Here is a 55051-nt window from a genome sequence, read left to right on the forward strand (position 1 = left end):
ATAGACAGTATATAGCGTTAGACCCTATGACAGCATGAATAATGTCCATTACACCCAAAAATAGCATTTACCGTGATTGACGATAAATGCTATTCGTTAGTTTTGCATAATTGGTAGATATTAGCACGCTGTTAAAGCGTTATATAGCTAATAAGAGACCGATTAATCTTTGATTACATCTCTCAATTACCAATTTTAAGCATCGACATTAGGTACATGGCATAGTTTTGCTAACAAACGATAAATAGTATCGATTAGCTGATGACGGTGTACCACTTCATCAACCACGCCATGTTCTAATAAGAACTCAGCACGCTGGAATGGTTCTTCTAACGTCTCACGCACCGTTTGTTCAATCACCCGCTTGCCAGCAAAGCCAATCATCGCTTTTGGCTCTGCTAAATGAATATCACCGAGCATGGCAAGCGATGCGGTGACACCGCCATATACAGGATTGGTCAGCACCACGATATAGGGTATACCCGCGATTCTTAAACGTTCAATCGCCGCGCCAGTTCTTGCCATTTGCATCAATGACAATAAGCCTTCTTGCATACGCGCACCGCCAGAGGCTGCAAAGCATACCAAAGGTACTTTATCTTCCAGCGCTTTTTCAGCAGCTTGGACAAAACGGTCGCCAACCACCGACCCCATAGAGCCACCCATAAAGCGGAAGTCAAAGGCACAAGCCACCACATCAAGATTGCGCAATTTACCATACATCACAATCAGCGCCTCAGACTCACCTGTTTTCTCTTGGGCTTCTGTCATACGCTGTGGATACGGCTTACTGTCCACAAATTTTAACGGGTCTTTGGCAACAAACTCTTGCCCAAGCTCGCCATCTACTTGCTCAAGCAACCAGTTCAAACGCTCACGAGCGCTCATCGGTAAATGATGGTCACAATGTGGGCAAACATAGCAGTTAAAAATCAGCGCGGTATTGGTAATCATCGAATGACAGTTGCTACATTTCGTTGACGGCTCGGTTTCTACTGCCGTCAGAGGTGCCGTCAACTGCTGTTTAATACCCGGTATCGGGCGATTAAACCACGACTGCCCAGCCGTATTGCCACTTTGCTGAGCGCTCGTAGCACCATCGTTATTCGTATCTGGTTTTGTTATCGTATCAGTCATATTATTCGCCATTATCTAAGGCTTATCGACAAGTTGGCTTAGTTACCTGTCCCTAAGAAGTCCGTTTATAAAAATCAATTTAAAAGTCACATACCCTTATAACATCATCAGTTATAAAGAGCGGTTATGCGTAACTGTAACAATTTATATGTGATGTTAGTTTACACACGTAAACTAACTTTAGCAAAGTCATTTGCCTCTGTCTTTATAAACATTGTTATAAATACGGTACTAAATATTGTGACGATAACTTGCCGATTTATTTGGGCGGGCGACTATAAACTATCAAGTGCGCCGCGTAACTCGTCCATTTTAGCCATAATTTTTTGCTGCGCATTAGCAACCGCAGTGGCATCATTGGCATTGATATCAGCAAAGTTTTGTACCAAGGCACTACCGACAATAATACCATCGGCATGGGCACCAATCGCTTTGGCTGATGCCGCATCACGAATGCCAAAGCCGACACATACTGGCAAATCTGTCTCTGCTTTAATGGCTTGTACTTGGGTCGCGACATCGTCGGTATCCAACGTTGCTGAACCGGTTACACCTTTTAAAGACACATAATAAATATAACCACCACAATGGGTCAATACTTGCTCACGGCGCTCAGGCAAAGTGGTTGGTGACAGCAAGAAAATCTCATTCATCGCATGGTCAGTCAAATGCTGGGTAAAGCTACCGGCTTCGGCTGGTGGTAAATCAACCATCAAAATCCCATCGACGCCCGACTGCTCGCATAAAGCAACAAAGTTATCATAGCCGATAATCTCAACGGGATTGAGATAACCCATCAAAATAATGGGCGTTTGGCTGTCTTGCTGACGGAACTCTGCGACCATCTTTAGTGCATCACGCGTACTAGTGCCCGCTGCTAACGCACGCTCTCCCGCCAAGGCAACGACTGGACCGTCTGCCATTGGGTCAGAAAACGGTAAGCCAACTTCTATCATATCTGCGCCGTGCTTGACTAAATCATGCAGCAAACCAACGAAGTTACTAGGGTTAGGATCGCCTGCCATGACATAAGGAATCAGGGCTTTTTTATTTTGTGCTTTTAGCGTTTCAAAAGTGCTTTCAATACGGGTCATAGTGGTCTCTTAATTTAATTTACAGTTAATCTTTTATTATTGAGTCGCGTAACACACATATTCTCTCTACTAATAACCTTGCCAGTCGATATCTAACTGTTCGGTACGGTTATAGAGTATATGAGTTAATAACAACGCTACTTGTATTCTATGAATCTGATAATGATTGTCTGAATTATCGTTTAAAACATAACTTCCAAGCGTTGACTTTAATAGTATAAATTCTGATAACCCATCCCCATCAAGTGAGTCAGGAATAATATTATCCTCGAACCTTTCACTGGTATTAGGCTTGTAGAGTACTGAAATACCACTATCATCTTTTTCAATGTTATAAACAATTTCATCTATATTATCAAAACAAATCACTCTCTCTTTACGGTGACTATTTGAGAGGACTCTTAATTCATCAGAGGTAATAGACAGGATAGATTCTAAATGCCAATCAATATTTTTTGCCATATATTTACTAGGTAAGTTTTGGCCTTTTTCTTTACGAAATGCTAAGTAATGAGAAAATATGTGCCATAACATGAACATACTACATATAACAAAAATGGACTTAACCTTTAATAGATCATTACTACCTAAGAACCTCTCTGCTAGATACAAAAGAAAGCCGATCACTACCGAGAGCAAAGCTAGTTGCATACTATCAACAAACTTTTCACTTTGAAAAAACTTTAGTTCTTTCTTAGGCAGTAGCGTATTAATGCTCAAGGGCAGGCTAAGTGTTAGCTTATCTGGAAAACTATCTAGCTCAAATAAATTATGACTCACCGTACCCTCAATATTAGATAACTCTCAAGTTAATAATGGAACTAAAGTAGATTCGAATGATAGGAACTCTAAAATCGTAGTAATTTACAACTCAATCCCTTCTGCCTTCATCACCGAATGTAAGTCTTTATCGCCGCGACCTGACATATTAACGATAATGGTCTGATCTGGGGTCATTGTCTTAGCCAGCTTCAATGCATAAGCAACGGCATGAGCAGATTCGAGTGCAGGGATGATGCCCTCTTTACGCGTCACTTCATGAAAACCTTCTAATGACTCTTTATCGGTACAGCCAACATATTCGACACGTTTCATATCTTTTAAGAAGCTGTGCTCAGGACCGACACCAGGGTAATCAAGACCAGCTGAAATAGAATGGGTTTCTTGGATTTGACCTTCATCGTCTGCCATTAGATAGGTACGGTTGCCGTGTAAGACACCGATACGACCAGCGGCTAATGGCGCTGAATGGCGACCTGTTTCAATGCCGTCACCGGTTGCTTCAACGCCATACATTTTGACCTCAGTATCATTTAAGAAATCAAAGAATAAGCCAATAGCGTTCGAGCCACCGCCGACACAAGCGACCAATGCATCAGGCAATTTGCCGGTTTTTTCTAAATGCTGAATACGTGCTTCTTTACCGATAATCGCTTGGAAATCACGCACTAGTAGCGGATAAGGATGCGGGCCAGCAACGGTGCCAATAATATAATAGGTAGTATCGACATTGGTCACCCAATCACGCATCGCTTCGTTCATCGCGTCTTTAAGCGTACGCGAACCCGATGTGACAGGTACGACAGTTGCACCAAGTAAGCGCATACGATAGACGTTCATCTTTTGGCGTTCGACATCGTCCGCACCCATATAAACGATACACTCTAGTCCCAAACGTGCGGCAATGGTTGCAGTCGCTACGCCATGCTGTCCTGCGCCAGTCTCGGCGATGATGCGTTTTTTACCGCACATTTTAGCAAGTAAGGCTTGGCCGATGGTGTTATTCACTTTATGGGCGCCAGTATGGTTCAAGTCTTCACGTTTAAAATAAATCTGCGCCCCGCCAATCTCATCACTGAGCCGCTTGGCATGATAAAGTGGTGTTGGACGACCGACATAATTGACCAAATCATTGTGATATTCTTCCCAAAACGCTGGATCCGCTTTGACCTTGGTATATAGCGCTTCTAGCTCTTCTAATGCTGCCATCAGCGTTTCAGAAACAAAACGTCCACCGTGCACACCAAAATGTCCACGAGCATCGGGATACTGGTTAAAGTCTTGGACGTCTTCTGGATTGGTAAAGCTGTTGATCGCTTTTGCAGCGTCAGTTAAATCTTTATTAGCGACATGACTCATGGTAATTCCTACTATAATAAGTGGTATTTTTTAGAATAAATAAGGGGATGAAATTATGGGTATAACAATTTATAGATACAGCAATACAGGGGTAGCAATAAATATAACAGTTAAGCAGAATATCGGAATAACGACTAAATAATATCTGAATATAGCAAATAGCTTAGAGGGCGTCAGTGACCGTCTCGTTTTGCCATCGGTCACGTTTTACTGCCTTCATAAAAGCGCGCATTTTTTCCGCATCTTTTTTGCCTTTCTCAAGCTCAATACCGCCACTGACATCGACGGCATAAATAGGCAGCTCTAATGTAGCAGCGACATTATCGGCATCAAGCCCACCTGCTAAAATAATCGGTAGCGAGCTGTCTTGCGGTAATAGACTCCAATCAAAACGCGCACCTGTGCCACCATATTTATGGGGATGGTAAGCATCCAATAAGATACTGTTCGCTCCAGCTGCGGCAAACTCATTAATCTGGGCACTGACACTAGCAGCAGTATGTTGTTCAGTATTGATACGCAACGCTTTTATCCAGCGTTTATTGACTGCACTTGCCAGCTGCTGACATTGTTCAGGCGTTTCATCACCGTGGAATTGAATGATATCAAAAGACACACGGTTTGCGAGTTCAACCAGCTCTGCTCGTGACATATTCACTACTAAAGCCACCACACTTATAAACGCCGGCAAAGAAGCGCTTAGCAATTGCGCCTGCTCGATGGTGACAGCCCGCGGACTGGGAGGGTAAAACACTAAGCCAACCGCATCGACGCCCAACTGAGCAGCAGTTTTAATATCACTGGGCTGGGTAAACCCGCAAAACTTAACGTGCATGATGTGACCTTAGATATGATACTTAATATGAAATGGTTATATCGGCTTTGCTAAACTGAGTAAGACCAAGTGCTAATTGCCAAAGCTAAACATTCTATATGATGATAATTTGTTAATGGAACAGCAAATCAATTGCTTCCAAAAACTTATCCTAGCATACTTTTATTCATAGTTTTGTTTATGATTGCGATTGATTAATATAGGGACTTATGAATGTCTAAAACTACGTCGACAGCGGTTAATAATACCAACAGCCATAATAAAAATACCAGCGCAAGTCCACCCCATTATCTGATGTGGTTTCGCCGTGACTTAAGGCTACATGATAATACCGCATTGGCGGCGCTGTGCGAGCGTGCAAATGATAATAATGCTTTGGTAAGTGCTGTTTTTTTTCTCACTCCCAAGCAATGGCAAGCCCATGACATGTCATTGTCTCAGATTGATCATATCGCGCGTACGCTACCTATCTTAGCGAAATCTCTGCAAAAACAATTAAATATCACCTTAAGTGTACAGGTTTGCGAGAGTTTCTCTGATTGCGTGGAGACACTAAGCGCATTATGTGCAGCCAATAATATCAGCTGCGTAATGGCCAATCATGAGTATGAAGGCAATGAGATTGCACGAGACGACGAACTAACCAAACAACTTGCCAAATCTGATATCGAATTTATCCGCTGGCACGACCAATGTATCTTGCCGCCGCAAACCATCACTACCAATGATGACAGCATGTATCAAGTATTTACGCCTTTTTATAACAAATGGCGTCATACCTTGGATGTTGGCAGCATTCAAATACATCACGCCCCAGTAGTAAATAAGGATCATAAAGCTAATATAAAATTAACAACAGCCAGCGCAAACACTATCAAAGAAATAGAAAGTATCAGTAACATAGTAGTCAATGACTATCAGAAACCACTACAGAATAATAAAGCCTACCAGCATATTGATAGGGACGCTCAGCTGAATCACGCACGAGAAACGTATCCTGCTGGCGAAGTAGCTGTTTGTCACCGATTAGACCAGTTTATCGCTGAAGATATCAATAACTATGATATCAGTCGTGATGTACCAAGCTTGCAGGCGACCAGTCAGTTATCTGCTTATCTTACTATTGGGTCGATTAGTCCCAGACTTTGCTATTTACAAGCCACCAAAGCGTTGGAAAAATCACATAGCAATGATAGCGGCACCCTTAATAATTCTGATAGCGTTAATAACAATGACATCAACCGCTGGATAAGTGAGCTGGCTTGGCGAGACTTTTATCGTCATGTGCTAGTGAATAAACCTGAGCTGATTCGCCATCAAGCCTATAAACATGAAACCGACGCCAAAATTGATTGGTCATATAATCAGGATGACTTTGAGGCGTGGTGTACAGGTAAAACAGGCGTGCCATTAGTCGATGCGGCAATGCGCTGTCTCAATGCCACAGGCTTTATGCACAATCGCTTACGCATGGTCACAGCGATGTTTTTGACCAAGGATTTATTGATTGATTGGCGCTTAGGTGAGCGTTACTTTATGCAGCAGCTGATAGACGGTGACTTTGCCTCAAATAATGGTGGCTGGCAATGGAGCGCATCAACAGGTACCGATGCTGCGCCCTACTTCCGTATTATGAACCCCTTTAGCCAAGCCAAAAGCCATGATCCTGATGGCGAATTTATTAAAACCTGGCTACCGGAATTAAAAGAGGTTCCTAGCAAAATACTGCACTCAGAAGAGAAACTGCGTAAAGCACTTATTGAAAACAATAAGTCCAACAATGATCTATTTGGTAAGCTCAACTACCCTGTCCCTATAGTCGAGCATAAGGTCGCACGGCAATTGGCAATTGCTGAATTTAAAAAGTAAGCACTAAAAAAGGCTTTATACGATTGGATTCGATATAAAGCCTATTGTATAAATACTCATCAGAGTTATGAGTTTGTGGTTGGCATCTGGCACGCGCCAGCACCTTGAGTGGTTACGGTAACCACCGCACCAGTTAATGAAAATAGTTGTTGCAACTGAGTTTGTGCATTTTGTAATGCCATATTCATTACATCGCCACGACATGCACGCTCAAGCACTTCTTTTTTGGCCATGCTTTGGGCTTGTTGTAATATCTTTGGATCAACTTGCATCATACCAAAAGCACCCGTTTGCCAATCATAAATCTCGATATCATCTAGATAAACCGAAAATATTTCTGATGGCGGTAAAGTAATATTGATTTTCGGCATAATAGAAATGGGATTATTAGCATCAGCAGGCGCAGCATTGTCTACATCAGACTCGGTAGGTTGTACCACTTGCACCATATCAGGCGTCAATGCACTCAAATCGATACCCGCCTCCACGCGCCCACGGGCGATAAACAACCCTTTTTGCTCGTCTTGCCACAGCTTCATCCAGCTCCCTGGGCGCTGGCTCGTTATAACAGTATCCACGCTAAAAGCGACCGTTTCTAAACGATTTAACTTCTGAATTTGCATCACCACACCCTCACGAGTGATGGTTTCTATCGGCTCATCTTTGGTACCATTCTGCACACTATAAATCGCAAAGACGATAGCTGCTAGACCGATAAGCAATACCACCCAAGACATCATGGCCACAGGTTTTTTGGCTTGCTGGCGATTAACTGAGTTATCACTCATCGGAGGGCGGTTATTAGGGTTAGCCATGTAAACTACCTTATTGTTTTATTATTAGCATAAAATGCGTAATTCCTAAGTACTTAATGATATTTCTTTACAGCAATTTCAAGTAGTTACTACCATTTATCCACACACCTGTTTGCACAAAGCTCCCTCTACATCCTAAGTTAACAAACGCGCTATTAGCTTACATCAGCTTTTTTATTAAAGTCTTCTTAGAACAATCTGAATAAGTATTTACAGTGATATTGATGGGTTTTAAGCGCCTTTAGACTGAAAAAACAAAAAGTCATTGCGTCTTAGAGCAACTTTACCTAACATAGACAGATTGTATTGATAAAAGGTCAGTATAGATATATTTATCAGGCACTTTGCCCTGACACTTATCTATTTAACCGCTCGATATATTGATAAGTCAATCGAAAACCCTTCCCTTGTTAGAGAACGGTTTTGTTTATCTGCTTTTTATAAGCACTTTAGTTGATAAGTAGTTTAGTTGCTAGGATATCTCCTAGGTTAATGCGAAGTAATAAAGGTAAGCTTGCGGCGGCAATGAAACGATTAGCCATACGCTCAACATCCTACTATTTCTTATTTTTTTATCGTTGATAAGGTTACGCTTTATTTATGAAAGCCAGTCAATTTTTATTTGCCACCCTAAAAGAAACCCCAAGTGATGCCGATATCGCCTCAAGCCAATTGATGGTGCGCGCCGGTCTTATTCGTAAAATCGCTTCTGGGTTATATATTTGGCTGCCCATGGGGCTACGTATTTTACAAAAGGTTGAGCGCATCGTTCGCGAAGAGATGCAAAACGTCGGTGCCCAAGAAGTGCTCATGCCGATGACTCAGCCTGCCGAGCTTTGGCAGATCACTGGGCGTTTTGACGACTATGGCCCTGAGCTATTACGTTTCAAAGACCGTCATGACCGTGATTTTGTACTGGGTCCCACCCACGAAGAAGTCATCACTAACCTCGCCCAGGGTGAGCTACGTAGCTACAAACAGCTACCGATTACTTTCTTTCAGATTCAAAATAAATTCCGCGATGAGATTCGTCCACGTTTTGGGGTGATGCGTGCGCGTGAATTCACCATGAAAGATGCCTATTCTTTCCACGTTGACCAAGCGTCTTTGGCCAAGACTTACCATGATATGTATGACGCCTATACCCGCATCTTTACCCGTTTGGGTTTAGATTTCCGCGCGGTACAAGCAGATACTGGTTCTATTGGTGGATTTGCCTCGCACGAGTTCCATGTACTAGCAGATAGTGGTGAAGACGATATCGCCTTCTCTGATTCTTCTGATTATGCTGCCAACGTTGAGCTTGCTGAATCAGTGAGCATCGCTGAACGTCAGTCACCAAAAATGGAGCGTGAGGACGTCTTAACCGAAGGTATGACCAGTTGCAAAATGGTTGCTGAGCATTTAGACATACCACTGGCGACGACGGTTAAAACGCTAATCGTCCACGGTCATACAGAAGACGAAAAGCCTCAATTGATTGCCGTTGTCCTACGTGGTGACCATCAGCTAAACACCATCAAAGCCGAAAAAATCGAAGAGGCCGATGTGCCTCTGACACTGGCCTCTGATGAAGAGCTAAAAGCTGCTGGTTTGCATAAAGGTTATATCGGTGTTGATTTAGACATGCCTGTTTTCGTTGACCGCTCAGCAGCCACCCTGTCAGACTTTGTGACGGGTGCTAATGAAGTCAATAAACATACCATTGGCATGAACTGGGCACGTGATACCCGTATCACACGTATCGTCGATGTGCGTAACGTGCAAGAAGGCGACCCATCTCCCGATGGTAAAGGCAGCTTAAAAATCAAACGCGGTATCGAAGTTGGTCATATCTTCCAGTTAGGTGATAAATACTCGCAAGCCATGAACTGCAAAGTTTCGGGTGAAGATGGCAAGCCAGTTACCTTAATGATGGGCTGTTATGGTATTGGCATTAGCCGTATTATCGCTGCTGCTATCGAGCAGAATAACGATGAAAATGGCGTTATGTGGCCAATTACACCCAATGTTGATGACTCTATCGCACCATTTGAAGTGGCTATCATACCGATGAAGTCTAAAGAAGACACGGTCATGGAGACGGCAACCGCGCTATATGAAGAGTTAAAGGCGCAAGGTATTAATGTGCTCCTTGATGACCGTAACGAGCGTCCAGGCGTCAAGTTTGCTGACCTTGAATTGATTGGCATTCCGCATCGTATCGTGGTTTCTGACCGCAACCTTGCTGAAGACAAGTACGAATACGTCAATCGCCGTGAAGTAGAAAAACAAATGCTTAGCCGTGCAGAAGTATTGGCCAAAGTAAGCAAAAAATAGTTTTATAAAAAATACATTACAAGAAAAAGCGCCTATCTCATTTAATGAGATAGGCGCTTTTTTATGACTGACGAAATAATACCATTCACAAAAATTAGAGTAGCAAGGAAAATGAGTGCAAGTACTACGTCTTGTAAACTAAACGAGTTTGACACAGCTAATCTTACTTTTTAGGTTTGGTATAAATATTTATCTACTGACGAATCAAACGGCTTGGCTCTGGTAACAAGCTTATATCACTCACACGGCAAGGGTTAATATCGATACCACCACGGCGCGTATACCAAGCCCGAACCATCAGTTTACTTGGCTGATAATACTGACTCAAATCAGAAAATATCTGCTCGACGCATTGCTCATGAAAGCCATTATGCTGACGAAAGCTTAATATATAACGCAGCATACTCGCTTCATCGATAACCTTGTTACTGGTAATCGACACTGCCAATGTGCCCCAATCTGGTTGATTGGTCACCGGACAATTACTACGTAGCAAGTTAGAGTAGAAAGTATAGGGCTGCTGTTGGTTAGTACTATTCGCCTTAATGCTATTCAATAATGACGCATCGGGGTGCTCACATAACGCGACCTTCTCACTGCTGTTTGCAAGCGCATCGTCAATACAAATACCATCAGGCTGAGCAATCAACAATCCTGACACCTTATCATGCAAATCGTCATCTAAGCCAAACAACTCAACGGTGACTTCTGCTTGGACACAGGCCGATAAATCTTTAGCAATCAGCGTTTGCACGACTTCCCAGCTATCAAATTCGGTAAAGTTAATACTATTTAAATACAGTTTGAGCGATTTTGACTCAACGATAAAAGGCGAACTGGCTGGAATCCCAAAGCGTGCAATAGCAACCTGCGAGATGCCTTGCTGATTTAACCATGACAGCTCAAAGGCATGCCACCAGTCGACACCGATCTCTAACTTATCATCTTGCCAGCCAATGACATCGCGCCCCATACTACGGGCAATTGGATATAAGGTTTCTGGGCTATATTCAGTTGGATAATCGGTGGTTTGTTCGCCTAAAATACCGTGGATACTCATAAGTAATTCCTAATATTAAGATTGAGTTTATAAACGAATACGCGAACCATCACTCAGTAAGCGATAGGCAATGGTATAAAATATGACACAGAACGCAAATATAGCTGCCATCGAATACCAAACATTGACATCAGAATAGCCGAGAATGCCATAACGGAACGAGTTGACCATATAAACAATAGGGTTCAATAACGAGATATTTTGCCAAAATGATGATAAGTTTTCCATCGAATAAAACACGCCACCAAGATAGGTTAAAGGCGTCAATACAAAGCTTGGAATGATAGAAATATCATCAAATGAGCGGGCAAATACGGCGTTGATAAAGCCACCAAGTGAGAATAGAACTGAGGTACCAATGACCGTAAATAAAGTAATGAATAAGTGCTCAATACCCAATTTGGTAAAGAACAGTGCCACGATAAAGACAATGACCCCAACTGCCAATCCTCGGAAAATACCGCCACTGATATAACCAGTCAAAATAGCGTGTTTAGAGATTGGCGAAACCAGCAGCTCCTCAATGCTCGAATGAAACTTAGCACTAAAGAAACTGGATACCACGTTAGAATAGCTATTAGTAATAATCGCCATCATAATCAGGCCAGGCACGATGAATTGCATATATGGCACACCGCCCATCTCTCCCACACGCGGGCCTATCATCTTACCAAAGATGACAAAATATAGGCTCATGGTAATGACTGGTGGCAGTAATGTCTGTGGCCAGATTCGTAGTATTCGGCGAATTTCTTTAATCAGCAGGGTGCGAAAAGCAATCCAGCGTTGTGCGAAGTTCATGCGTTATCTCTCCTAAGCATTCTGTGCGCCAGAGTCAAAGCTCTGCCTATTGCGCCCAGTGTTGCCTATATAGTTACTATATTTATCGTTAATAATATTTCAAAGCGTTTTTAGATATAAAAGTGAGTTATTTATAAGGAGAAAAACCTATAAATATCTACTATGAGGACAAAGGTTCGTGCAGGCTTTTATCCACCAGACGCATAAACAGCTCTTCTAAGCGGTTGGCTTTGTTGCGCATACTGGCAACGGTGATACCCTGTTTAGACAGCTGCTCAAAGACACCGTTCAGTGATTCGCCTTCTGTCAGTGTCACTTCAAGCGTCAGATCATCTGGCTGTAGCGTATCGGTCACTCCCGCTAGGGTTATTTGATGGGTCAACGGGGTCGCCAAATCGAAAACAAAGGTTTCGACCAACAACTGCGCCAATAAATCCTTCATTTCCGTATTAATACGGATTTCGCCATGATCTAAAATAGCGATACGTTTACAGAGCTGCTCAGCTTCTTCAAGATAATGCGTGGTTAGAATAATAGTGGTTTTTTCTTCAATATTAATCTGCTGCATGAACTCCCACATCGAGCGGCGCAGCTCAATATCAACCCCAGCGGTCGGCTCATCTAATATTAATAAGCGAGGCTTGTGAATCAGAGCGCGCGCAATCATTAGTCGACGCTTCATACCGCCCGATAGTTCACGAGCTTTATTATCACGCTTGTCCCATAAGCCCAATGCTTTAAGCAATCTCTCTGCACGCGGTTTAGATTCCTTAGCCGCAATACCGAAATAGCCTGCTTGGGTGATAAGAATGTCTTCAACCTTTTCGAACTGATTAAAGTTAAACTCTTGCGGCACTATACCCAAAAACTGCTTCGCTTTTGAAGGTTCAGCCAACAAGTCCGTACCAAAGATATGCACACTACCCGCTGTCGGCTTAAATAGGGAGCTAATAATACCAATCATCGTTGATTTACCGGCGCCATTTGGCCCAAGTAGCGCAAAAAATCCTCCTTGCGGCACCGTGAGGCTGACATCTTTTAATGCCGAAAACCCGTTACCATAGGTTTTAGATAAGTTCTGAATAGATAGCGCTGGCACCTCAGACATGAATACCTCTTTATTAATGATGAATCTACATAAAAATGTAGAAAGCAAATTTGGAAAAATTAATTCTTATAATGGTTGGTCTCGTGTCTTAATGTGAGGCTAGTGCTGAGAGATTTCAACGTTAGCATGCTATAAGTACGATATTAGTAATACCAATCATCAGCCACAAAAAAGCGTCTATCGCATTTAATGAGATAGACGCTTTTTATCTTTCTGATCTAGAAGCAAGATAAGAGCCAATAAATACTTTATCGACTCTTAAGCTTTTGATACATAAACATGCTAACCAATTACTATTTTAGATTAAATAGCAGATACTAACTGGATTCAGCAACCATATAATCTACCGCGTTTTGGACTTCTTCATCAGGAATGTCCGCGCCGCCTTTAGCTGGCATAGCGTTAAAGCCGTTGATAGCATGGTCATATAAGGTAGCTTCACCCTTAGCAATATGTGGAGCCCAAGAGGCTGCGTCCCCAAATTTTGGTGAGCCAAGTAAACCTGACCCGTGACAAGTCTGACATACTGCGTTATAAACCGCTTTACCGTCACGAGGACCATCACCCGCTGATGGACCAGAAGAGCGAGCGGTAACGTCACAAACTTCGTCATCTTCAAAACATACTTTGCCAACCGGTTGAATACGAGCAATCAAGTTAGGATACAAAGCAATCAGCTTTTGCACTTGTGGCGTATCTTCTGGAATGGGTTCTTCTTCAGTGGCAGGCGCGGCAGAAGCCGTTTCTTCAGCTTCAGCATCTTCTGCCGTGGCCTCTGCTTCTGCTGTTTCGTCAGCAGGTGCGGCACCATCGGTGGTATCTGCAGCAGCTTGGGTGTCGTCACCTAGTTTTTCAGGTGCGTTTTCAACAACCTCTTGCCCTTCTGCAACATCAGAAACGGTCACAGGGGTATCTGCGACATCTTCAGCTTGGCTCACCGCGATACTAGCGATTCCTAGAATGGCAGCTGCCGATAACATAACTACTTTTCTCATTCGTCACGTTCTCTTATTACATGTACAAAGGCTTGCACGACTTGGACATTCTGTCTGTCCTCCTTTGATAACCAAGCGGTTATCAATAGCAAACAGCCATCCCACATGCAAGCACACTTGTAATCGGTGAATATAAATATGAATTCTCCCTGACATTATAAGGGAAAAGGCAGGTAGATTGCCATGCTTGTTTGTCGACTATGGTGTTTTTTCTTAAAAAACCTCAATAACCGCCTCCATTCATTGGCATTATGGCTTTTATTTGTTAGACTAAGCGGTCTTTATTTTTCGATGTTTTACTTCTCGAAACCTCATGTCGTTAAGTAGTACTGCTTACTGTGCTCATTTGCACACTAAATAAAGCCAATCCGTTATTATGCGCTCGTAGCTCAGTTGGATAGAGTATCGGTCTCCGAAGCCGAGGGTCGTGGGTTCGATTCCCGCCGAGCGCACCAATCATCGTATTTCACCCTTCCCTAGCATTACCTAAGACCTCTACAGCCCCCTACTTTAAAGCTACGCTTGAAGGTTATTGTTTTGCTAAAAAAACAGGCTCATCAGAAAGGTCGACATTTTCAAACTTTTTTATGCCCTTATTTTTCTTATTATTCCAGACGACTGCTAACCCTAAATAGGTCATCAGCACAGATAATATTGGGCTTAAAAAGCTCATAAAGGCGTATGGCGCAAACGCAAAGCCACTAATACCAAGCGTTGCTGCTGCAAATGCGCCAAACGTGGTCCACGGCATGACGGGTGCCATCATCAATCCACCTTCGCTGACGATACGCGCCAGCATCGCCCGACTTAGACCAACCTTGTCAAACTGCTCTTTAAATAGTTCACCATTTAAAATAAAGGACATATACGCCTCACCAAATGCCGCCGTTGAGGTCATTGAAGACATCATAGCAAGCAAGGTTAATGAGCCAACCGTTTTGGCTCTGCTCACCAGCCCAGCGATCAATGTCTCCATATAGCCCACTTTACTTAAAATACCCCCCAATGACAGCGCCATAAATGCCACCGAAAATGTCCACATCATACTTTGGATGCCGCCACGATTTAATATGGGATCTACATAAGCCGAACCGGTAGAGATTTCAAACCCTGCATTTAAAAACTCTAACGCCTCAGGCACACTAGCACCCTGAAAGACGACCGCGACCACCAAACCGCTAATCACCGCTATCGTCATAGATGGTAAAGAGGGAAATTTGATAACATTTAAGGTCAAAAGAATGGCTATCGGCAGCATAACGATGGGGTTTAAATTAAAGTTAGCTGCTAACACACTTCGCGTTTCATTAATGATACTCAAATTCGCATCATCCGAGCCATAGCGGAAACCTAAGTATACAAACAACGCTAAAGTAATAAAAAAAGCAGGGGCTATCGTTTGCATCATGGCCTTGAGTGTTTCATACAGATCCGCACCTGCCGACATCGAGGTAAGATTTGGCGTATCAGAAACCGGAGACATTTTATCTCCAGTAATCGCGCCAGATATAATCATACCCGCCGTTATGGGCAGCGGAATACCCAAACCCTGACCGATACCTACAAGGGCAATACCTACCGTACCGACAGTTCCCCACGATGTACCGGTACTCAACGCGGTTATCGTACATAAGATAAACCCAGCTGGCAAAAAAACAGTGGGTGAAATAAACCCCAAGCCATAATAAATAATAGCCGGAACGGTCCCCGCTGCCATCCATGCCGCAATAATTGCGCCAATCGCAATAAAAAACCATAAGCCAAAGGTCGATTCTCCGATGCTCTTTTGCATCAGCACCATTAAATCATTAAATCTATAGCCCAAGGTTCTGGATATTAAGGTGACAAAAACCATTCCGAGCAGCAAACCTACTTGTATCGATACGGTTTTAAAAATCATGATACATAAAACGAGGCTAAAAATGACCGACAGTAACGCCAGCGCCGCCAACTTAAAAGAAGGTTTTTTAAATTCCTGAGTTTTGCCATAGCCATTCATTTGCAACTGCCCTTTTTTAATTACCTACAGACTATTAAGTTCTTATATTTTAGTCACACTGAATAAACCGTAGAAACAAACTCGGCCACTTAATCACGCGAAAAGCAGCTTATCATGACTAAGAAAATGGCAACTATCTTTACTTATTAATCTTATAGTCAGTTCAAAATAAAATCGATATGTTAATAACCACGTGCTACTGCTATAACCTACTCTGCTTCCTGCAGATTGCCAGCCAACTGGGTCCGGCTAGGCACATGATGATAATTAATCACCGGCACTTCACCCAAACGGCGCTGCCCTATAGCAAGCTTTTTATCAATAGTAATCATCGCAATTTTTTTATTTTTCTTAATAATCAGTAAATGATGGGCTTTACGCTTTACTCGATAGTCAGGAAGGTGCTGCTTAATCACCTCTGCTGTTTTTTGTAGCGCATCATTTACCGGTGTTTTTTTATTTTTCGATTTTATACCTCGCTTGTCAGCGTGATTGGGCGCGCGCGATTTTGCAAAAAACCATAGTCCAACAACGACCGCTATCAATATGACAAGCCACCAAATTCCGTCTATCATTAGAAGATATATCCATTATTAACAAGGGTTAGCTTATGTTAGCAGAATTATCACCAGCGTTAATAGCAGAAGTACAACGCGCTGCCAAAATATTGGCAGACAAAAAGTGTATTTGTATTTTGACTGGCGCAGGCGTTTCCGCAGAAAGCGGCATACCAACGTTTCGAGATAAGCAAACGGGTTTGTGGGAAAACTATGCGGCTGAAGACTTAGCCACACCTGACGCTTTCGCTCGCGATCCAAAACTGGTGTGGTCATGGTATCAGTGGCGTAGACAGTTGGTCGCGGATAAAACACCAAATCCAGCCCATATTGCCTTAGCGCAATGGCAGCAACATGCAGCAAACAACCATCAGCAATTGACGCTTATTACCCAAAATGTTGATGATTTACATGAGCAAGCTGGCAGCACCGTGACCCATTTACATGGCAATCTTTGGCAGAATCGTTGCAGCCAATGTGATACGACTTATGAAAACCATTCAAATCGTTTAGCGAATAGCAAAAATGACATGATTTTTGATGAGGATTTAATCACCTGCCAACACTGCGGCGGTTATATTCGTCCTGATATTGTTTGGTTTGGGGAAGCATTACCAGTACAAGCGTGGCAGACGGCAGAAGAAGCGGCGGCAAATTGCGAGGTATTTATCAGTATCGGTACATCAAGCCTCGTTTATCCTGCTGCTGGACTGGCACAATTAGCAAAACAAAATGGCGCCACCATCATTGAGATAAATCCTAATCCCACGCCAAATACTATCGTGGATATCACCTTAGCAGAAAAAGCCGGTATTATTATGCCTTTGCTGATGCAAAAAATCACTGCATTGTCTTCTATACAGCCCCTATTATAAAGCCAAATCAACTCTTTCTAAATATTCCTTTTTTAACTCATCACTGATGAATGAAGATCTAAAAGAGTTTTTCACCAACGTGATGATATCGTCTTCTGTCAGTGGCAAGCTTTCGCATATATTTATAAAGTTTTGATTCATATACCCTTTAAAGTATGCAGGATCATCAGAATTGACACTGACATTTAAGCCATAGTCCAACAACTCTTTGATATTGTGTTGTTTATAATCTTCAAATACCTTTAACTCGATGTTTGAGTTTGGACAAACTGTCAGCGGCATTTGCTCGTCTTTTAAGCGTTGCATCAGCGCCTCGCTTTTTATAGATTGCACGCCATGATCGATTCTATTAATTTCTAGTAAATCTAGGGCTTCGTAAATATAAGTAAAGTCAGCTTCTTCGCCAGCATGGGCGACCAATTTAAAACCTGCCTCTTTTGCCTGTTTAAAGACCTCTTTAAACTTCGAAGGAGGATTGCCCAATTCTGCAGAGTCAAGACCAACACCAATAATATCGTCTTTAAATTTTAGCGCCTCGTCTAACGTCTCAAATGCTTCTTGTTGCGATAAATGCCGCAGAAAGCACATGATAATGCAAGAAGTAATGCCGTACTTTTCTTTAGCATCAGCCAACGCCTCTTTGATACCAGTAATCACGGTTTCAAAAGCAATCCCTCTTGCCGTATGCGTTTGCGGGTCAAAGAATATCTCGGTATGAATGACATTGTCTTCGACACACTTAAGGATATATTCCCAGGTCAAATCATAAAAATCATCTTGAGTAATCAAGACGTTTGCACCCGCATAATAGATATCTAAAAAGGTTTGCAGATTGGTGAAGTTATAAGCATTGCGTACATCTTCTATGTCTTTATAGGGAATTTCTATGTTATTTTTTTTGGCCAGCCTAAACATAAGCTCAGGCTCTAATGAGCCCTCAATATGTAAATGCAATTCCGCTTTTGGTAGTTTCTTTATTAGATCAATCATAGTGGTCCGGTCATCGCTTTAATGTTTTTTATAGAGAGAAGGTACAAAGATGTAATTAGAGATGTAATTTTGGTGGCTCTATTTTAGAAAAACCACTGTATCTGACAGCTCATTGCCTGCTGGGTCTTGTTCGAGATGATAATACTGGCGCAGCACTTGCCCGACTTCATCTAACAACTCAGCCAAACTCTCTTCTGTTTTTTGATTGGCAATGCCGGATACCGCTTTTTCGCACATGGCGTGCCAAACAGTTGGGCTGACGTGCGTACTAATACCTCGATCAGCCACAATCTCTAACTGATGCTCGCAAATATTGACGTAGACCAAGACACCCGTGTTCTCTTCGGTATCCCACACTCGATACTCACTGAATAAGTCAATCGCACGGTCGCGGCAGCCAATATAATAAGCGTCTTGAATAGGCAAGTTATTTTCTACAATTAAAAAAACCTCACCGCGATGCCCACGCTCCGCACGTGTTACCTCGTCTGTCAGACGCGCTTTGGCCTCTGCTGTCAGCCACTTACTCTGTAGTACAGGGATAAATAAGACCTGACGCCACCAGCGGGCAACACTGGGTTTTGAAGCGTTGTTTTCTGACATTATATTACTTCCTTAAATACGCCATTGCTGATGGTCATTGAGTGGTTGTTTTTATCGCGCATCTACCACGATCCGCCAGCACCGCCGCCACCAAAACCTCCGCCGCCGCCACCAAAGCCGCCACCGCCGAAACCTCCGCCGCCACTACTACCGCCACCCATGCCCGGTAAGAAGACCATGCCGCCACCGCCTCGACCGCCCCCAGATCCACCTTTGCCGCCACCTCCGCGTGAAATTAAGAACAACCATAAAAATATTGCCATAATTACGGTCATAAAAAAGCCGCCACCGAGAGCTAGCGAGCCAGCGAAGAAACCACCAGCGGTAAGGATAGAACCAAATACACGACCGAAAATACTAGTGATAAAGCTACCAAATATCATCGCCATGATAAATAAGAAAATAGGCGACGGCATCTCGTCCGAACCCTGTTGAGCGCTGCGTTCAGCAGCTTGCGCATCTGCACGGGCCAATACCTCAGGATCAGCAGTCAGACGTGCTTTAAGCGCATCAATGCCTGCCAGTACCCCAGCGCCATAATTGTTTTGTTTAAACGACGGGGTAATATCCTCACGAATAATACGGTTGACGGCAGAATCTGGTAACACGCCCTCTAAGCCGTACCCCGTTAAAATATACATATCACGGTCATTGACAGCAACGACCATCAACAAACCATCATCGATATCTTTATTACCCAACTGCCATTTTTCAGCCACTTGTAAGGCATAGTCAAATATTGGCATGCCATTGGTCGTCGGTACGATGACCACGGCTGCTTGAGCCAAGCCCTGCTGATAAATAGCATGTAACTGCGCCTCTAAGCGTTGTTTTTCTTGTGGGTTTAAGATGTTGGCTTGATCAACGACAGGGTTATTTAATATGAGCTTGTCGGCATCGACACCTTCAGCACTTGACCGAACAGGTGGTTGCGCTGTTGCCGTGGCTTCAGAGCTCGCTTCAGCATTGGCCGCATTAGGATTGATAGCATCGTTGCCGAGTATGGCGTCATTAATAGCTTCGTTACCCAATACCGCGTCATTGATGGCGTCGTTGGACTCGGCTGCTTTAGAAATAGCCACCAAATCTTCCACACTACGATTTTGTGTGTTTGAGGCGCTATCTACAGCTACCGTACTGTTATTAGTATTGGTATTGGCATTACTAATAGCATCGCCATTAGGCACAGCATGCAACACAGAGGCGCTACCGAGACTTAGCGTGAATAATAATACTGATAAGAGTGTTTTTGAATTATTCATCTAATCTATACCACCTCGAGTGACATCTGTACTAAATTAATGGGTGCTGACTCTACCGTTGTCGCATGACATCATACGACAAAAATAACCATGTTCATGGATAACTTAATATAGAGCAGCAACCATTACCTGACTTTTACCTTCATCCGCGACACGCTACTCAGCAGTCGCCTCTGTAGAGTCACCAAAATCAACACTTGGTGCAGTAGAGATTTCTGTTTCATTCGCCACGCTAAAGTTTGGCTTGGTATCCATGCCAAATACTTTTGCAGTGATATTGGTTGGGAACTGGCGAACGGTCGTGTTATAACCTTGCACTTCTTGGATATAACGATTACGCGCGACTGCGATACGGTTTTCAGTACCTTCAAGCTGGGCTTGTAAATCTTGGAACAAGGCATCTGATTTTAGATCAGGATAACGCTCAGACACTGCCATTAAGCGCGATAACGCACCAGTCATCTGTTCTTGCGCGGCAGCATAACGCTCCATCGCTTCTGGGTCGTTAAGAAGTTCTGGTGTCACCGTAATACCGCCAGCTTGTGAGCGAGCAGCAGCGACTTGGGTAAAGACTTCTTGTTCCTGCTCCGCGTATTGCTGTACCACTTTGACCAAGTTTGGCACTAGGTCAGAGCGGCGCTGATATTGGTTGACCACTTCTGACCACGACGCCGTCACCTGCTCGTCTTGTGATTGAAGGTTATTATAGCCACAGCCACTTAGGCCAACGGTAGAAGTCGCTAATACTGCTGCAAGCAACATAGGTTTTACAATGGATTGACGCGTCATCGTTGTTTCTCCTAATAATGATAAATAACAAATACCTAGTAACCCGTTTTTTAATATTTTTTAAAACTTCTCGAAGACTCATATCCGTCTACATGTTTTATATAACTCAATATTTCATATAACTTAGATTAGCATACCAATTATGCCGCTTAATTATACTACTGGATATGAGAATAGAGCATTATAGCCTATAAGACATGACCCACGAGATATCCTGACAATAATGGGGCTATAACCTTACTTTTACAATTGATCGTTACTAAAAAACAACCGCAAAGCGTGCTTAACCAACGCTCGGTACGGATGTCACACTCGATTTATTGTCGTTATCACTCAAACACTCTAACCTTATCTCATTCCTTATTTTTTGCTCTATTCAACTTAATATGAATATATCTGCCGCTATATAAAGAAATTTCTAGTAATTGGTACAGAAATATGGCAAATTGCAGTTACGTAGCCGTACGGTTTGAATACATTTGGTAGTGGAGTTAGAGCTTGATTAGTACTAACACGCTGTTGGTTTCCTTATAAAATCACCATCAAGCGGTTAAATACGAGCTCAACAAGCTTAATTTACCACACCAGCATATCTTGAATCGATACAGCTTATAGCGTGTATGAGACTTAATTGGCATACTTTTTAACTGAAATGGATTAAGTCGGTGTAGACAATTTAACTGCTTAACTTAAATAAGTAAGTTAACCAGTTAGCTTGCTCCTAGCATATAGCGCCACTTTGAGACAGTACTAGGAATATAAATATGGAAGGTTTAGTTAACTTAGTAAATGGAATTATTTGGAGCCCCGCATTAGTTTACTTATGCTTGGGCGCTGGCCTATTTTATTCTATTATGACGCGCTTTGTACAAGTGCGTCTTTTTGGTGAAATGATCAAACTACTATTTACTGGTAAGTCCAGTACTGATGGTATTTCATCGTTTCAGGCACTTGCCGTCTCTCTAGCGGGACGTGTGGGTATGGGTAACATCGCAGGCGTTGCTGCTGCTATCGGTTTCGGTGGCCCAGGTGCCGTGTTTTGGATGTGGGTGGTTGCCTTTTTAGGGGCTTCTACCGCTTATGTCGAAGCAACGCTAGCACAGATTTATAAAGAAAAAGATGTGGTTACTGGCGAATATCGTGGTGGTCCCGCTTACTACTTTGAGCGCGCTCTGGGTCAAAAGTGGTACGGTATCCTTTTCGCAATTTCCTCTATTTTAGCTTGTGGTATGTTCTTACCAGGCGTACAGGCTAACGGCGTTATTAATGCTTTTGCTCAAGTCATGGGTGAAGGTACGGTTATGAACATCGGAGCCCTAGAAGTTGGCTCTATGCGTCTAGTCGCACTGGCTATCATTCTAGTCGTATTAGGTATCATCATCTTTGGTGGTATTAAGCGTATTGCAACCTTTACTGAATACGCCGTTCCTTTTATGGCACTAGGTTATATCATTTTAGCCTTAATTATCATGTTCACCAACGTCAGTTTGATCCCAGAAGTATTCGGTATGATCATTGGTGATGCCTTTACCGCTCAAGCAGGTTTTGGTGCTGCTATTGGTTGGGGTGTCAAACGGGGTATTTACTCTAACGAAGCCGGACAGGGTACTGGTCCTCACGCTGCGGCGGCTGCCGAAGTTGAGCATCCATCACAGCAGGGTTTAGTACAGGCTTTCTCAGTCTACGTCGATACGTTACTGGTTTGTTCTGCTACTGCCTTTATGATTCTATCTACTGGTATGTACAACATTCAGGGTACGTTGCCAGACGGTCAGTTCGTCGTACAGAACATAGCCGCTACTACTGAGATCAACGCTCCTGCCTTTACCCAAATGGCGATGGAATCGGTATATGGTAATTTTGGTAATACCTTTATTGCAGTCGCTGTATTCTTCTTTGCTTTCACCACTATTTTGGCTTATTACTACATTGCTGAAGTGAACGTGGCTTACCTGACTCGCTTTATCAGTCGTAAGGCTAATAAAACAGGTCTATTCTTAGTCAAAGTCTTAATCATGGCGATGGTTGCCTACGGTGGTCTCAACTCAGCTGGTTACATCTGGGCTATCGGCGACATCGGTGTGGGCTTGATGGCTTGGTTGAACATCGTTGGTATCTTGGTCATTTTCATTGTGGCTCGCCCAACGCTTACGATGCTAAAAGACTATGAAGCACAGCGTAAAGCAGGTGTCGCACGCTATAGTTTTGATCCTGCAAAATTCGGTATCAAAAACGCGCCTTATTGGGAAGAGCGCCATTTAAAAGAGCAACAAAGAATGGCAGCCCAAGACCCACTACATAAAGAGCATAAGTAATACTCTTTAAAGTAGTCACTGCTCAGCCCTATTGAGTAAAAAAGCCCGAGACCATCGTCTCGGGCTTTTTTAGTGCTATTATTTTAGTCTACAGTGACAGTGGCTATACTTTTTTGCAGCCAGTGCCCAGCTTCCAATGGTCAACACGCCCTCATAAAAACTTAGAAATAAAGAAGCCCAGCGCAATGGCTGGGCTTCTTAACTAATATTAATACGTTATAGAAAACTGATTGAGCTTACTCTGGTAATAGTACGGTATCGATTACATGTACTACACCATTGGTTGCCATCATATCCGTGTCAATGATATTAGCCGTGTTACCACTTGCATCGGTAATCACATTGTCTTCGCTAATAGTAAATGACTGACCGTTTGCGGTTTCAATTTTATCACCATAAGGGATATCAGCCGCTTTTACTACCATAGGAACAACATGGTATGGCAGTACACTTTTCAGCGTTGCTTCATCAGCCAATAGCTCTTCTTTAGTAATATCTAGCTTGGTTAATAGCGCAGCAAAGGCATCATCAGTTGGTGCAAATACGGTGTACTTGTCATCAGCCATCAACATTGAATCCAGTCCAGCAGCCTGTAATGCAGCTGTCAGGATGGTTAGATTCTCATTGCCCGCTGCCATTTCACCAATGGTTTGTGTGGCAGCAACATCGGTTTCATCCATATCCATAGGTTCTGCTTCAACCATTGGATCTGTCTCAACCTCAGGTTCAACAACTACTTCTTCGGTAGTGACATCCGGCTCAGTTGGTTCAGCCACGGTGTCGGTATCGTTACAGGCTGCCAATGACATAGCGGCGGTAACGATGGCAATAGATAATAAATTCTTCTTTAACATGGATATTTCCTTATAAATAGTAAATGATAAGCTTAGTAAATAGTTTTTCTTAACTAACTTTTTCTTAACTTAAAAATATAACAGTAGACTAATGAGTCGAACCAAACGAGGAATGTGTTATATCAATAACTACAATATTAACTGATTAATTTTGAATTGATGCTTACTTAGGTAGCAACACTGTATCAATCACGTATACGGCGCCATTGTTAGCTTGTGTATTAACCCTTACCGCATTGACAGATATCTTTTGTTTATCATGGCTTATTGAACATTGAATGAGCTCAATAACGTCATAAAGGCAGCTGGTACTGATATAGTTAGTCTTAAATAAAAATAGTACATTTATTACAGCGTGCTACTGGTATATATTTTCCTTGCGTGCTGCGTTCCCAGAGGCTACGCAAAATTCATCCCAGTAGCACTGTATTTATTTTATAGTGGATTTAATATACTAGGGCGTGTCCTCATTTTAAAAATGGTGATAAAAATGAGTTAAATTGCAGTTAAACAAGGAAAATAGTGCAGATAATATCGGGATATTAACCAACTATTTGACGATGTTTGGCAAAATTTAGCCATTTTTAGCCCATTTAGGTATTATCGTTTAGATTGAGGACATGCCCTAGCTAACTGATAAAAAATAACGAGATACCTTTTAGCTCAACTTAGCTCAACGCTTATTTAGGGAGTAGCACTCTATCAATAACATGGACGACGCCGTTACTGGCCGCGATATCGGTCTTGAGGATATTGGTTAGACGACCATTTTCATCTTTTAACCTACCTTGTGGCGTAATCATCAGTGTATCAGTACTGAGCATGGTGTAATTACCGGGTCTTACATGCTTTTGATAAACTGGCGTATTACCTTTGATGACATGATAAGTCAATATTTTGGTAAGTAATGGCTTATTGGCAAATAGCTCTGCCTTGGTCATGCCTGTTTCTTGTAATACTTTAACAAATGCTGCATTGGTTGGGGCCAGTACGGTATAGCTCGCACTGGTATCCGATAAAGCGTCTGCTAAATCTGCTGCAACGACCGCTTCAGCAAGCAACGAAAAATCAGCATTACTTTGGGCGATTTGTACCACGTTCATATTTGCCATCGGCTGGCTTTGCGTGGGTGCTTTCATCGCCGCGGTTTTGGCTGGCATCATATTATTACAGGCGCTTAAGCCAGCGATTGAAATAGCAAGTGTACCGATGGTAGCAATTTTAATGAGTTTCATAACATTATCCTTAATGATTAAGTATCTATTGACTACGGTATTACCGTCTTGCAAGTTAGATTGACTTTCCCTAGAGCAAGCACTCACATCAGTCTTTATGACTCAGTGTCTTTTTACGACATGTCTTTTTACGACATGTCTTTTTATGACTTAGTGTTTATGATGAATATTAGCATTCAACTAGTAAGTACTACTTACGAAACATTAATCCTTCTGAAATTAAATTAACATATAAACCATGTTTATCAATTCGCCTTTAGGCTATTTTTTGTAGCATCGGTGTAAATTTTGTCTAACTTTTTACAGTAAACTTGAAATCAATCCATAAAAACAAAGCTTTATGTAATCCTTGATGGAAATGATATTCATTTGTACCCATCCGTTTTATGCAATAGAATTCATTGTAGGCAATAAAACTCACTGTCATCGTTTAGCATTCAACAAACAAGCGCCTTATATGCTGTATTGCTAAAGAGGAATAATTACTCTCCCGCGTACGACATATTTTTCATGCTAGAATAATGCGAATTTGCCTATTTTTTTATCATAACTTTCATTTTCTCTTATAATTATTTTACCCTGTTTTTTGCATCCATTTGTTATTCCTTCCTTTTATAAAATTGACGATATAAGCAGCGCTCCTATGACTCAAAAGACCACAACTTCACCGACCTCCTCTCCCGCGGACAGCAATGCCCCTTCATCCAATGCAGCGGATAGCTTTATACTGACTCCCCCTGCCGTGTTTCCTTATAAAGCACAGCAACTGACCGCGCGCGCGCGTATCACTGAGCAGATGGCCAAACGGATTTTGATGTTAGATGGGGCGATGGGCACTCATATTCAAAACTATAAGCTGGAAGAAGCAGACTATCGCGGTGAGCGCTTTGCCGATATTGAGCAAGACGTACGCGGTAATAATGATCTGCTCGTGCTATCTCAGCCGCACATGATTAAAGAGATTCATTTGGCGCACCTCGAGGCCGGTGCGGATATCATCGAGACCAACAGCTTTAACGGTACACGTCTGTCGATGGCTGACTATGATATGCAATATCTGGTGCCTGAGCTGAATAAAACTGCCGCGCAAATTGCACGCGCTGCTGCTGATGAATTCACTGCGAAGAATCCTGAAAAACCACGTTTCGTCGCTGGGGTTATTGGTCCAACGTCGCGTACTTGCTCATTGTCTCCTGATGTCAATGACCCTGCCTTTCGTAATATTACCTTTGATGAATTGGTGCTGAATTATCGTGAGTCAACACTGGCATTGATGGAAGGTGGCGTCGATATCATCTTGATTGAGACTATCTTTGATACGCTCAATGCCAAAGCGGCAATATTTGCCATAACCGGCGTGTTTGACGATATCGGCTTTGAGCTGCCAATTATGATTTCAGGGACGATTACCGATGCCTCTGGTCGTACGTTATCAGGTCAAACGGCTGAGGCCTTTTATAACTCAATTCGCCATGCCAAACCATTAACCGTTGGTTTTAACTGCGCGCTCGGTGCCGATGCGCTGCGCCCACATATCCAAACGTTATCAAATATCGCCAATACTTATGTCTCCGCGCACCCGAATGCTGGTCTGCCCAATGAATTTGGTGAGTACGATGAAACGGCTGAAGAAACCACTGCGCTGTTAGAGGGTTTTGCCAAAGCGGGCATCTTAAATATTGTCGGCGGCTGTTGTGGTACGACACCTGAGCATATTCGCCAAATCGCTAATATGGTGGCCAATTACCCACCGCGCGTCATTCCTGAAATTGCGCCTGCCTGCCGTTTATCTGGACTTGAGCCCTTTACCATCAACGATGACAGTTTATTTGTCAACGTTGGTGAGCGTACCAACGTCACCGGTTCAAAAAAATTCCTACGTTTGATTAAAACTGAAGCCTATACCGAAGCGCTCGATGTCGCCCGTGACCAAGTCGAAGGTGGGGCACAAATCGTCGATATCAACATGGACGAAGGCATGCTCGACTCCAAACAGGCGATGATTCATTTCGTCAACTTGGTATCGGGCGAGCCGGATATTAGCCGTGTGCCGTTGATGCTGGACTCGTCGAAATGGGACATTATCGAAGAAGGTTTGAAACGCATTCAAGGTAAATCGATTGTCAACTCCATCTCTTTAAAAGAAGGTAAGGCTGAGTTCGTCGAGCGCGCCAAGTTATGCATGCGCTACGGTGCAGCGGTTATCGTTATGGCCTTTGATGAAGACGGTCAGGCCGACACCTTTGAGCGCAAAACTCAGATTTGTCAGCGCAGCTACGATGTCTTGGTCAATGAAGTGGGTTTCCCATCCGAAGACATTATTTTTGACCCGAATATCTTTGCGGTCGCCACCGGTATTACTGAGCATAATAATTATGGTGCCGACTTTATCAACGCCACCAAATGGATCTCGGATAACTTGCCAAATGCCATGGTCTCGGGCGGTGTGTCTAACGTGTCATTTAGTTTCCGTGGCAACCCGATTCGTGAAGCGATCAACTCAGTATTCCTATTTCATGCGATTCAAAACGGCTTAACCATGGGTATCGTCAATCCTTCTATGTTAGAGATTTATGACGATATTCCAAAAGAAGCACGCGACGCCATCGAAGATGTGATGCTCAATCGCAACCAAGGCGAAACCGGCCAAGACGCCACTGAACGGCTGATGACCATCGCCGAAAGCTATCAAGATGGTGGGAAGAAAAAAGACAGCACCGTCGATATGAGCTGGCGCGAAGGCACGGTCGAAGAGCGTATTGCCCATGCCTTAGTAAAAGGTATTACCACCTTTATCGACGCTGATACCAAAGAAGCATGGGAGAAATACCCAAAACCGCTAGAAGTCATCGAAGGGCCATTAATGGATGGAATGAACATCGTTGGCGACTTATTTGGTGCCGGTAAAATGTTTTTACCGCAAGTGGTGAAATCCGCGCGCGTGATGAAGCAATCTGTAGCTTGGCTAAACCCGTATATCGAAGCGGAAAAAGTCGAAGGCGAAAAGAAAGGTAAAATACTCATGGCGACGGTCAAAGGCGACGTCCACGATATCGGTAAAAACATCGTCGGTGTGGTACTTGGCTGTAATGGTTATGACATCCTCGATTTGGGCGTGATGGTACCTTGTGAAAAAATCCTCGATACCGCGATTGCCGAGGAAGTCGATATCATCGGCTTATCAGGTTTGATTACCCCAAGCCTTGAGGAAATGGTCTATGTCGCCAAGCAAATGCAAGAGCGCGGCATAACGTTACCGCTGATGATTGGCGGTGCCACAACCTCTAAAGCGCATACCGCTGTCAAAGTCGAACCACAATATCAAAACAATGGCGTCATCTATGTGTCGGATGCTTCACGCTCAGTAGGCGTAGTGACGAAACTGCTGTCGAAAGAGAATCGTCAAGGTCTTATCGACGAGACGCGCGCAGAATATATCAAGGTACGTGAGCGCCTCGCCAAACGTCAGCCAAAAGCTGCCAAAATATCTTATGCTAAATCTATTGACCTTGGTTTTCAGTACGACTGGGACAACTATGTGCCGCCTGTGCCGAATAAACTAGGACAAGTCATCCTTAATGATTATCCCATCACCAATATACTGCCTTATATCGACTGGACGCCGTTCTTTATCTCTTGGGGGCTGGCGGGAAAATACCCAAAAATATTGCAAGATGATGTGGTTGGCGAAGCCGCTCGTGATTTGTTTGGTAACGCAGAAGACATGCTACAAAAAATGATCGATGAAAAATTAATCGTGGCTAAAGGGGTGTTTAAGCTCATGCCAGCTCGACGGACTGGTGACGATACCGTGACGGTTTATGATAAAGATCCACAACAAGGTGGCAACCCAACCTATCAGTTCGAGCATCTACGTCAGCAAAGCGATAAAGCCAGTGGTAAGCCAAACTTTAGCTTGGCAGACTTTATCTCGCCATCAGACACACATACCGATTATTTAGGCGGTTTTACCGTTTCCATCGTTGGTACAGAAGCGCTGGCTGAGAAATATAAAACAGCAGGTGACGACTATAATGCCATTATGGCGCAGGCTTTATCTGACCGCTTGGCAGAAGCCTTTGCTGAGCATCTACATGAGCTTATTCGTAAAGACTATTGGGGCTATCAGGCTGAGGAAAGTCTCACCAATGACGAGATGATTAAGGAAAAATACGTTGGTATCCGCCCAGCACCTGGCTACCCTGCCTGCCCTGAACATACCGAAAAAGGTAAGCTATTTGAGTGGATTGGTACGGGCGACGCTATCGGCACTATCTTGACGGAAAGCTATGCGATGTGGCCTGCATCATCGGTTAGCGGCTTCTATTACTCACATCCTGATAGTGAGTACTTTAATGTCGGTAAAATCAGCACCGATCAGTTAGAGAGCTATGCTGAGCGTAAAGGTTGGGATATGAAGACTGCTGAGAAGTGGTTGAATCCGAATTTGTAGGGTTTTAAAAATCGATTAACTTATAGATAGTTTATATATATTTCCTGGCGTACTCATTCAATATGAGTACATCAGGAAAAATTAATGCTTTCAAAAACTATTTTTCTTTATTAGTATAAAAAATATCTGTGTTTAAGTTGTTTTCAGATTTCAGTACGAAAAGCATTAAACGAGGCATAATCGCAATGGGTAACAATGCAAATGCAATACCAATCCCACCATATATCTTATAGCAAATTGCAAGAGCTATAAAAAGTAATACAGTGAGTACATTTGCATAGTAAGTTGTCTTTTTAGTATGTAACCATGCACCTCTACTAACTTTTTCAAAACTATTTGGTAATGCAGACACAATCACGTGGCCCATGTCAAATAAAGCGTCTATATCTGCATCAAGTTTGGTAGATTGATAAAAATAAAATTCAGAATTATCTTTCATTTTTATGATAACTTTAACAGCTTCAGCATAAGGCCTGTTACCAATAAATTTATGACATTGATATTTTCTTACATCTGCTAAAAATATGCTATGTAACTTATCACCTAGCGTTAAGTCAACTTGGCCTTTTTGTATTTGAATACTACCTTGGTCGATCCATTTTACACGTCTCAAAATAGTATGAGGCTTTTTAATTAGCTCCACTAAAAAGACAACAGTGATTACTAAAATGATTAGTATGGGTATGAAGCTTTCGACAGTAAATATTAAGTAAAGCGCAAACGGAAAGCTACCAATTATTAAAATAGAAGCAACTATAGTGACAATACGTATTAAACCAGATCGGGCATAAGAAAAATCTGTTTCATAAACCCAACCCTTTTCAACAGATTGTGTATGATTAGCAAACTGTATGGTCTCATACTCTCTTTTCTTTGAGTGTCTTGTAGTGTTTCCTTGAGAATGGTTCACGGCTTGTCTCTGGTTTTTATTATGACGCTTTTGACGCTTTTTTTGTTTATACTTTTTCATTATTCTTATTCTTTTTGGGTCGAATATTTTTAACTATATTAACTGTGACAGCTCCATCCACCATCTCTAGCTTCATCCTTTATTAGCATTCGGTTAGCAAACATGGCAATTCTCTATTGTCCTAGCTTGAGCTCAATGTACTTTACCCTTCCCCCGCCGACACTTCTCAGAACAATAAATCACTTGCTCCCAATCCTTTTCCCACTTCTTACGCCAAGTAAAAGGACGCTGACAGACAGGGCAGATTTTTTGCGGTAGATTTACTTTTTTATGTGCCATGAGCTTCCTTGCGTCACTTTGTACTATGAAGTACTGGGTTAAAACCCCAGCCTACAACGACCGTAAACTTTTCCTTACTTCTGATGCTCTAAACCTTCATACTTTTTCACGCGGCGGCATTGGTCAGAGCAATAGACCATACTGTCCCAGTTTTTATCCAACTTTTTAGTCCAGCTAAACTCACGCTTGCAGACGGGACATTCTTTTTTGCGGACATTCTTCTTTTTATGCGCCATGATGTTCCTGTTATTTTATACAAATCGGTGCGCGGGGCGCACCCTACTCGCTTTACTTTAAACCGCCTCGACTATACATCGATAACTTGTCGCTATTACTACTATCTATTTTTCATAAACACTAATCACAAGTCCTAATCATAGTCATCAAATATTTTATTCAGTCGATTGAGGCTATTGACGATCAGCTTACCTGATTGATCGGTACTGCTATCGATTGCCAGCTTTTCATCCATGCGCATATTGAGTGGTGTAAGCGCCTCTTTTAGCGCATTTGCCATCAGTGCGGTTTGCTGATGGATGTCAGTCGTATCAATATCTGCTGTTTGATTCTCATCATTTTTAAGCAGGCTTTGCGTTAAGCTATGAGACAAACTATCAGCCATCTTATACGATAGCTGCTCGACGGCATCGACCAACTGTACCATCAGCTGTTTTTGCATCTCTTGGCTTTGCTTGAGCTGCTCGCCTTCCGCCTTTTCAGCATTGTGATCATGCTTATAAATTTGCATCAGCTGATTCATGCTTTTTTCAAAGCCATTGTCGATGCTGTCGCTAACCACTTTGGCGTTATCTACAAAACCCGTGATAAAGCTATCAGCGAGGATTTTTAGTGCCTTTGATTGAGCCTCTAGTTGCGCATCGATTTGCACTTGTTGTCCCGCTTCTCGCAAGCGCGCGATTTCCTCAGGGTTGTTTTGGGTGAGGTATTTATCAAACTGGCTACTGATGGCATTAAAACCGCTGGCCAAGTCGACCAGCTGGGCAACAATACGCGCGCCAGTATCGCCATCTTCTCCGCCCATGGCTTTGTTGCGTAAGAAGTCAGCTTTGATTTGCGCCCAACGCTGTGCTTCTTGCTCGGTCAGCGCCCCGCGCATCTCGCTAAGTTTGAGCAGGTTGCTTTCTGCGCCTGTGGTCAAGAGTTGCGACTCGCCCAAATAATGATCATCTATCAGCTGGTTAAGCTCGCTGTCATTCATAATCGCCGATAGTTTTTCGGTCATTTTGTTCATATTGCGGTAACTGCCTTGCAGCTTAAATATCGGTTCAACACGATATTTATCATCTTGCGAAGCCGAAGCAATATAGGCTTGGTTGACGTCAAGAATGACTTTTTGCACGGTAAACATATGGCGCAAAATAGCTATAATCTCGTTAATCTCCGAGCTGCTATAGGGATAGGTTAGCTCGCTACTTTGTGCTTGGGCGAGGTTTGCATTATCCGCTTTCGCCATTTTAATGAGGCGATGCACATCTGCTAGGTCGCGATTGGCAAGTGGTGCTAATACGGCATTTGAGGTTAGCGAGTTTTCGATATAGCTGAGGGCGAATATCTCTTCCATGCCGCTCATAATATCGCCTAGGTTATAGATATCGGCACGGTTGGCGAGCATATCAGGCACCTTAAAGGCCTCACCGCTTTCGGTATAGGGGTTACCTGCCATGACCACGCAGAACTTTTTGCCACGCATGTCATAGGTCTTGGTTTTATCTTGCCAAACGCCATCGATACGGCGTGTGCCATCGCCGAGTGAGATAAATTTTTGCAAAAACTCAGCATGGGTATGCTGAATATCATCGAGATAGAGCATGACGTTATTACCCATCTCAAAGGCTAGGTTAATTTTATTGAGCTCTTCGCGTGCCGTGGCATTAGGCGCTTTTTCAGGGTCTAACGAGGTGACGTCATGACCGAGTGAAGGACAATTAATCTTCATAAAGATTAGCCCCAAACGGTTGGCGACGTATTCCATCAAGGTGGTTTTACCGTAACCTGGTGGCGATATCATCATCAGGATACCCATCAAGTCGGTACGCTTATCCTCGCCAACTGTACCCATTTGCTTAGCAAGGTTATCACCGATTAATGGCAGATAGCTCTCATTAATCAGACGGTTGCGCACAAATGATGACAATGGACGCGGCATAAACTCATCAAGTCGCAACGCCTCTTTTGCATCGCGCAAAATTTCTGAGCGCAGAGCCAGATAGCGTCGATAGGCAGGAATAACCTGCGTATCATGATGGTGCAAACGATTTAAGAAATCATCGACGGCAAAGGTTAGAGTTTGCTGCTGGATACGCTCATGCTCGCCCAACAGATGCTTGACTTGTATTTCAAGCGATACTTTACCCGTGCTGCGCTCAAAGCTGGCGACTTGATTGAGTGGGTTATTACTACTGGTCAATGCTGGGGTTGATGCAAATGATAAGGGTGATGATGTCGCACTTGCCGCTTTATTAAAGCTGGCGCCTGCGTCAACCAGACGTTGTATTAACGCTTCACGCTGTCTATCGTTTAATTGGGTAAGTAAGATAGCAATCGCTTCCGGCACATAATGACGGCCACTTTCTAGCTGTTGTTTGCGTAAAGTTTCTTTTTCTTTACGCTCAGCAAGCTGCTGTTCACTAAGCTCACCTTCTTCATTATTAGCTTGCTCACCAGCTATTTCGCTACTATCCTCAGCGTAAATCTTATCAAGTAAGGCGTGGAACCACGTTGCTAGTAGCTCATACGCAGATTTGGGCTGAAAGCCAAGCTTACCGATTGAAGACTGTAGTTGCTCAAAGCCTGCGCTATTTGGCGCGGTGCCTAATGAGCTATTCAAAGTTTGGCTCAATTGCTCACATAACTGCTGCGCTTGCTGGCTGGTTTGCCATTCTATATCGCCATTGGGCGTATTGGCTTGACCCATGACGTTGACTAAATATTCACTGGCAAGCTGGACATAGCTTTGCTGAAAGATAGTATCTTTATTAACAACGGTCTCTTTATGAATATCACTATTGTCTAAATCTGACTCTGATTCTGCCTGCTTACTAGTACCGTTATCAACGCCAACGCTATCATCACTATAAGCGGCGACAAAATATTGCATCACTTGGGTGATATCATCAACCAGTAATGCTTTGGCGGTATCACTGCCCAAGCTACGGCGCAATTGCTCGGCGGTGATGGCTCTATCCATCCAGTTATCCACGCGCGTAAGCGTTGATTCATTCAGCCAAGCATCATAACCAAATTGATGTAAAGCCTCTAAACCAAGCGCTTGTACTAGATTTAGCTGCCAATAAAACAACTGCGCCAATGCACGAACTTGCGGCGTGTATATCAGCAAACCTGCTTCACGCAGCGTGGGTAATATTTGCATCAATAACAACGTGGCATCATGGTCATGAATACCTTTGTCATAACCGAGCTGATAACGAGGAGTGGCATACGCCTTAACCAGTTTAGCCAGCGCGCTATCATTATAAATATCACTGTTGCTATCAAGTGTGCTAACACTAATAGTACTGGCGGTCTCGTCGTACGCTTGATATAGGCGCGCTTCGGTCAAACCATCTTGGCTGTTTTTGGCGCTCTCAATGATGCTATACGCCAAATATTCCGCGCGGTAGACAGTATCAGACTCGGAGGCGATATTCATATCCCAATATGGGCGTAAAACACTCAGTTCAGCATTATTGAGCACTTCATAATAGTCGGTGCCTGTTAGGTGCAAATTGAGAATGCGCGCACCATCTGACTGTTGACGACTGAGCAAGGTCAAGTCTAACGGCTGGGTATTGACCGAAAAACGGTGCTTGCCAAGCTTGATAATCTGCCCGCCATCTTCGAACAAGTCAGATTTGTCTTTTAGACTCTTATAGCTTTCGATTTGGATGGCTTTAAGCCGCGCGTCGATGTCATCTGCCTTGACACTAAAGCCCATCGCTTGTAACTCTTTGGCGATGTTACGTACTTTTTGTACCAGTCCGTCTGATGCAAAATAGGTATTTAACGCCTCTTCTTCTTTAAAGCCAGTGACACCCGTACTTTGGGTACGTTTTTTGATGCTCTCAAGCATCCGTAGAGCGCCATCACCTAAATTCTGGGCTTTGCGATTACGCGTATCAAGCAATTGCTGCTTATGATTTTCAAAGGTTTCGTAAATCTCTTCACGCTTGCTAATAATGTCTGTTAAAAACTGATCGCCACTATTGGTCTCTGGGTCAGCAAACTGGCTTTCTAATTCTTCTAACTGCACCAGCAATTTTGCCATTTGCTCATCTGATTTCTCAGGTGTATTGGCAATGGACAAGGCATTGGCAATCGACTGACCAAACAGCTTAAACTGCGCGCCAAATTGCGCAACGGCTTCGGCTGAACCCAAGTTTTTGCGCTTATGGTTGAGCTTGGCTTTGCTTTGATTGAGGCTCGAATAAATGGTCGATATGTCATCGATAATTTGGGTGCGTACGGTGGCATCGGCAACATCCAACGTGCCCAGCAGCTCGGTTAATAAATCTAAGCCTTGTGCGGTTTCATCGATTTTGTCTAGGACAGGCTTTAATTCAGCATTGGTTTCAGCCGTATTTAAACGCTCACTGACGTCGGCTAAAACGGCTTCGTAGCTCGAAAGCGCCTGGTCTTCGCTTAAAAATAATACGGTCTTTTCGGCGAGCTCGCTTTCTGCTTCTTCTAGTTGAGCCTGCAACGCTTCAAGCTTATCGCCATCTAAATAACGCAAATCCTCTAGGCTAACCAGACGACCCTTTTGTTGTCTTAACGCCGACAGCTGCTCCACGTAATCACTGGCAGACTCAAAAGTAGTGACGCGTATCTGCCGCAATATCTCACCTTGCTGAGCGTCGGCATCGCTCAAAGCGGTTTGGGTTTGCTTTTGAATACTTTGTACTTTGGCAAACTCATCAATGACCAACTCAGCGGTAGCCGTTACTTGTTTAATACTACCTGCAACCTCGTTCAGCTCAGGTTCAGACAGCCAATAGTAACTATCAAAGAGACGACTGGTATTATCCGCCAGCTCCTCGTAGAGCTTTTGTGAGACACTTTGGTTATCGATTAGGCGGGTGATGCTATAAAGGTCTGAGATACCGCGCACCAATTCTTTATTGCCGATTTTGCCGTAAAAACTACTGCTTTCCGGCAGCTCACTAACATACTCAGGTGAGGCATAGGGCGTATGCCATATCTGCATCGGGTGAATGCGCGACGGCTCACTTTGGGCGCTAAACAGCACCAAGCGACCACTGTCCGCCAATGCCATACCGTTGCAATAAATAGGGTTTGCCAGTTGTTTTTTGATTAGATTATAAGGAAATAATCCTGTGACGCCATAAGCGACATCATAGAATAAGAACAGCACGTCTTCGCCGTTTGGTGAGACGATTTTGCGTTTGAACTGTAGGTTTGTAGCATCAACGTTTTGAGCATCAAATAACTTGTTTTCGCCCGTTTGCAGATAATAACCACCTGGAAATATAATGCCGTGATCTTCCGGCAGCTGGACACACGACTGCCCAATGGCGTCTAGACGCAGCACCGTTTCGGTCAAGGTGTTATAAACAAAATAACGATAACTGTCCTCACGATAAGGCAGTATCTTCAGCAGGATTAAACTACCCACTTTGGCATAAGCAATCTCGGCATCGGTCAGCGACTGAGTGCGATCACTCACAGGCTCGCTATAAATACCCTGCCCTGACTGCGTATTATCCTCAATCTTGATGGTTAAATCGCCGCCAATCGTTTCTACAAATATCGTATCTAAGATATTCATATGCGGGTACTTACCATTGATCATCTGATCACGCGTGGTTTCTACCCAGTCAAAATCATAGGCAGGAGGCAACTCGATGTCGCGCTCGCCTCTATTATCCACATAGGCGACTTGGGCAGATTCTGGGGTGCCTTGGCTAAAATCTAAGGCAAAACGAAAAACGCGGATATCGGTGATACGCTCACCAATCTGAAACGCCATCAGTAACTTGCTGTCTTTGACCGTCAGTTGCATTAAGCGGGTTTGCTTGTAGTATCGATATAGCTCGTTAAAATCTTGGACAAACGCCTCTTGATCTAAAAAGGTATTGGTTAGATCCACTTCTTCAAGCTGATACTCTTGGTCAGTGCTGTCGTTTTTGTGGTCTTTGTCATTTATTTCATCACTGCTATCATGATTATTATCATCACTACGACGTTTATCAGTCGGGTCTATCAGGCGATATAGCGATAATACATCCTTGATATTACTCGCTCTTTTAAGCCCCATAAAAACATTGTAGCCAAATAACAGATAGTCGCCCACTTGCACCATATCTTGGGCCACACAGTTGTATTCAGTACGAATACGTGTGCGAGCAACGATTTGCATTTGCGTACTACCAAACTCTTCTAAGCGAGCGTTATTGAGGTTCGCCGTTTGTGTTTCTAGGCGGCTGCCTTGCTCAGTCAGACGCTTTTTAATGAGCTCATAAGCATTGCCTGAGGCAACTGCTTGATCCGTTTGGTCGGTTTGATTATCGTTGTCGTTTTTATCAAAATTGGTTGGGTTTTGCGTGTCCGCCATCGTTGCTCGTCCATTTTTATTTTTAGGCAATAGGGATAATAAGGTAAAGCTAAAGAGTTTGGTTTTTTATAAATTTTTTATTAAAGTAGCACTTGGCTACTCTAAAAAAACGAATGCTCATGACTCATTTTTTTAGAGTAGCCAGCTCATTGTTAGCGTTACACTTGAGTTGGCAAAAGCAAGTGGCGACCTAAACCACCACTGGCTTTAATAAAATTACTGATTGACGATTACCTTCAAAAATAAACCGTTAGCCAAAGATGAAGCGTTAGATTAAGCAGGTTTGTTATCAGACTCATCGTTCGCTTTATTGGTTTTATTCATTACTTGATTGGCCATCATGGTATTGATAATGCCGCCCAAAGTATCTGACTTGCCAGCGAGACCATCGATGGCTTTACCAATCGATAGCGACTTAGCAAAGTTATCAAAGAAGTGCGCTTCACCGCCAACGATATCGATTTTGGCTTTTTGTAGCGCGACCGCCAATACTTCAGCGTTTTCTTTGGCAATCTCTTTACCAGCATCAATCGACGCCATCGCTTCTTGCAAGGCAGTTTCAAGACCCATACGGAACTCTTCGTGCTCGCGAGCTTCTTTGCTCATGCTACCCATGGCATTGAACTTCTCGACCAGACCATCTGCTTCTGCTTGGAAATGGGCACGAGTCACTTCGGCTTTGGCCAGTCCAACTTCGCGCTCAGCCTTAGCGTTTGACTCACCGCGAGCGGCAATGACTTGCGCATCTGCCAGTCCGATATCATGTTCGGCTTTGGCATTAGATGCACCGCGAGCCGCGATAACTTCAGCATCAGCCATGCCTTTTTCACGCTCTGATTGCGCTTCGGCTTGACCTGTCGCTTTGATAATATTGGCTTTAGCCAGACCTTCTTTTTCTAAAGAGGCAGCTTTTACCTCTTGAATCGCGGCTTCAGCAAAGCCATGTGCGGACTCTTCGGCTTTGATACCTTCGGCCATTTTAATTTTGGCCTCTGAATCTTTGGCTGAGGCTTCAAGGTTGGCATTGGCAAGCGTGGTAATCTCGACTGCTTTGTGCTTGGCAGACAACTCTTCTGCTTCTGCTTTTTTGACTTGACGCACTTTGATTTCTTCAGCGTCAGCTTCGGCTGCCAGTACGCGTGTTTGCTTAGCTCGCTCAGCTTCGCTGACTTCGCGAACTTCTTTGATGCGCTCTTCTTCTTGAGCGACGGTTTTGTCTACCGCGATACGCTCACGAATGACGTTAGCAATTTCTTTTTTCTCAAGCTCAATCGCACGCTCGGCTTCGATACGTTGCAAGTCAACTTCACGCTCGCGCGAGACAATTTCTAAATCACGAGCTCGGGTGACCTTCTCTTCTTCAATAACCACCGCACGCAGACGATTTTGTCCCGCCACTTCAACTTCACGTTGTTGGTTTTCGCGCTGAATCGCTAAATCCTGCTCAACCATAATAATCGCGGTTTCAGACTTTTTACGTTCTTCTTCTTCAATCTTACGCGTCTCAGCCGTCTCACGGGCAATCACTGAGGATATTTCGCGTTTCTGTTTGGCTTCAGCATCTGCTTGTTGACGCTCAAGCTCAAGCATCGCTTCGACCGTTTCAACGTTTTTCTTTTTAACCGCCAACTCTTCATCACGCTCAAGCTCGTTGGTCATGACGTTTTGAAAGGCTGTTAATTGAGTAATCTTTTTGATACCCTCAGAATCTAAGATATTACTCGAATCCAAGGACACTTTCGGGGTTTGCTCTAAGTAATCAATCGCCACATCTTCTAAGACATAGCCGTTTAGATCATTGCCAATCTCTTTAACGATACTGTCACGAAACTCACTGCGATTCTCAAACAATTTGACGAAATCAATTTGCTTACCAACCGTTTTTAAGGCTTCCGAGAACTTAGCATTAAACAGCTCATTAACGGCCACTTTGTCTGAGGCTCTCTCAGCGCCAAGAGATTTAGCAACCTTAAGCACGTCTTCTTCAGTCTCATTGACCCGCAAATAAAACGCCACCGTGATATCAGCACGCATGTTATCCGCACAAATCAGTCCTTCTTTACCGCGTCTATCCACCTCTAGGGTGATTAGCGAGATTCTCATTAACTCCTTTTTGTTAATGACTGGCCACACAAAACCGCCATCGAAACGTACGGCGATTTTGTTGACCCCGTTAATGATCAACGCCTTACCCTGCTCTACCTTAAAGTAGAAGGCTTTTAGCATCAAAAGCGCAGCCATAATGAAAACAAACGCCAGCACCACAACCACGCCGACGATAATGAGTATGTCCATATTCCTTCCTTTAATTAAAACATTCCAACCAAATTTAAAACCGTTAATATCTTTCTTATCAATAGCTGATCTTTCTTCTACACTTACTCAGCCGCTATCGATTAACTGCGATTACCTATTTATTTTTAACTCTTAATCCAATCTATCGCTAAAGCCTATAACCAAAGCCCTATTGGTTAAATCATTGACGATGGTTCTTTATCTTTGGCCAGAGCGACTCGGTAGGCATTAATCTCATCCAAATACTCTACCAATACCACTTTGTCACCTTGCTTGAGCAGATAATCATTATCGTTGATATCGGGACGAATTCTAAGTATCAATCCGGCACCGCCATCACTTAATTCCGCCTCGCCGTGTTTGTCGGTCACACTAAGCGTGCGCACAATTGCCGTTTTTCCGAGATTACTCGAGGCATTACGCTTTGGAATTTTGGTGATATTTTTGCGAATAGGTGAAATAATAATACCGGTCAGCCACATGGAGACCACCAATACAAAAATCAGAGCCCCAGTACCAAATAGATAGTATAAAAGTCCAGAGTCAAAATATTGATGTAAGAAGCTGCTATATAAATAGCTTAATAACCACCCGATTAAGCTAATTAAGCTTAGTATGATGATTAAAGGCACACCGTAAAGCCCAAATTTGAGCATAAGACCCGTAAAAAACCCTGCTGATGATAAGTTGGAAGCATCTACATCGCCGCCTGAATCACCTAAATCTACGCTATCCATATCTGCCATACCGAGTAAAGAGACCACCCAATACAAAGTAACGAACATCACAAGCCCCGTAAAAATAAACGTGGGGTATAAACTGATTTTAGTGATAAATACTAAAAAAGATTCTTGCATTGCCCGTTTTCTCCTTTTAGCCACCCACTGTAATATCTTGATGGCTCGATTTAATACGATACGTTTTGATTTTATATAGCCAGGTCAATATAAAAGAGATACAGCGGGGCTGGGATACATTTTTTGTAGCCTCTGTCGGCGTAGGCACAGCAAGCAAGAAAAATTTGTACCAGTCACGCTGTATAGTGCTGTGTATCTATTTTATTCAGTATCGACTATATGTTGAATAACAAGGTCGGGCTACGATGACCTTGTTAGGTTTGAGGAAGTTAAGTGGATAATAAATAACCTCTAAAATCCAGACTTTTATAATCGACTTATGTTTCTTTATTGGTGATTATATAGACATCTCATTACTTAATATAGAGCTTTCACTATTAACGTCCCCAAATCGGTGAGCGTACCATGCCACCCTCTTTGTCATTAATGGCGTAGCTGGTATTACCCGACAATGAGTGTATGACCAGACCGCCTCCACTTTTACCATCGACTTGCCCGCCTAAATTTGAGTGACGCATTGGATAAATGGCATATTGCCCAGACGGTGATAATCGGGCAGGCTCATCAAGACCCGTCTCTGCCAGATTAATCACTTTTCCTGTGCCGAGTGTCATCACCGCCGCTTTGCGGCCATTAAGGTATGCCAAGCGCTGACCATCTATACTAAGCTGTGGACTGGCGGCATAGCCTCCCGTCGATATCAATGCTGCGTGACCCGTGGCAAAATAATAACGATAAATACTTGGACGTCCAGCACGTACTTTATCACTGGTATAAACGAAGCTCTTGCCATCGCTTGCATAGCTTGGCTGTACCTCAGTACTCGGTAAAGTGGTGAGTTGTTTGATACTGCCATCGCTGAGGCGCATCTCATAGATATCAGCATTGCCACCGACGGTCGAGCTATAGAGGATTTTTTGCCCATCAGGTGAGAATGACGGTGATAAATTACTGCCCTCGGCGTTTACGACTAGATTTTTGCTATTACTCTTAACATTATAAATATAAATCTTCGGATGCTGGCGCGGCGCTTGTTTGCTATAAGCAAGCATTTGACCGTCCGTTGACCACACCGGCGCATAGATATAGCCATTTAGCTGGTCAATCATTTGGCGATTGCTGCCATCCGGCCTGATACGATATAGCGTAGAGACTTTAGCAACACCGACGCCTTGTTCTTCGACATAAGCAATATAGCCTTGCTGATCTATCGCTGGCATTTTTGCAGTGAGCGGATTACTCGTGTTCAGCTTCTTATTGATAATCATACTGGCAGGTGCTTTAGGCGCAGTATCTAGTATGGTTTGACACCCTGTTAGTACAGTGAGCATTGGGATGACCAATATGGGAAGCGCAGCCATAAAGCTTACCTTGTACCTACTTATATTGCATCTATCAAAGGATTGTTTGGACACAGTAGCTTTTAACATAAGATATTGCCCTAATATGTTGATTTACTTTAAAACCGATACAAGTGTTACTGGAGTGAGTCTTTTGCAGCCTCTGTCACGCTGGCGAACAGCAAGCAAGAAAAAAATGTTCAACACACTTTATTTCGACACACTTTATATGGATATGAGAAATCTCCACGCCAGAACCAAGCGATAGAGCCAGTGTAACCTAGATTAGACACTTATTTTAGATCAAAAAAATGCCCCACTAATAAGTGAGGCACGTTTTAATCTACAGCGACAGTATATTTAAGCCAAATGAATAATCGGCTAAATCACTGGATTATTTAGAAATTGCTTTGAAGTGAGCAACTTGCTTATCATTGGTGATGGTCAAAATAGGGGTTTTATTGGCATTCTCATTGATGCTATATTTACCTTGTACAGTCGCCATAGTTGCTGTATCAAAGCTTGCTTGTGGCTCAGGGCAGGCCATCATAGTAGATAAAACGTTACCTAATACGACATTGCCATTCTCAACACTATAGTTAGCGCCCATGTTATTGCAGGTGTTCACAAATGTAACGCGGTCATTGCCATTATCTTTAAAGAATTTCAATGTTAATGGCTTAGCCGGATCGAAGAACAGCTGGCTTACTTTGTCGCCATTGGTACGCTTGGCATCAACAAGCTGCCAATCATACGCTTGTAAAGCCTTAGCCGTAATTGGTTGCGCAACTGGTGCGGTAACGCTAGGCGTGGTTTGGCAACCAGCAGCTAGTGTACCTACAGCCAAAGTAGCCGCCATCATCATTTTAGTCATGTTTTTCATATAAACTCCTATAAAATCAAATATAAATCAAGTATTGTTCATTATGCTAAAGTGCATCCTAATTTTGAAAACATTAGGTACACCCCCTAAGCATTTGTACTTGCTGTGATTAATTTCTTGCTGTGATTAATTTATTGTTGTAATCATCAATCGTAGCAACGCGGCTATTATGCATAATCGTCACCCATTTGTCATGATAGATTAAGTGTATAATTACAACCATATTTGTTTACTCTATAGGGTTTTTGCTAACATACCTTGCTAAGCGACCTATTAGCTGTTAGCGCCTGCTCACTCTTTAAATCTAGCTTCTCTCAAGCTGTCCTCCCTAAAATATCACGACCTAAACCTTCATTACCTGTGCTCATTTTTACCAATTTAGTTGCTTTTTAGTTGCTTTCATTCAGATTGATAATTGCTTTCGTTCAGATCGACGACAGGCCCTAATTTGTATTGGACATTTTCTGTTGCTGCACAGCGGCATACCCTGCCAACCGTTTGCGCTCCGCATCATTAAACAGTTGTTGCTCCATCTGATTGATTTGATTTTGAGCCTGTGTTTTATCGTTAGTTTGGCTCAAAAGGCGCTGCTTTTGCGCTTGATATTGATTAAATCGCTGATCAAAATTAGCGTCTTCTTGATCCAGTTGGGCAAGCCTTGCTGCTGCTGGCGCGCCGACTAACTCCCGACGCATACTATATAACTCTTCAGCCGTTGCGCCTTTGTCTTTCATCTGCTCTGTGCGGCTCATCAACTCATTTAGGTTGGCTTGTTGGGTAAGATTGGCTTTGGTCGTGTTGTCTGGCATGCGGCTTATATAGTCTTGCTTTGCGGCTTGTTTTTGCGCATCAGATAGCTGTTGGTTTTGATTGATTTTCACCATCTCGATACTGTAATCATCGTATTCATCTTCTGCTCCAAAGAACGCCGTGATTGTCGCCTTTTCAAAATGCTGCTGACGTAGTTTAGCCACATCTTGCTTTTGTTGTGCGACAACGTTTAAATCTAGCTCGCCGTTTTCTGTTGCTTGCAACTGCAAGTTTCCATAACGATTTTCTATATCAGGAATTGCTTTAAGATAAGCTACATACTGATCAAATATGGTCATAGCTTGGCTGGCAGCAGGTTCTGGCGTGTGATTGCGAATATAGCTTTGCACACGAGTATAGATAATGGCCTCGTCTTCCTCACCAAGTGCCGATAAAAAATAATCAAACAAGCGCCGTAAGCCTTCGGTGACTACCAGCTGTTTATTTTCGTCAATGATAATCTCACCATCGACATCGGTGCCTTGTAATGAGCGCGGCAGATTCTCCAGTCCTGTTCTAAAACCAGCGTTATCTTGATTTGATGAAGTACTAACACTGTTGTTTGACCCAGCCATATTTGTCGAGTCAAGCTCACCGTCGTTACTGTTTGCGGTAGTAGTCATGGGTGAAGCGTCAACACCGCTGTTATTAGGCTTAAACCATAAAATAACCGCTATTGTTATAGCGATAAACACAGCAATAATAACGATGGGCAACAACGGGAAATGGCGATTATTGGACATAACGAAAACATCTTATTTAATCAATCAGTTTATATATAGTCAGTTCGATGTAAAAAAAGATACCATGCGACTGGTATTATTTTTTGCAGCCTCTGTCAGCGTAGACACAGCAAGCAAGAAAAATTAATACCAGTCACGCGTCAAAAAAACTTATCTTAATTTAGCATCGACCATACATCTTTGATATAAAAAAACAGGGCCAACACTGTGGACCCTGTTTCTATACAATCTAGGCAGACTCAAGGTAATAATAAGCTTGTGCCAATTTTATCAACACCCTTTATAGACTGGCTTTTTTCAGGCGGTTCACTTGGTCGCGGTATAGGGTTTTAGGATCAGGCTGCCCCCATGCGGTCAGACCCAAGACTTGATTGGCGGAATCTAAATGATTCATCCGATAATCATCACGCACCACGTAACCGAGGCGGCTCGAACAAGCAGATACCAAGCCATCGTTTGGATCACCATTAAACGTCGACCCTGTCAGAGCCAGCATATAATCACTGGGGTCGAGGCCATTGGTTATCTGCCCAATGCCGCTGAATGAATAATACTTAATCCCATTAACTTCAGTATTGGCGGGCTGACCACAGTAGCTGGTCGGCATCGCTGCTGGAAACTTAGCGTTAAATTTGGCGGCGTAATCAGTAGATAGGGCTTGAACTGCATTCCAGCCATCTTGCTCTTGTAACTCCTTAAAGCTAATGCCGGCGCTGATATCCATAAAGCCACCGACGAACTTAAAGAAACCTAGGGCAATCTGTGAGCCAACATTAAACTCGCCTTCTCCATAGCCATCATTGGCACTGCCTTCAACAACTTGTTTGATGACCCAATCGCCCATTTTTGAGCCTTGCTCCGGACTTGAGATTGCGGTTACCGAAGCCACATACTCTGGTGCAACACCAGCGACATAACGAATATCGATACCGCCTTGACTGTGACCAAGTAAATTGACTTTGGGACTGCCTGAGATGGCGCTGATGGTTTTAACTTGTTGCAGTAATTGCTCACCGCGGAACTCACTATTATTCACTGATGATGTCTTGGTGGTATAGACCTGACTGCCTCCTTTCATAAGCGTTTCAGGAATACCATAAAAATAGTCAACCAATCCAAATGCCTTGGTAAACCCACCCAGACCATGCGCCATGACGACAGGATATTTGGTATCAGTGTGCTTTGATGTCCAATGTTTACTACTGACCAATTTACAACCCGTAGGATTGGCACAGTTATAGTACTGACCCGCTGCTTGGGCAGAGGTCGTTTGCAAGGTCAGCATTAGAACACCAGCGCCAATGGCACAGAGTGACGGCAAAAATGCGCTTGGCGTGAGAAAAACACGGGCACGCGGGGGAAGTTTCTGAGTCATAACAACATCCTTGTTATCGTTAAACTTGTTATCGTTAAAGTTTTGTAGTTTTTATAAAGAATCTTATCTATTGCATCCAGCGCAAAAGCGCTAAAAACCACTGCCAATCCATTTGGCAACTAAAATTACAATACTTCTATAATTTGTAATATTCAATTGATTTTTTAAATATATACAATATTTCGATGACTATACAGTCAAATTATGCCATATATTAACCACAAAACATCTAATCAATAGACAGAGCCATTGTTAAGGCTAGCAAAACCACCACTAATGCATTTATGCTATAATTTAAACACATAAACTCCATAACTATAAGTAAGACAATGATGACTAAAAAATCTCTTATCCAGTCCCCCGAAGCCATAGAAAAAATGCGCGTGGCCGGCAAGCTTGCTAGCGAATTATTGGTCATGCTCGATGAGCATGTCAAAGTTGGGGTCAGCACCGAAGCATTAAACCAAATTGCTCATGATTATATCGTTAATGTGCAGAAGGCTATTCCTGCTCCGCTTAACTATAACGGCTTTCCTAAATCCATCTGTACCTCGGTCAACCACGTGGTTTGTCACGGTATCCCTACCGAAAACAAACTGCTAAAAGATGGCGATATCATCAATATCGATGTGACCGTCATCAAGGATGGTTATTATGGTGATACCTCTAAAATGTGGATCATTGGCGATGGCTCCATCATGGCGCAGCGTATCTGCAAGGTGGCGCAAGATGCACTCTATGCTGGCATGAGCGTGGTCAAAGATGGCGTTCGTCTCGGTGATATCGGTGCCGCTATCCAAGAAGTGGTCGAGCCTGAGCGTTTCAGTATCGTGCGCGAGTTCTGTGGTCATGGCATTAGCGATGAATTCCACCATGAGCCGCAAGTGATGCACTATGGTAAAAAAGGCACCGGCTTTGAGCTAAAAACCGGCATGACCTTTACCATCGAGCCGATGATTAACCAAGGTACTTGGCAGACCAAAATTTTGCCAGACGAATGGACTGCCATTACCAAAGACCGTAAGCTATCCGCGCAGTGGGAGCACACCATGGTCGTGACTGATAATGGCTGTGAAGTATTCACCACTCGACCCGAAGAAGACTTAAGTTTTTTAACCCAATAACCCCATAAAAGATCGCCTAGGCGGTCTTTTTTTTGGATTATAATTAGGGCGTGTTCTCAATTCAATCGATGAACACCTAAGTGAACTAAAAATAACTCCGTTTTATTTGGTTTTAACACGCCTTAGCGCTTTATTTTTAAATTTTTAATTGGATAACACTCATGTTTAATTGTGATGTCGCCACCATTGATTTGACGCCGATGCCTATATTATCAAACAACCTCAAGACAGCCGCCTCCTTGCCAGCCGCCTCCTTGCCAGCCGCCTCCTTGCCAGCCGCCTCCTTGCTAGTCGATAACCAGCTAGTCAGTACCCTGCCAGCGAATAACGTCCAAACAAATAATGACATAACAGAAAAATCGCTATTCGGCATTCCTGAATGGTTACTCCAAATCAATGACGATATCAGCCGCGCACTGGAACGAGGCGTCAGTATCCGGCAACTGGTCGAGGCACGCGCCTGCGCTATCGATGGACTGCTCATCGCTTTGTTTGATTGGTTTGAGTTAGACAAGACGGATTTAGCATTATTTGCAATAGGCGGCTATGGTCGCGGTGAGCTGTCGCTGTATTCAGATGTCGATATTTTATTGCTCTCCCCCGACGAAATTGATACCGACACCAGCGGTAAAATCGACAATTTGGTCGCCCTGCTGTGGGATATTGGGCTTGAGCCTGCGCTATCAGTACGTAGCGTCGATGACGGGTTAGAAGCGGCACTCGATCATACCATTGCCAGTGCGCTGTTAGAGGCGCGGCTGCTCGTGGGTAACGAGGCTTTGCAAGAAGTGCCTCTGCAAATCGTCAATAAACAGTGGTCGCCGCGTGCGTTCTTTGAGGTGAAAATCAATGAAGCAAAAGCGCGCTACTTGCAGCACAATGCCACAGAATACAATCTTGAGCCCAATATCAAAACCGCCCCTGGTGGTTTACGTGATATCCATATTATCGGTTGGGTAAGCAAACGCTACTTTCGTGTTGGCAAACTTTATGACTTGGTACAACAAAACTTTTTAACAGAAAAAGAATTTGATGAGCTGAGCTTTGCGGAAAGCTATCTATGGCAAATACGTCACTATCTACATATATTAACCGGTCGCAACGAGAATAGGCTGTTGTTTGACTATCAGCGTGAAGTTGCGCAATTGATGGGCTATGAGACCCAGCCAGATGATCAGCCTAATGCCGCTGTTGAGCGTTTTATGCGCGATTATTATCGCTGCGCCATGCAGATATCGACGCTGTCTGAGATGCTGATCAATCATTATTATGAGACGATTATAGAGCCGCAGCTACCTGACAATGAACGTCCAAAAAAACAGCCAATTAACGCGCGCTTTAATAAAGTCGGCGAACAAATTGCCATGGCGCACCACAGGGTTTTTGCTCAGCATCCTGAAGCCATACTAGAGATGTTTTTACTCATGGGTCAGTACGGTATCAAAAACGTCCGCACTCATACGCTGCGTGCGCTAAAAATTGCCGCACGCGGTATCGATCAGGTTTATAGAGACAACCCCACTCACCAAGCGCTTTTTTTAGCCAATTTAAAAGAGCAGAACTATTTGTTTCATCGCCTGCGTGCCATGAATCGCTATGGGGTTTTGGGTAATTATATTCCTGCTTTTGCCCAAGTCACTGGTATGATGCAATACGACTTATTTCATCGCTATACCGTAGATGCGCATACTTTATTTTTGATTCGCATCTTGCACCGCTTTACCGATCCGCGTTTTTATGAAGACTTTCCACTGGTTAGCTCTATTTTTCAGCGTATCGAGCGCAAAGAGATCTTGGTACTGGCAGCGATGTTCCATGATATCGCCAAAGGACGCGGCGGCAACCATAGCGAGCTTGGGCAAACGGAATCGATTGAGTTTTGCCTAGCCCATGGCATGAGTGTGGCAGATGCCAACTTAGTCGGCTGGCTTACTCGCTATCATTTACTGATGTCGATGACTGCGCAGAAAAAGGACATCTCAGACCCAGAAATCGTCAGTATTTTTGCGGACTTAGTCGGCAATGTCACCCATCTCAATCATCTCTATGTGCTGACTGTCGCTGATATGAATGCGACCAATCCACAGTTATGGAATAGCTGGCGGGCCACGCTTATGAAGCAGCTATACTCACAAACACGGCGTATCCTGCGCGCTGATATCGATGCACCGACCAATCGGCAGGATATGATCACTGCCACGCGCAAGCAAGCGGCGGCCATGCTCGATAATGTCGATAATATGCACATGAATCATAATGAGGTATTGCGGCTATGGGATGACCTAGGGGATGAGTATTTCCTACGAGAAATCCCTGAAGATATCTTATGGCATACCGAAGCGATTTTGAGTCATCCGCCCATTGGTCGTGCCTCTGATACCGATAGTGCACCGTTGGTGGTGTTACGCGAACATCGTGAGCTGGCACTTGATGCAGTACAGGTGTTTATTTATACCCAAAATCAGACCAATTTATTTGCGGTCACCATGGCGGTGTTTGATCAGATGAATCTCGATGTTTTAGATGCGCGCATCATTACTGCCACCCGCGATTTTGCCTTGGACTCTTATGTATTGTTAGACCCTAGTGGCACGCTACTGGTCGACGATGACAGCCAGCAAGAGCTCAAGCAGCGACTGATTGCGGCCTTTAAAAACCCATCAGTACCAAAACTGACTCATAAACGTATCCCGCGCCAGCTCAGACACTTTGAAGTGACGACAAAAATTAATTTTGAGTTCAATGAGGCATCAGATCAGCATATTATGAGCCTAGAAACCTTAGATCAACCTGGGTTATTGGCACGAGTCGGACAGGTTTTTTTGCAACAGAAGATTGAAGTTCATGCGGCGCGCATTACCACCTTAGGTGAGCGTGCAGAAGACATGTTTTATATCAGTGATCAAAAAGATAAGCCGTTATCTACTGATAGATTACAAGCATTAAAAACCGCATTGATAGCCAGTTTTAATGTACAAAAAGACACCAATCTTGTCTAAAACGGGCGTGGTTGAGCAGGGTTTTACGATAATTGATAGCACCTTTTATAAGGTATTATCAATTATAAGGTGCTTTTATATATCATCTCACTAGCATGTTCATTGAGCTCATCATCAGCGAGCACGGGTGGCAAAACTTCTATATCTAGCTGCTGTTGGCTCAATATTAAACGACCAGCATCAACCTCTTTTTGTAATAAGCACTCTAAGCTTGCTAAATGGAACTCGCCGTCAAGATGATCGTATAACTCTCTCAAAGAGATAGGCGACTTGGCGTGTACATCGGGGTAAAGGCTGTCTTCTGCCAAAACAACCATCTCACTAAGTGCTTGTTCGCGTAACAACTCTTCTTGTTCAATGTTACGTTGCAAACGATTGCCCAGTCGACCTTTGGCAGCAAAGGTAACCAGAAAAATAACCGTTTGTAATATAAATAACGCTGCGTATTGCCATAAAGGTAATGATACATCCAACATATTGCTAAGCAACATTACTACGATAGCCACGACGACATAGCCAACCAACTGCCATAATAACCACATGATTAAGCTGTTTTCACCAAACCAAAATATTTTATTTTCTTTGTGCTCAATTAAGTGCTGACGCGTTTGCCACCAGCATTGTTCCCGCTCTTTTAGCAGCTCGTATACTTCAGTACTTTGCACACGGTTATCAAAATTTTCATTAGTGATATCTTTAGCATTGAAATCATTCGTTTTTGAAATACTAGACATATCAAGTTATCCTTACCATAAGCGCTCATTGAAGCTGGCAGTCATGTCCTGCATTGTTATAAGTTATAAAACCTAAAGAGAAGTGCTACACTGCTCTAATGTAATTTTTCTTTATAACTTTATTATTAATTGTCTATTATAGTTACTCTACTTATGAATCACAACTTGACATACCTGCATCCTTACCCTTTCGCAAAAATGGCAACATTGCTTGCTGATAGCTCTCCAGCCCTTCACTATAGTGAAATTAAGCTGGGTATTGGTGAACCAAAACATGCGCCACCAGCATTTGTTTTGGACGTTCTACGAGAAAACTTGGACACAATAAGCCGTTATCCAACCACCAATGGTCTATTTGAGCTGCGCCAAACCATCGCCCATTGGTTGGAAAAGCGATTTTTCCTCACTCATGTCGACCCAAATAAGCAAGTATTACCAGTCATGGGGACACGCGAGGCAATTTTTAGCTTGGTGCAAGCGGTTGTCGATCATAAACCCATCGATAAAGAAAGCCGGTCACTACCTGCATCTCATCAGCCCTCACCTGTTTCTGCTACTGTTGTTCCTATATCTGCTCTTTCTCCTATAGCTTTTTCTCCGATAATAGTCATGCCCAATCCGTTTTATCAGATATACGAAGGTGCGGCGATACTGGCACAAGCAGAGCCTTATTTTGTGCCTTGCTCATTGGATAATGACTTTAAGGGCAATTATCGCTCGGTCCCCAAAGATGTTTGGGCACGCACGCAGCTATTGTTCGTCTGTAACCCAAACAATCCAACCGGCTCGGTTATGACTATGGATGATTGGGAATACCTGATTCGGCTGTCCGATCAATACGGCTTTATCATTGCCAGTGACGAGTGTTATAGCGAGCTATATTTTGACACGGCACCAATTGGCTTGTTACAAGCCTGTGCTACCCTTGGTCGTCATGATTTTAAAAACTGTATCGTCTTTCATTCTTTATCCAAACGCTCAAACCTGCCGGGTCTGCGTTCAGGATTTGTCGCCGGTGATGCCAATATTTTGCAGAGCTATTTACAATACCGTACCTATCAAGGCTGTGCGATGCCGATACCGCATCAGCTCGCCTCTATCGCTGCTTGGCAAGATGAAAAACACGTGGCACACAATCGTGCTCTGTATCAAGAGAAGTTCGCCTTATGGATGTCTGAATTGGGTCATCTATTAGAGTTGCGGATGCCTGAAGCTGGATTTTACTTTTGGGTAAAAGTCCCTGAGCAGTTTAATGGTGATGACGAAGTATTCGTGAAAGCACTATACGAGCAAGCCAACATTCACGCCTTAGCAGGACGCTATCTGTCGCGTGAGGTCAATGGCAACAACCCTGGACAAGGTTATGTGCGTATCGCGCTCGTCGCTAGCGTTGAGGAGAGCCGTGAAGCGATTGAGCGCATTCGTCAGTTGCTAGCGGCATAACGCAAGCATATAGCTATAGTAAATTCATTTTAAAAAACCCTACAGTGCTATTGGCTATAATTTTTTTGTAGCCTCTGTCACGCCTGCGAACAGCAAGCAAGAAAAAATATAGCAATAGCACGTTACTATTTACCTTACTACAATAATCGTCTCGCTTTTATGTTGAACTGAATAATCTGTATAAGTAGCAATTATCAAAATTCATACAACCTGAAAATCGCAAATCAAACGAAATCTCTAACAATGCTATAGTAAAGTTACTTTTATAATAAACTGTCTTTTCACAATCCTGTCCTTTCACAACGATGCCATCAAGGATGATGCCATGCCCCATCTTGATTTTACCCAGCCACCCTTTGATGTATTGAGTTTAGCTGAACGTCAAAGTATCAGAAAAAACACCCAAATCCGTTACCTTGCCAAAGATGAGTATTTGTCTGCCGCAGAGCTACAGTGCCTTTATGTGGTCATAAAAGGCCAGATTGAGCAATTACTCGACGATGAGTTTGTCGCTTCTTATCTAGGTAGCAACCACTCTGACGACCTCAATAATAACGACTGGTTCGATAGCCGTCGCCTACCTGAATCTCAAAATAACAAAAGCATACCAGACAGTGTTGAAGCTGGCATGACCACACCCTACCAATACCGAGCTGTTGAGGATACCTTGCTGCTGCAAGTATCGGGTGCTACCGTCGATAAAATTAGCGCCCAAAACCATCTAGTCCGCCAAATGCTATCAGAAAAGCTGCCAGAACGATTAAAGGCGTTACAACAACGACGCAGCAAATCCATAAACACGACCAGCTATAATGACCAACAAGAAGTACAGCAAATTATGCTGCAACCAGTCATTGATGTCAGTTTATTGCCTGTCCATATCGTCGATGCCAGTAATAGCCTATATGACGCTGCCCATATTATGACCAAAGCTGGGCTAAAACACGTACTGGTACGACCATTGAATCACCTAGAGAACATTGAATACATTGAAAATGAGCAATATGGCACAGGTCATTTATTAGGGATTTTAACCGATACCGATATCTGCCGTGCTATCAGCGATCGGCAAGATCCTGCTACGACTACTTGCCAGCGTTATGCCAATTTTAATCTGCGCACCATCAAAGCCGACGATGAGATTGGTGATGCACTATTGACCATGACCCGCTATCGCATCCATCGGCTACCAGTGATTGACCAAAACGGCGACGTGGCAGGTATACTTGGGCAAAGCGACATGCTCGCGCACATTGGTCACCATTCACAGCTCATCAGTATGCAGATTGAGCAGGCAAAAGACTTATCCAGTCTCGATACGGCGGTTGAGCTTATCGGACGCTATATTCGTGTGCAGCATCAAAATGGCGTCAAAATTGGTAATATCAGTCGCATGGTACAAACCCTCAACGCGCAAGTTTTTACCAAACTGTGGCAACTTATCGTGCCTAATGAGGTCGTGGTAAATACCTGCCTCATCGTCATGGGTTCAGAAGGACGCGGTGAACAAATCATGCGTACCGACCAAGACAATGCACTCATTATGCGTGATGGCTATAGCCATCCTGATTTGGCACAGTTCGCCGATACTTTTAACCACCATTTAGCAGACCTTGGTTATCCACTTTGCGATGGCAATATTATGATGACCAATCCTGTGTGGCGACAGCCATTAAAACAATTTAACGCCCAGATTGGTTTGTGGTTTAAAAATACCGATCCGATGCATGGTATTTATTTGTCCGCTATACTCGATGGCGAATACGTCTGCGGTGATGAGTCGCTACTGACACAGGTACGTCAACATTTAAAGACAGCCCATCGCCAGTCAGATCCGATGTTTGTACGGCAGTTCGCACGCGCCGCACTACAGTTTGGTGATATCAATCAGTGGTGGCAAAAATATCTACCTTTACTGGGCGGTAAATCGTCCTCGCAAGATATCGACCTAAAAAAAGCGGGTATTTTCCCACTGGTCCATGGTATCCGTACCTTGGCATTAGAAAATGACATCTTGGCAGTACCTAGCAGCAAAGATCGCCTCAAGGCTTTGGTACAAGCCCAACACTTGACCCAAGAGCGCGCCGATACTTTATTAGAAGCTTTGGAGTTTTTTATGGCGCAGCGTTTGTCAGTTGCCCTCTCGACTGACGACAAGCATGCACGGCAAGTGAATCCGATCACTCTCACAGCGCTTGAGCGTGACCTACTTAAGGAATGTCTGGCAGTAGTCAAAAGCTTTAAAAATCAGCTGCGTCAGCACTATCAATTAGAAATATCATAGTCATATTGTTTTGCCAGATGCCAAACCTCCATCTAGTAGAGGCCTTAAAGGAAAAGATGCCAAAAACTATATATAAGGAACACAGGCTGATGAATAAAACACCTGAGTATTGCTTTTTTTGCTTACCTGACGACATTAATATAGATGATTATAGTGAAATATTACAATGGGGATATGATCATTCAGAAGCTGCTACTGTTTTATCTCTTACTCAAGAAC

General features: G+C 43.4%; 38 protein-coding genes and 1 tRNA gene. 10 read left to right on the forward strand and 29 right to left on the reverse strand.

Annotated elements, in window-relative coordinates; all coding sequences use genetic code 11:
- Positions 1-195: 195 nt before the first annotated feature.
- From accD to EI162_RS02600, 5 genes are all read right to left on the reverse strand, one after another.
- Entirely contained in the window at positions 196-1149 is a 954-nt protein-coding gene (accD, locus tag EI162_RS02580) for an acetyl-CoA carboxylase, carboxyltransferase subunit beta (protein WP_192522874.1), read from the reverse strand.
- A 263-nt stretch (positions 1150-1412) separates the two neighbouring features.
- Positions 1413-2231 carry a tryptophan synthase subunit alpha gene (gene trpA, locus EI162_RS02585; RefSeq protein WP_192522875.1) on the reverse strand — a complete coding sequence of 273 codons (819 nt, stop codon included), beginning with the start codon at positions 2229-2231 and terminating at the stop codon, positions 1413-1415.
- A 69-nt stretch (positions 2232-2300) separates the two neighbouring features.
- A complete protein-coding gene (locus EI162_RS02590) occupies positions 2301-3011 on the reverse strand; it encodes a hypothetical protein (RefSeq protein WP_192522876.1) in 711 nt (236 codons plus the stop codon).
- Between the two features lie 84 nt (positions 3012-3095).
- The gene (gene trpB, locus EI162_RS02595) at positions 3096-4370 is read right to left on the reverse strand and encodes a tryptophan synthase subunit beta (protein WP_225736891.1); all 1275 of its coding nucleotides are present in this window, start codon (positions 4368-4370) and stop codon (positions 3096-3098) included.
- 163 nt (positions 4371-4533) lie between these two features.
- The gene (locus EI162_RS02600; RefSeq protein ID WP_192522877.1) at positions 4534-5205 is read right to left on the reverse strand and encodes a phosphoribosylanthranilate isomerase; all 672 of its coding nucleotides are present in this window, start codon (positions 5203-5205) and stop codon (positions 4534-4536) included.
- A gap of 213 nt (positions 5206-5418) precedes the next feature.
- Between EI162_RS02600 and EI162_RS02605 the strand changes: the two genes are divergently transcribed.
- Positions 5419-7074 (forward strand): cryptochrome/photolyase family protein, encoded by a 1656-nt coding sequence (locus tag EI162_RS02605; protein WP_192522878.1) that lies wholly within the window; start codon positions 5419-5421, stop codon positions 7072-7074.
- 65 nt (positions 7075-7139) lie between these two features.
- On the opposite strand, the gene EI162_RS02610 is transcribed toward EI162_RS02605, so the two are convergent.
- On the reverse strand, positions 7140-7889 hold the full coding sequence (locus tag EI162_RS02610; protein WP_192522879.1) for a DUF4230 domain-containing protein: 750 nt from the start codon (positions 7887-7889) through the stop codon (positions 7140-7142).
- Between the two features lie 600 nt (positions 7890-8489).
- Here EI162_RS02610 and EI162_RS02615 point away from each other — a divergent pair.
- On the forward strand, positions 8490-10208 hold the full coding sequence (locus EI162_RS02615) for a proline--tRNA ligase (protein WP_192522880.1): 1719 nt from the start codon (positions 8490-8492) through the stop codon (positions 10206-10208).
- A 193-nt stretch (positions 10209-10401) separates the two neighbouring features.
- Here the strand turns inward: EI162_RS02615 and queF are convergent, their stop codons facing one another.
- The 4 genes from queF to EI162_RS02635 all read right to left on the reverse strand — a co-directional run bounded on the left by queF (position 10402) and on the right by EI162_RS02635 (position 14172).
- A complete protein-coding gene (gene queF, locus EI162_RS02620) occupies positions 10402-11268 on the reverse strand; it encodes an NADPH-dependent 7-cyano-7-deazaguanine reductase QueF (protein WP_192522881.1) in 867 nt (288 codons plus the stop codon).
- Positions 11269-11295: 27 nt separating this feature from the next.
- Positions 11296-12069, reverse strand: a complete 774-nt coding sequence (locus EI162_RS02625; RefSeq protein WP_192522882.1) for an ABC transporter permease — start codon at positions 12067-12069, stop codon at positions 11296-11298.
- 160 nt (positions 12070-12229) lie between these two features.
- Entirely contained in the window at positions 12230-13177 is a 948-nt protein-coding gene (locus EI162_RS02630) for an ABC transporter ATP-binding protein (protein WP_192522883.1), read from the reverse strand.
- A 317-nt stretch (positions 13178-13494) separates the two neighbouring features.
- On the reverse strand, positions 13495-14172 hold the full coding sequence (locus tag EI162_RS02635) for a c-type cytochrome (RefSeq protein ID WP_192522884.1): 678 nt from the start codon (positions 14170-14172) through the stop codon (positions 13495-13497).
- A gap of 378 nt (positions 14173-14550) precedes the next feature.
- Here EI162_RS02635 and EI162_RS02640 point away from each other — a divergent pair.
- Positions 14551-14627 (forward strand) — tRNA-Arg (locus EI162_RS02640).
- 74 nt (positions 14628-14701) lie between these two features.
- On the opposite strand, the gene nhaC is transcribed toward EI162_RS02640, so the two are convergent.
- Both nhaC and EI162_RS02650 read right to left on the reverse strand, forming a co-directional pair.
- Positions 14702-16171: a Na+/H+ antiporter NhaC gene (gene nhaC, locus EI162_RS02645; RefSeq protein ID WP_192522885.1), complete on the reverse strand. Its 1470-nt coding sequence runs from the start codon at positions 16169-16171 to the stop codon at positions 14702-14704.
- 209 nt (positions 16172-16380) lie between these two features.
- Positions 16381-16746, reverse strand: a complete 366-nt coding sequence (locus EI162_RS02650) for a hypothetical protein (RefSeq protein WP_192522886.1) — start codon at positions 16744-16746, stop codon at positions 16381-16383.
- A gap of 35 nt (positions 16747-16781) precedes the next feature.
- Here EI162_RS02650 and EI162_RS02655 point away from each other — a divergent pair, with 35 nt between their 5' ends.
- Entirely contained in the window at positions 16782-17603 is an 822-nt protein-coding gene (locus EI162_RS02655) for an SIR2 family NAD-dependent protein deacylase (protein WP_192522887.1), read from the forward strand.
- On the opposite strand, the gene EI162_RS02660 is transcribed toward EI162_RS02655, so the two are convergent.
- The 4 genes from EI162_RS02660 to EI162_RS02675 all read right to left on the reverse strand — a co-directional run bounded on the left by EI162_RS02660 (position 17598) and on the right by EI162_RS02675 (position 21247).
- Entirely contained in the window at positions 17598-18593 is a 996-nt protein-coding gene (locus tag EI162_RS02660; protein WP_192522888.1) for an adenosine deaminase, read from the reverse strand. The two genes, EI162_RS02655 and EI162_RS02660, sit on opposite strands and share 6 nt — an antisense overlap.
- 78 nt (positions 18594-18671) lie before the next feature.
- Entirely contained in the window at positions 18672-19196 is a 525-nt protein-coding gene (locus EI162_RS02665; RefSeq protein ID WP_192522889.1) for a TPM domain-containing protein, read from the reverse strand.
- Positions 19197-19258: 62 nt separating this feature from the next.
- Positions 19259-20458 (reverse strand): TPM domain-containing protein, encoded by a 1200-nt coding sequence (locus EI162_RS02670; protein WP_192522890.1) that lies wholly within the window; start codon positions 20456-20458, stop codon positions 19259-19261.
- Between the two features lie 156 nt (positions 20459-20614).
- The gene (locus EI162_RS02675) at positions 20615-21247 is read right to left on the reverse strand and encodes a LemA family protein (RefSeq protein ID WP_192522891.1); all 633 of its coding nucleotides are present in this window, start codon (positions 21245-21247) and stop codon (positions 20615-20617) included.
- 764 nt (positions 21248-22011) lie between these two features.
- Between EI162_RS02675 and EI162_RS02680 the strand changes: the two genes are divergently transcribed.
- A complete protein-coding gene (locus EI162_RS02680) occupies positions 22012-23562 on the forward strand; it encodes an alanine/glycine:cation symporter family protein (RefSeq protein ID WP_192522892.1) in 1551 nt (516 codons plus the stop codon).
- Between the two features lie 236 nt (positions 23563-23798).
- Here EI162_RS02680 and EI162_RS02685 read toward each other — a convergent pair whose 3' ends face one another.
- Together EI162_RS02685 and EI162_RS02690 are read right to left on the reverse strand one after the other, a co-directional pair.
- Entirely contained in the window at positions 23799-24416 is a 618-nt protein-coding gene (locus EI162_RS02685; RefSeq protein WP_192522893.1) for a fasciclin domain-containing protein, read from the reverse strand.
- Between the two features lie 680 nt (positions 24417-25096).
- Positions 25097-25651 (reverse strand): fasciclin domain-containing protein, encoded by a 555-nt coding sequence (locus EI162_RS02690; protein WP_192522894.1) that lies wholly within the window; start codon positions 25649-25651, stop codon positions 25097-25099.
- A gap of 643 nt (positions 25652-26294) precedes the next feature.
- On the opposite strand from EI162_RS02690, the gene metH reads away from it, so the two are divergent.
- Positions 26295-30104, forward strand: a complete 3810-nt coding sequence (metH, locus tag EI162_RS02695; protein WP_192522895.1) for a methionine synthase — start codon at positions 26295-26297, stop codon at positions 30102-30104.
- 97 nt (positions 30105-30201) lie between these two features.
- Here the strand turns inward: metH and EI162_RS02700 are convergent, their stop codons facing one another.
- From EI162_RS02700 to EI162_RS02745, 10 genes are all read right to left on the reverse strand, one after another.
- Positions 30202-31074: a hypothetical protein gene (locus EI162_RS02700; RefSeq protein WP_192522896.1), complete on the reverse strand. Its 873-nt coding sequence runs from the start codon at positions 31072-31074 to the stop codon at positions 30202-30204.
- Between the two features lie 132 nt (positions 31075-31206).
- A complete protein-coding gene (locus EI162_RS02705; protein ID WP_192522897.1) occupies positions 31207-31353 on the reverse strand; it encodes a DUF2256 domain-containing protein in 147 nt (48 codons plus the stop codon).
- 74 nt (positions 31354-31427) lie between these two features.
- Positions 31428-31589, reverse strand: a complete 162-nt coding sequence (locus tag EI162_RS02710; RefSeq protein WP_192522898.1) for a DUF2256 domain-containing protein — start codon at positions 31587-31589, stop codon at positions 31428-31430.
- A 134-nt stretch (positions 31590-31723) separates the two neighbouring features.
- Positions 31724-37945 (reverse strand): DNA repair ATPase, encoded by a 6222-nt coding sequence (locus EI162_RS02715; protein ID WP_192522899.1) that lies wholly within the window; start codon positions 37943-37945, stop codon positions 31724-31726.
- A 273-nt stretch (positions 37946-38218) separates the two neighbouring features.
- The gene (locus EI162_RS02720; protein ID WP_192522900.1) at positions 38219-40240 is read right to left on the reverse strand and encodes a hypothetical protein; all 2022 of its coding nucleotides are present in this window, start codon (positions 40238-40240) and stop codon (positions 38219-38221) included.
- Between the two features lie 176 nt (positions 40241-40416).
- Positions 40417-41097, reverse strand: a complete 681-nt coding sequence (locus EI162_RS02725; protein WP_192522901.1) for an OB-fold-containig protein — start codon at positions 41095-41097, stop codon at positions 40417-40419.
- A gap of 377 nt (positions 41098-41474) precedes the next feature.
- Positions 41475-42458 (reverse strand): Xaa-Pro aminopeptidase, encoded by a 984-nt coding sequence (locus EI162_RS02730; protein ID WP_225736892.1) that lies wholly within the window; start codon positions 42456-42458, stop codon positions 41475-41477.
- A gap of 373 nt (positions 42459-42831) precedes the next feature.
- The gene (locus EI162_RS02735; protein WP_192522903.1) at positions 42832-43320 is read right to left on the reverse strand and encodes an META domain-containing protein; all 489 of its coding nucleotides are present in this window, start codon (positions 43318-43320) and stop codon (positions 42832-42834) included.
- A gap of 443 nt (positions 43321-43763) precedes the next feature.
- Positions 43764-44873 (reverse strand): lipase secretion chaperone, encoded by a 1110-nt coding sequence (locus EI162_RS02740; RefSeq protein ID WP_192522904.1) that lies wholly within the window; start codon positions 44871-44873, stop codon positions 43764-43766.
- A 280-nt stretch (positions 44874-45153) separates the two neighbouring features.
- The gene (locus EI162_RS02745; protein ID WP_192522905.1) at positions 45154-46248 is read right to left on the reverse strand and encodes an esterase/lipase family protein; all 1095 of its coding nucleotides are present in this window, start codon (positions 46246-46248) and stop codon (positions 45154-45156) included.
- A 332-nt stretch (positions 46249-46580) separates the two neighbouring features.
- On the opposite strand from EI162_RS02745, the gene map reads away from it, so the two are divergent.
- Both map and glnD read left to right on the forward strand, forming a co-directional pair.
- A complete protein-coding gene (gene map, locus EI162_RS02750) occupies positions 46581-47372 on the forward strand; it encodes a type I methionyl aminopeptidase (protein WP_413038367.1) in 792 nt (263 codons plus the stop codon).
- Between the two features lie 161 nt (positions 47373-47533).
- On the forward strand, positions 47534-50371 hold the full coding sequence (glnD, locus tag EI162_RS02755) for a [protein-PII] uridylyltransferase (protein WP_192522907.1): 2838 nt from the start codon (positions 47534-47536) through the stop codon (positions 50369-50371).
- A gap of 62 nt (positions 50372-50433) precedes the next feature.
- On the opposite strand, the gene EI162_RS02760 is transcribed toward glnD, so the two are convergent.
- Complete coding sequence (locus EI162_RS02760) at positions 50434-51105, reverse strand: hypothetical protein (protein WP_192522908.1); 672 nt, start codon at positions 51103-51105, stop codon at positions 50434-50436.
- A gap of 153 nt (positions 51106-51258) precedes the next feature.
- On the opposite strand from EI162_RS02760, the gene dapC reads away from it, so the two are divergent.
- Both dapC and EI162_RS02770 read left to right on the forward strand, forming a co-directional pair.
- Positions 51259-52548, forward strand: a complete 1290-nt coding sequence (gene dapC, locus EI162_RS02765; protein ID WP_192522909.1) for a succinyldiaminopimelate transaminase — start codon at positions 51259-51261, stop codon at positions 52546-52548.
- A 325-nt stretch (positions 52549-52873) separates the two neighbouring features.
- Positions 52874-54832, forward strand: coding sequence for a DUF294 nucleotidyltransferase-like domain-containing protein (locus EI162_RS02770; RefSeq protein WP_192522910.1), 1959 nt, complete (start codon positions 52874-52876; stop codon positions 54830-54832).
- Positions 54833-55051 lie beyond the last annotated feature (219 nt).

Source organism: Psychrobacter sp. FME6 (genome assembly GCF_014861365.1).
Lineage (GTDB): Bacteria > Pseudomonadota > Gammaproteobacteria > Pseudomonadales > Moraxellaceae > Psychrobacter.

What these genes read in the sequence shown, in the direction of transcription:
- accD (WP_192522874.1), bottom strand. Translation starts at nt 1,149, where the DNA reads ATGGCGAATAATATGACTGATACGATAACAAAACCAGATACGAATAAC.
- trpA (WP_192522875.1), bottom strand. Translation starts at nt 2,231, where the DNA reads ATGACCCGTATTGAAAGCACTTTTGAAACGCTAAAAGCACAAAATAAA.
- trpB (WP_225736891.1), bottom strand. Translation starts at nt 4,370, where the DNA reads ATGAGTCATGTCGCTAATAAAGATTTAACTGACGCTGCAAAAGCGATC.
- EI162_RS02600 (WP_192522877.1), bottom strand. Translation starts at nt 5,205, where the DNA reads ATGCACGTTAAGTTTTGCGGGTTTACCCAGCCCAGTGATATTAAAACT.
- EI162_RS02605 (WP_192522878.1), top strand. Translation starts at nt 5,419, where the DNA reads ATGTCTAAAACTACGTCGACAGCGGTTAATAATACCAACAGCCATAAT.
- EI162_RS02610 (WP_192522879.1), bottom strand. Translation starts at nt 7,889, where the DNA reads ATGGCTAACCCTAATAACCGCCCTCCGATGAGTGATAACTCAGTTAAT.
- EI162_RS02615 (WP_192522880.1), top strand. Translation starts at nt 8,490, where the DNA reads ATGAAAGCCAGTCAATTTTTATTTGCCACCCTAAAAGAAACCCCAAGT.
- queF (WP_192522881.1), bottom strand. Translation starts at nt 11,268, where the DNA reads ATGAGTATCCACGGTATTTTAGGCGAACAAACCACCGATTATCCAACT.
- EI162_RS02625 (WP_192522882.1), bottom strand. Translation starts at nt 12,069, where the DNA reads ATGAACTTCGCACAACGCTGGATTGCTTTTCGCACCCTGCTGATTAAA.
- EI162_RS02630 (WP_192522883.1), bottom strand. Translation starts at nt 13,177, where the DNA reads ATGTCTGAGGTGCCAGCGCTATCTATTCAGAACTTATCTAAAACCTAT.
- EI162_RS02635 (WP_192522884.1), bottom strand. Translation starts at nt 14,172, where the DNA reads ATGAGAAAAGTAGTTATGTTATCGGCAGCTGCCATTCTAGGAATCGCT.
- nhaC (WP_192522885.1), bottom strand. Translation starts at nt 16,171, where the DNA reads ATGAATGGCTATGGCAAAACTCAGGAATTTAAAAAACCTTCTTTTAAG.
- EI162_RS02650 (WP_192522886.1), bottom strand. Translation starts at nt 16,746, where the DNA reads ATGATAGACGGAATTTGGTGGCTTGTCATATTGATAGCGGTCGTTGTT.
- EI162_RS02655 (WP_192522887.1), top strand. Translation starts at nt 16,782, where the DNA reads ATGTTAGCAGAATTATCACCAGCGTTAATAGCAGAAGTACAACGCGCT.
- EI162_RS02660 (WP_192522888.1), bottom strand. Translation starts at nt 18,593, where the DNA reads ATGATTGATCTAATAAAGAAACTACCAAAAGCGGAATTGCATTTACAT.
- EI162_RS02665 (WP_192522889.1), bottom strand. Translation starts at nt 19,196, where the DNA reads ATGTCAGAAAACAACGCTTCAAAACCCAGTGTTGCCCGCTGGTGGCGT.
- EI162_RS02670 (WP_192522890.1), bottom strand. Translation starts at nt 20,458, where the DNA reads ATGAATAATTCAAAAACACTCTTATCAGTATTATTATTCACGCTAAGT.
- EI162_RS02675 (WP_192522891.1), bottom strand. Translation starts at nt 21,247, where the DNA reads ATGACGCGTCAATCCATTGTAAAACCTATGTTGCTTGCAGCAGTATTA.
- EI162_RS02680 (WP_192522892.1), top strand. Translation starts at nt 22,012, where the DNA reads ATGGAAGGTTTAGTTAACTTAGTAAATGGAATTATTTGGAGCCCCGCA.
- EI162_RS02685 (WP_192522893.1), bottom strand. Translation starts at nt 24,416, where the DNA reads ATGTTAAAGAAGAATTTATTATCTATTGCCATCGTTACCGCCGCTATG.
- EI162_RS02690 (WP_192522894.1), bottom strand. Translation starts at nt 25,651, where the DNA reads ATGAAACTCATTAAAATTGCTACCATCGGTACACTTGCTATTTCAATC.
- metH (WP_192522895.1), top strand. Translation starts at nt 26,295, where the DNA reads ATGACTCAAAAGACCACAACTTCACCGACCTCCTCTCCCGCGGACAGC.
- EI162_RS02700 (WP_192522896.1), bottom strand. Translation starts at nt 31,074, where the DNA reads ATGAAAAAGTATAAACAAAAAAAGCGTCAAAAGCGTCATAATAAAAAC.
- EI162_RS02705 (WP_192522897.1), bottom strand. Translation starts at nt 31,353, where the DNA reads ATGGCACATAAAAAAGTAAATCTACCGCAAAAAATCTGCCCTGTCTGT.
- EI162_RS02710 (WP_192522898.1), bottom strand. Translation starts at nt 31,589, where the DNA reads ATGGCGCATAAAAAGAAGAATGTCCGCAAAAAAGAATGTCCCGTCTGC.
- EI162_RS02715 (WP_192522899.1), bottom strand. Translation starts at nt 37,945, where the DNA reads ATGGCGGACACGCAAAACCCAACCAATTTTGATAAAAACGACAACGAT.
- EI162_RS02720 (WP_192522900.1), bottom strand. Translation starts at nt 40,240, where the DNA reads ATGGACATACTCATTATCGTCGGCGTGGTTGTGGTGCTGGCGTTTGTT.
- EI162_RS02725 (WP_192522901.1), bottom strand. Translation starts at nt 41,097, where the DNA reads ATGCAAGAATCTTTTTTAGTATTTATCACTAAAATCAGTTTATACCCC.
- EI162_RS02730 (WP_225736892.1), bottom strand. Translation starts at nt 42,458, where the DNA reads ATGGCTGCGCTTCCCATATTGGTCATCCCAATGCTCACTGTACTAACA.
- EI162_RS02735 (WP_192522903.1), bottom strand. Translation starts at nt 43,320, where the DNA reads ATGAAAAACATGACTAAAATGATGATGGCGGCTACTTTGGCTGTAGGT.
- EI162_RS02740 (WP_192522904.1), bottom strand. Translation starts at nt 44,873, where the DNA reads ATGTCCAATAATCGCCATTTCCCGTTGTTGCCCATCGTTATTATTGCT.
- EI162_RS02745 (WP_192522905.1), bottom strand. Translation starts at nt 46,248, where the DNA reads ATGACTCAGAAACTTCCCCCGCGTGCCCGTGTTTTTCTCACGCCAAGC.
- map (WP_413038367.1), top strand. Translation starts at nt 46,581, where the DNA reads ATGACTAAAAAATCTCTTATCCAGTCCCCCGAAGCCATAGAAAAAATG.
- glnD (WP_192522907.1), top strand. Translation starts at nt 47,534, where the DNA reads ATGTTTAATTGTGATGTCGCCACCATTGATTTGACGCCGATGCCTATA.
- EI162_RS02760 (WP_192522908.1), bottom strand. Translation starts at nt 51,105, where the DNA reads ATGTCTAGTATTTCAAAAACGAATGATTTCAATGCTAAAGATATCACT.
- dapC (WP_192522909.1), top strand. Translation starts at nt 51,259, where the DNA reads ATGAATCACAACTTGACATACCTGCATCCTTACCCTTTCGCAAAAATG.
- EI162_RS02770 (WP_192522910.1), top strand. Translation starts at nt 52,874, where the DNA reads ATGCCCCATCTTGATTTTACCCAGCCACCCTTTGATGTATTGAGTTTA.